The following is a 55,027-nucleotide window of genomic DNA, read 5'->3' as shown; positions in this document are numbered from 1 at the left end:
GTCTGTTTCATGGAAAAAGTCGGTGGCGCTTCCCGCTACAGACGCATCTCCGAAATTGACGTTCATCGTCACTGTGCCGGTCAAGGTCGCGCCATCAATGTCACCCCTGATAAAACCGTCATAGGCGACCGATCCGCTTGACAAGGCAGCCCCCGCCGTCACTGGCGCATTCAAATCGCCATTGCCTTCAATATAGGTTCCAATTGTTACCACCGCGTCTGCATCGATTTGATCAAACGAACTGTAAGACGACGTCGCTTCGTCATCTGATCCGGACCCACCGCAGGCCGCTAGCGCAAGCACAAGGGACACGACAAACGTTCGCTTAGTGCAAGTTCCAAAAATAGTATTCATGTGCTGTGTCATCCAAGCGCTTAGAGGGAAATAAAGTCGTCGGCAGTGATTTCGAGGAAATCAACATCGCGTAGAATAAGGCGGTCATCGCCCATTTCGATTAATGTATCGCCGTTGCGATAGTTACTGATTGTCAGTTCATCAAACGTGACACCTTGAAGGCCAATCTGATCGACGTCATTGGTAAAATCATAGACAATATCCAACCCGGTGCCCTGTGCGAACACGAACGTATCGGCGCCTTCGCCACCCGCAAGCCGGTCACCACCTTCACCGCCCGCAATGACATCATCGCCACCTGCGCCATAGACGATGTCATCACCGTCAGAGCCTGCAAAAACCAAATCAACCGCATCAGATTCGGCAACATCCGATGGTGTCTCGATGTGCAAGGTGACCTCGGGCGTGGTGTCATCCAATATGATCACATAGCCATCATCGTCATTTTCCGCCAAAATGGTCTCGCCCCCGGTCACTGCATCCAAGGCCACATCAAGCGCCGCGTTTCCGGCCACGACGATCGGATCAACGTCGTCGCCTTCTAACACGCCCAAGACAGCATCGATCACGCCAACCGCGCCGTATTCTTCAGCTAAACTGCCCTCGACGGTTTGCAGATCTTCAAATGTGACGCCCAAACCGTGCGACCCGTTGACAAAATAGTCGTCGACATAGAAGTCGCCGGTCGGGTCATCGTTTTGAAGTTGCAGGTTCCCATTGGCTTCGCCTGGCGTGGTTGCGTTATTTACAAAGATATTACCTTCGTTCACGCCGCCATCAACAACATCGATATAGGTGGATTTGTTAGTTCCCGGAATGTTGAGAACTGTGTTGTTGATCACGGTCACGTTGTCGCCGAATTCAACAGTAATTCCACGGGTTTGGCCCGAGTAGATGACATTCCCCTCGATCAGAACGTTCGTATAGTTCACATCAAACAGGCTAATGCCCTGAATATTGTTGACGTTGCCGGCCAGCAGGATGTTATTTCGGATCTCGATATCTGTTGAGTCCGCGCCTTGCCCCTGAATGAAATCAACATGATCACCCGCCTCGGGGAAAACGTTGCCGTATTCGATGTTCCCTTCAAGCAAAAGGCCATCGATGCCCGCAAATTTGATGCCGTCATTGCCAAGATAATCAAGCGCGCTGTCCACGACCGATACATCCTCGCTCCCATTCAAAAGCATGCCGATTTTGACATCATGGATATAGTTATTGTTCAACGTAACATCCGAGGAATCATCGACATGAACGCCGTAAGCCCCAGTATAAACACCATCAACCGACCCGTTGATTTCCATATTGGTCAGTGTGATGCTCTGACTTCCATCCGATATTTTGACAAAAGATCCGCCCGCGCCGCCATCGCTGGTACCGTCAACATGCACACCATCAATCGTGACATTGGTCGCGCCCGTCAGTTTTAAGCTCTCAAAGACGGCACCACCGAGATCGGCAGATTGGATGGTAACGGTGTCCGAAAAATTGGCGGTAATTGCGACAGATCCATAGTTGCCTGCGGCCAAAATGATAACATCCCCGGCGCTGGCGCTGCTCAACGCTGCGTTTAGCTCTGCGCTAGTAGCTACATATACGTCCAAAGTCCCACTCCTAGATCGTTATAGGTGCGCGCGATTGCGAACTAGCACCGTATTTTCAATTAGCAATTCCCCCCCGCGCATACGAAAGTCGATTTTAATTGCACAGAGACCCAAAAAACGGCAAATCTTCGCCAGAAACCGCGTGCTATTGGCGGTTTACAACCGATCCAACGGCTCTATTTTAAGCACTCAGGACAAGGAACGCCGCTATGACAATGGATCCTATTGCACTCACCGCTGATCTGATCCGCTGCCCGTCTGTCACCCCAGCCGAAGGCGGCGCGCTGGTGCTTTTGGAAAAGCTGCTCTCGGAGGCTGGTTTTAGCTGTACCCGCGTGGATCGTGGCGGCATCGCAAATCTTTATGCACGCTGGGGCCGTCAAGGTGCCAATCGGACGTTTGGTTTTAACGGCCATACTGATGTGGTCCCGCTTGGGAACCGCGATGATTGGACGGTTGATCCCTTTGGTGCTGAAATCAAAGATGGGTTTATGTATGGGCGTGGTGCCACGGATATGAAATCCGGCGTAGCTGCTTTTGCCGCCGCCGCGATTGATTTCGTAACCGATACGCCACCTGATGGGGCGGTTGTCATGGCCATCACCGGCGATGAAGAAGCCGACGCGCTTGACGGCACGACCGCCCTGCTGGATTGGATGGCCTCCAATAATGAAACCATGTCAGTGTGCCTCGTCGGCGAACCCACCTGCCCCAATGAAATGGGCGAGGCGATGAAAATCGGGCGGCGCGGGTCACTGACAGCGTGGTTCACTGTGCGCGGTGAACAAGGGCATTCGGCCTATCCGCACCGCGCCAATAACCCGCTCCCCGCGATGGCCCGTCTGGTTGATCGACTGTCATCACATGAATTGGACCAAGGTACGGATCACTTTGATCCCTCTACGCTGGCCGTGGTCACGATCGACACAGGCAACCCCGCCACAAACGTTATCCCCGCCAGCTGCACTGCCGCCGTCAATGTACGTTTCAATGATGCGCATTCCAGCCAGTCGATCATCGACTGGTTCGAAACTGAGGTCGCGCAGATCAAAGATACCTTTGGGGTAGAGGTCGACACCAGAGTCAAAGTGTCCGGCGAAAGCTTTGTCACACCACCAGGCGAATTATCCGATCTGGTCGCAAACGCCGTGGCCACTGAAACCGGGCGTACGCCTGAACTGTCGACGTCAGGTGGCACGTCCGACGCGCGCTTTGTCAAAAATCATTGCCCCGTGGTCGAATTTGGGCTGGTCGGCAAAACCATGCACCAAGTGGATGAGCGCGTCGCGGTCGGCCAAATCGGCCAGCTCAAATCCATCTATGCCCGTATCCTGACGGATTACTTTGCATGATCGCGGTTGTCGCGGATTACGCCCCTTGCATCGCACTACGCCGTGCAGTGTTCATGGGCGAACAGGGTATTTCCGAAGCGGAAGAAATGGATGATCTCGACGATCAGGCCGTTCACCTGTTGGCTACTGTCGACGGGCGGCCTGTTGGCACGGCCCGGATACTGTTCGCAGGGACAACCGGTAAAATCGGCCGCATCTGCGTGCTGGCCGATCAGCGTGGCACCGGGCTTGGTGCAAAGCTGGTCTTGGCCGCGCTGGATCACTTACGCACTCAGCCAACAATCACCGACGCCCAGCTTAGCGCCCAAGATCACGCCATCGGCTTTTATGAAAAGTTGGGGTTCGTCGCCCAAGGTCCGTTCTATGATGACGCAGGCATCCCGCATAAAGACATGGTGCGCCCGCTATCAAATTGATCAGTTCCGAACCATGAACCGCGGGTTCACCTCGCCTTTGAAACAACGTGGGAAATACGGGTAGCTGTCTGTCGCGAAATACGTGTAGGTGCCATTGACCATACCACCATTACATTCATCCAATGTGCCGCTTTGCGCCATATAGATGAAATCTTCTTCAAAGCTGCCGTCATAGGCCCCGCCCGGCCCGCTGGGACGCACCCCTGATTTCAGCCGCCATGATGACGTCGCTGTCGACGGGCTGTAGCGGATTTCAAATCCATCAGGTGCATAGCCAATCAATGTCCCATTTTGCCCGGCCAAAAGATCCGCTGACACGCCGTGATAATGATAAAGACCAGACTGATCGACATGGGCGTTTTGGTCATCCATACCAAGACTGCGCGGGTCGTGCATCGCCTGCTGACGCCAGCCGCTTGACGAATCACGGCTGAGCGAACGCCGTCCATCCGGATCGTAATAGCCCGCCGTATAGGGCCGGATCGGTACCCCGGTAACCGACACGCCGACCGTCATCAAATCTTCAGTAATATGCCCAGCCAGTTGCGGGTTTACGGGAAAGCAAAACGTCAATTCTTGTTCACGAAACGCATTGGGGTTCGCCCGGTTCGGAAACGCGCCCATATCGTGATTTGGTGCGCCATTTGACACGATGCAGGTCATGTCACCGCGGGTTTCTATATTGCTTTGATTGTCATGTGCGAGGGCTGCAACGGGCGCGAGCGTCACGATTAGCGCCGCTATTGGCAAATACTGCATTGGGTCATCCTCCTGGTTCGGTTCCCTCTATAACGCGTTCGCGCCCGACATCCGTCGAAATCAGGTTCGTATATTGCAACGATGGGTCGCTTGAGCGCCGCACACCCCGTGACGCCCCCCACCTTCCGTGCTAGGGCTGGCGGATGATACGTATCCCGTCCAAATCCGAGATCCTTGAATGGATCGCCCAGAACCCAACCAAAGCTGCCAAACGCGACATCGCCAAGGCCTTTGGGATCAAGGGTGCGGCCCGCATTGATCTGAAACGTTTGCTCAAAGAGCTTGAAGACGAAGGCAAGCTGACCAAGCGTCGGTCATCCTACCGTGATGCCGAAGATCTGCCGCCGGTGTCGGTATTAGAGATCACGGGCCCGGATGCCGATGGTGATCTGTTTGCGCGGCCTTTGGAATGGAAAGGCCAAGGCGCGGAACCTGTGATCTTGATGCTGTCGCGCGACAGTGACCCCGCCCTTGGAAAAGGCGACCGCATTTTGGGACGGCTCACCGTCGATAAATCCGAGCACCATTCGCACACGGCGCGCATGATCCGCCGGATTGGCAGCAACCCGCTGCGCATTTTGGGCGTGTTTCGTGCAGGATCCGAAGGGGGCCGCGTTGTGCCTGTCGATAAGGGCGCTGACAAGCAATGGACCGTCGCCGCAGGCGCCACCGGAGGCGCCAAAGACGGTGAATTGGTCGAAGCTGAGCAGGCCGGACCAAAGGGTCGCATGGGCCTGCCCAAGGCACGCATTGTTGCCCGATTGGGTGATCCAACTGCGCCGCGCGCGGTGTCCCTGATTGCGATCCATCAGCACGGCATCCCTGATCATTTCCCCGACGCCGTCGTCGCCGAAGCGGACGCCGCTAGCCCTGCGGGGCTCAAAGGGCGCAAAGACCTGCGCGACATGCCCTTGCTCACCATTGATCCTTGGGATGCCCGCGATCACGATGATGCCTGCTTTGTCGAAGCGGACCCTGACCCCAAGAACGCGGATGGGTTTGTGATCTGGGTCGCGATTGCGGATGTCGCCCATTACGTCACGCCCGGGTCAGAACTGGACATCGAAGCGCGCAAGCGCGGCAATTCCACCTATTTCCCTGACCGCGTTGTACCCATGCTGCCCGACCGCCTGTCAGGCGATCTATGTTCACTGCACGAAGGTGTTGAGCGCGCCTGTTTGGCCGTCGCCATGCACATCGACGCAGGCGGCAATATGATTGACCACGCGTTTCATCGCGGGCTGATGAAATCAGTTGCCTCATTGAATTACGAAGAGGTCCAAGACGCGATGGACGGCCGGGTGAACGACAAAGTCGCGCCGTTGATGGATGATATTATTCGGCCGATCTATGCGGCTTACGACGCGCTGACCCGGGCGCGCGCGGAGCGTCAACCGCTTGAGCTGGACCTGCCCGAACGCCAGATCGTGCTGAGCGATGACGGCAAAGTCACTTCGGTGAATTTCAAAGAGCGGCTAGACGCACACCGCCTGATCGAAGAGTTCATGGTGCTGGCCAATGTCGCCGCCGCAGAAACGCTGATTGCAAAGAAATCGCCGCTCTTGTTCCGGGTCCATGAAGAACCCAATTCCGATAAGCTGGACGCGCTGCGCGACGTAGCGCATTCTGCAGGGCTGGTCTTGGCCAAAGGGCAAGTGCTGAAAACCGCGCATTTGAACCGTCTTCTGGCCCAAGCCAAGGACACTGAAAACGCCGAACTGGTGAATATCGCGACCCTACGGTCGATGACGCAGGCCTATTATAACCCGGAAAACTTTGGGCATTTCGGGCTGGCGTTGCGCGCCTATGCGCATTTCACATCGCCGATCCGGCGCTACGCTGACCTGATCGTGCACCGTGCGTTGATTGCATCGCATGGCTGGGCGCAAGACGGGCTGAGCCCGTGGGACGTTGATCACCTGCCCGACACGGCCAAGCTGATTTCTGACACAGAGCGCCGTTCGATGGTCGCGGAACGCGATACAACGGATCGTTACCTTGCCGCGTTTTTATCAGATCGGATCGGCGCTGAAATGACCGGCCGCATCAGTGGCATCGCCAAATTCGGCGTCTTTGTGAAGCTCGATGAAACGGGCGCAGATGGGATGGTGCCGATCCGCAGCTTAGGCCGCGAGTATTTCCATTATGACGCCGAAAGCCAAACCTTGATGGGATCAGACACTGGGCTGATGATCAGCCTCGGGCAGCGCGTGACAGTCAAACTGGCCGAAGCGACCCCCATTACTGGCGGGTTGATCGTTGAATTGCTATCGATTGATGACCGCACAATGCCGCGCGGCCCCGTGCGTGGTCGCGGGAAACCTGTGCGGCGCAAAGCCGGATCCGCACGTAAGAAAGCCGCAAAAACGGCGCGCAAGGTCAAACGCACGCGACGCTAAAGATGATATGTCAGCGCGTGCCGGATCAACAGCCGTAGACGGTCTGGCACGACATCATCCGCTGTGGCAAATAGCACGGCACGATTTCCTTCAATCATATCGAGACCCGCAAATGTTTCTGCATATTTGCTGATCACAGTGGTCGCGCAATGCGCGTATATCGCGCAGCCCCCTGACTTTGGGACGCCGATCCGCAGCGTTGTCCCTGATTTGCTCGCGGCTGTCAGATAGGCAGGCTGCCCCCACTTCAATGTCTCATGCAGCGCGCCGACTGCGTTATTTTGCGCCGCCTCGTCGAAAATCAATCCGCGTAAGATCATCGCCGTTTCACGCGCGGCGATGGGGAACGCATCAAATGCGGCTTGCACCTTGGGATCGACAATCGGGTTCATCCGGTGATCCTAGCCCCCAAGCGCGGACCTGCCCAGAGCGCGTGCGCGCATTGCTGACCAAAACTGACATCTGGCGCAAAGGTGATTGTCGCACCCCACAAGACTGGGCTAGGTTGCAGTCAAAACAAAGAGGCCAAGCAGATGGATCGCAGACAATTCCTTATGGCGGCCAGCGCCGCAACGCTGGCGAGCCCGGCTTTTGCCGATGCGCGCGGGTTTGGAACATGGATCGCAAATTTTCGCGCCCGCGCAAATGCACAAGGCATTTCAAACCGCACGTTTGATGCTGCGTTTCAAGGGGCGCAATATCTTCAAGACAGTATCGACCGGGACCGCAATCAAGCTGAGTTCGTAAAGCCGTTAGCCGACTACATGAGCACGGCCGTGTCAGATGCGCGGGTCAGTAACGGGCGTGACATGTTGCGCCAGCACGGGCGGCTTTTGTCGCGGATCGAGGCGACCTATGCGGTCGAACCGCACGTTGTGTTGGCGGTTTGGGGCATGGAAAGCAACTATGGCCAGCGGCGCGGCAGCACACCGTTGATCTCGACCCTCGCAACATTGGCCTATGACGGCCGCCGCGGGCGGTTCTTTGAAGGGCAGCTGATTGCCGCACTCAAGATTTTGCAAAACGGCGACGTTGCCCCGCAAAACATGACCAGCTCATGGGCTGGGGCGATGGGGCACACGCAGTTTATCCCCACATCCTACGAAGCCTATGCTGTCGATTTCACAGGCGACGGACGCCGCGATATCTGGGCCGATGACCCAAGCGACGCGCTCGCCTCTACCGCTGCTTATTTCCGGCGGTTTGGCTGGCAGCAGGGCCAACCTTGGGGCGTCGAAGTGCTGCTTCCACGTGGGTTTGACTATAGCCAGACCGGGCGCACTGTGACCCGCAGCCCGGCGGCTTGGGCGCAGCTTGGTGTGGGCGATGTCAACGGGCGCGCGGTTGCGAACTATGGCGATGCATCGCTGATCACGCCGACTGGCGCGGGCGGCCCCGCCTTTATGGTGTTCCGCAATTTCGATGTGATTTCGCGCTACAATAATGCCGAGGCCTATATCATCGGGGTTGGCCATCTGGGTGACCGTATCCGCGGTGGCGATCGGCTGCGCGCGCAATGGCCCGCAGGTGAACGGCGATTGCGGCGCGCGGAGCGGGTCGAACTGCAACAACGTCTGACCGATGCGGGCTATTCAACGGGTGGGGTCGACGGTCAAATTGGTCCGAATTCACGCCGTGCAATCCGGGCGTATCAGGCGTCACAAGGGTTGCCACAAGATGGGCATCCTTCGCTTTCCTTGTTAGAGCGGCTACGTTAACAGCCGCCCTGCATGCAAGCGGTCAGTTGATCCAACACCGCTTGCGTAGGTTCTGGGAATATCCATTCCCGACATGGGGATGCGACCATTGTCACGGGCGTCGGGTCTGCACGTACAAAGTAAAGCGCGTCAATTCCGCTTTGCGCCGTACCGCAATAGTTGGCCATGCAGTCAATCTGCAAGGTCACCGGGCTGATGTAGTCCGACGTAAAGCCAGCTTGCGTCAACCCCTTACCACGAAACTGCGCGGCAATTGGTGCGGGCAGCCCGGCCCCCATTGCGCGCAATCCCTCAGGCAATTCAGCCTCATCAAATGTCAGCTCCCCATACAGCACATAGTAATCTTCGGGCGCGGCTGCGATTTCCGAAAATGTCCGCAATGGATCAGGCGCAACACAGCGGAGCGCCTGCGCCTGTTCGGCAGCGCAGGCAAGCACAGCGGTCAGCCAAATCGGGTGCATCATACTGGGCATATCGTTTACAATTTCCCTTTGAATGCATCTAAGACCCGCGCATAGACGGCCCGTTTGAACGGCACGATTGCGTCAACCAATTCAGCCGGCGGTATCCATTTCCATTCCGAAAACTCCGGCTGTTTGGTGACGATATTCACCTGATCATCGGTCCCGTGATAACGCAATAAATACCATTTTTGTTCTTGGCCACGAAACCGGCCCTTCCAGATCTTAGGGACAAGATCATGTGGCAGATCATAGGGGATCAGTCCCGGGCATTCCCCATCAAGGCTGACCAAATTTGGCGTCACACCGGTTTCTTCTTCCAATTCGCGCAGCGCGGCATCATAGGTATTTTCGCCCGGATCAACACCACCTTGCGGCATTTGCCAAGCGTCCGTGTCGCGATCAATACGCTGACCTACAAAAATATGGCCGCGCGTATTGGCAAGCATAATACCGACGCATGGGCGATAAGGAAGTGCCGCAATCTCTTCTGGTGTCATCTTTGTCTAATCTTTCGGTTGTCTCAGTTCCGTGTCGCACCAAACATGGCCCAAGGTCCACCCGCTATGCGATAACAAGCCGTGACCCACGCGTGATCCGCCCCGCGATCCACCGCAGATGATCGCGCCGAAACGCAACGCAGCCCGCCGTCGGCCGCCCCGGTCCGCGCCATTGATGAATAAAAATCGCAGAGCCTTTGCCCGCAGTGGCATCTGGGTAGTTCCAATCGGTAATGAATACCAAATCATACATCGGATCCGCCCGCCGCAAGCGTTCATGGCTGAATCCATGCGGCGCGCGCACCATGTGATTATAGGCGGGATCAGACACATCATCGGACCAAAGATCATGCGGCCCAATCGCTCGCGCCCAATTGCTAGGTCGGACCATGCGATCGGCCCGGTACAACATATCGACAATCTTATGGGTGCCGCGTGGTGTCGCACCGTCGCCTTCGACCTTATCAACGGTCAGCCCGCCTCGGCCGATGGTCCGCGCGAAACGGCGGTTCAGAAATCTGATATGGGTGCCGGTCAAAACAAGGTCAGTGGGTTTCATGGGGCTTAGATAGCAATCCCACCCTTAGGCAGCAACTACCGGCCACGAAACCTGAAACAACGATAAAAAAATCGACATATCCAGTCTCATTTCGACGGAACCGGATTTATTGCACGTATAAGAGGGAACGCCGCTATTTCATACTCACGCAGAAGAAGACCCACCGCACATGAGCTTGGCAACCGAAGTCCTAAGGATCCTTACCACCGAAGAGCTGGCATCTTTGGAAAACGCCCGTATTTGTCCAGAAACGCTGTCACGATCATGCCCGCAAACGCAGCGATTGATCCAGCTGCGCCTCGTCGAAATGAATTTCAACACGCTGACGCTGAGCTGTCTGGGCCATGAGATCCACAACCTGACCCGCAACTGTCAAAATATAGACGTCACTGACTGATCTTATAAAAGATGGCCTGATTTTGCGGCCTTCGTTGCCAGATAGTCATGATTGTGTAGGTTTTCTCCGACTTTCAGCGGCACCCGTTCAACAACTGTAATCCCGCAGCTTTCCATCCGGGCGACCTTGGCGGGATTGTTTGTCAGCAATCGGGTCTCACTGAATCCCATCCGTTTCAAAATCTCTGCACCAATCCGAAAATCGCGCTCGTCGTCTTCAAAACCCAAGCGGTGATTAGCCTCTACAGTATCAAACCCCTGATCTTGGAGCGAATAGGCCCGCATTTTATTGGCAAGGCCGATCCCGCGCCCTTCTTGGTTCAAATAAAGCAAGACACCCGCGCCCTCCGCCCCCATTTGCGCCAGCGCACCGCGCAACTGGGGGCCGCAATCGCATTTCAGCGAACCAAGCAGATCACCGGTAAAACAGGCAGAATGCAGGCGCGACAAAACGGGTTTGCTGCGATCAGGTTTGCCGATTTCAACGGCGTAATGTTCTTCGGCCCCATCGTCAGGCCTAAAAATATGAAGACGGCCAGCCTCTGATACGGATAGCGGCAGGCGCGCGCTGATGATCGGGTCTAGCGGGCTAAGAGCATCATCAATCGCTGCGTCCGCAGGGACCAAGGTCAGGTTATGGGTTTGCGCAAACGTCACAGGATCCGGAATCGGCAGTACAATCGCAGCAGGCATCAGGCGTGCGGCCTTGGTCAGCGCGATTGCCGCGCGGTGCAAATCTGCGTCGCCTTCGCGTTGGGTCTGCATGGGCCCCTTCATTGGCGCGCGCAGATCATCGGCAGGGTCCGCAATCGACTGGACCCATGCAAGCGACGCATCACCGGGCAGCAAAATACGGGCCACATCGCCGTCATAGGCGCGCGCCTTTAATGTCTGCGCCCGCCAGCTTGTCACCGCCAGCACCGGATCGCCACCCAACGCGCGCAACGCCGCGAGCCGCGCCCCCGTTAGCGTTTCCGCCGCCAGAATAACCGCACCACCATCCAGCACAATTGGCACGCCCATGCGCAAATCTGCACGGGCCCGCGCCAGTCGTTCTGTAATATCTGGTGAAAAATCCATACGTCGCATCCCGTTTTATCCCCCAACAGATACCCGGTTTTGAAGCAAAGTGAAACATTTGCACGTTTAATCACACGACCGTGTGAAAGTTTGACGGAAAACCTTGTCTCATACGTATCAAAGGCACATTTCTAGTGGGTAACGAAGGAGCATGTCATGGGACAACTCAAGAAAATATTGCTGGTCGACGATGATGACGACCTGCGCGAAGCATTGGGTGAGCAGTTGCTCATGACCGAGGATTTCGACGTATTCGAGGCCGACGACGGCGCCAGCGCGATGGTGAAAGCCAAAGAAGGGCTGTACGATCTGATGATCCTTGATGTCGGCCTGCCCGATACGGATGGTCGCGAATTGTGCCGTGTGATGCGCAAACAAGGCGTGAAATGCCCGATTCTCATGTTGACCGCGCAAGACAGCGACGCCGACACAATTCTGGGTCTTGATGCTGGCGCCAACGATTATGTCAGCAAGCCGTTCAAGTTCCCTGTGTTGCTCGCACGGATCCGCAGCCAGCTACGCGCGCATGAACAGTCTGAAGATGCCGTGTTCCAGCTGGGGCACTACACTTTCAAGCCTGCCCAAAAAATGCTGATAACAGAAGAAGATAAGAAGGTTCGACTCACGGAAAAAGAGACGAATATTTTGAAATACCTTTATCGTTCAACCGACGGTGTTGTCGCCCGCGACGTGCTGCTGCACGAGGTTTGGGGCTATAATGCGGGTGTGACCACACACACATTAGAGACACATATTTACCGTCTTCGCCAAAAAATAGAACCAGATCCGTCCAATGCGCGCCTTCTTGTGACCGAATCTGGTGGTTATAGATTAGTTGCGTAAGACCAAGCCCCGGTAGCATGGCTCCTCCCCCAGCACGCTACCGGGCCCAAGAATACCGCCGGTGATCGGTTCATATCACCACCTCCCTGTTGGACTTGCCCGGGCTTTATGCCCGGGTTTTTTTAGGCGATCGCGAACAAATTGCGCCCTGAAGCACGATTGGCATTCCCCTATGAGACTACATCCACCCTTGACTAATTTCGTCGAAATTATCGGATAGTAAATACCTTACAACCCACCAATCGCCCGACGTATCAATCGCATCCCACGCTAGAAATAGAACCCTACCATCGGCCGCATAGAACAGTACAATCTCAGAAACTAATCGCTCCGAAACCCTCGTAGAAACAATCGTTTGACAACTTTCAAATCCAGATGAAAATGCTTGGTTCATTACTGTCAATGCATCACCGTCAGTTGCGGCATCGGTTAATCTTGCATCTACATACTCGAAAAACTCCGCATATTGCCCCGAGGCAAATTCAGTTTTAACGTGTTCGAGCTGAGTGATAGCGCCACCCAAAGGATCACAATGGGTTTGCGCAAACGCGGGCAAACACCACGAAATCAACATGAGAACTGCCAAGCCCAGTCTAGGGCGAGGTACCGCGCCAAAAATACTCATTATAATTCGTTTCAACGTGCTTTTCCCTCAATTCCGAAATAAAATCGTGCGACCTGTTGTGGTTTCGTACTTCAGATAATTTTTGCCGTTTCCATCACACTAACGCCTGATCCCAATCTGCAATCAGATCGCCATCTCCCTGTTGGACTTGCCCGGGCTTTATGCCCGGGTTTTTTTTGAGGGCCCTCTGAAAGGTATGACCCAACTCTAACGTCGCGCCCAACAACAGAACATTTTACACGCCAACATCATCGACAATGAATAAACGTTTAACGATGGGAGTTTCGAGGTTAGCACGCACCCGGGGATTTTTGGATAGGATATATGCGCTTGTAATACATATCGGCGCCCCGATCCGAAAAAACAGGACAAAGACAAATGAAAGAAATCCCAAGTTAAGCATGAATATCTTAGCCTCTTCGTTGTTCCACAGGGCCGCTATACCGAAGCAAACCAATGGAATTGCGATTGCCAAAACGCAATTGATCAAGATTTTCTTTGTAGTCAAACCTCATCCCCCCAATTCAATACCGTGTATGCTCTTCAATGTGTTCTTAGTTATAGGTAGCTATCACCCCAACGCCTGATCCCAGTCCGCAATCAAATCGCCGATGTCTTCGATCCCAACGGATACACGGATCAGGTTTTCTGGAATGCCTGTGTGTGGCTCAATCGTGTGGCGGTGCTCAACTAGGCTTTCGACGCCGCCGAGCGACGTGGCGCGCAGGAACAGTTCCAGTTTCCCCACAACCCGCAGCGCGTCTTGCTTGTCGCCTTTGACCAAAACGGACAGTAGCCCGCCAAAACCGCCCGTCATTTGCCGTTTCGCGATATCGTGGCCGGGGTGGTGTGGCAGGCCGGGGTAGAACACATCCGCGACTTGCGGATGATCAAATAGATGTTTGGCTAAGCTTTGGGCGTTCTGCGTCATCCGTTCAATCCGCAGCGGCAATGTGCGCATTGCGCGGGTCAGCAGCCATGCTTCAAACGGGCCCAGAATAGCACCTGCCCCTTTGCGATCCGCGCTGATATCTTCCCATATGGCGGCGTCAGGTTTACCCGTCGACAATACCCCCGCCAGCACATCCGAATGCCCGTTGATCCCTTTGGTTGCCGAATGCATCACGATGTCCGCTCCATGCGCAAGCGGCTGCATCAAGATCGGCGTTGCGGCGGTGGCATCGACGACCAAGGTGGCTTTAGTCGCATCAGCAAGCGCTCGGATATCCACGGATTTCAGCCAAGGGTTTGATGGCGTTTCAATGAACACCAAGGCGGGATCATGAGTGGCGCAGGCCGTTGCTAACTCCGGCACGTCCACTTCGATCAACGTAATCTCGCGCCTTGTGCAAAAATCACGAATCCATGCAGTCGTGCCCCAGTAGATGCCGGCTTGCAGAATGGCGGTCGCGCCATTGGGCAAGGTCCGAAACACCGCCGCAATCGCAGCCATACCGGATGGGAATAGTAACGTATCAGCCGCCCCTTCAAGCTGCTGCAACACGCGTTCCGCCTGACGCAGATTGTCGGAATTGTCGCGTGCATAGATGTTATCAGCGCGCAGCAAGTTGTAATTCTCATCACGCATAAAGGTCGTCGAAGGCTGCAATGCAGGGACAACGCCGCCCGATTGCGGGTCAAGCGCCCCTGCAGCATGGGCGGCGATAGAGGCGGGTTTTAGATCATTTTTCATGCGTTTATCTGGCGCAGAATTCACGGCAGATGCAAGGTCTTACGCCAAAATTAACAGGTCATATCGGGCGCAACAGGCTGTGGGCGGTTGAACAAAACACGCAGGTTCCGTTTCACCACATTCTGCCAAACCAATGCGGGCAGGCTTTTAAAGAAATCAACAGCTGCGCCTTTGCCGGCTTTGCGTAAGGTCTGCACCGCGATCTTTGGCGTGGCGGGTCGAAAATAGTTCTTGGTCGTTGCGGGTCGCCCGGCGATCAATGCATCCAGCGCAGATTTCGTGACTTTCGGATTGTTCCATGCGGCGCGAAACACCACACAGCCGTTGCGGTTGATGATAAAGACCGCGTTTGGCATGCCACCAAAGGCGCGATGCCCAGACCCGTCAAAATCATCGACCAAGATTTCACGTGTCTCGCCATCAACCTCGGCTAAACGCTGTGCGCAGGCTTGCTTTTGCTCAAAACCATCGTGATTAGGGATGTCGATACCCGGATGGGCCTCGCGGACATAAAGCACGGCGCTGGCAACATTTGGGTAAATCGCATCCATTGCGGCCATCGCCTTGCGGCGGGTTTGGAACAACGGACAGGTAATGCTGCCCAGTTCCAGCACCAAGAAATCACCGTCAAATTCCAAAAGCCGTCGTTTAACCCCGCTTAAAGTCGTCACTTCGATGTCAGGAGCCTTCGCACCAACGGCCGGGCCACTTGCGGTCGTAAAGTCATAATCAGCGGATGAGAACGCACTATAATTGTAGTCAGCCATCTTGAGCCCTCCAAGTTTCTAAAGGGATCATACGCGAAGTTTCTCTTTTTCGTATAACTTTTCGAAGGGCAGGTTTTCGCAATGCTCGCCTACTGGTCGGGATCGTCCGGGGCGCTTTGGTGTTTGTTAAAGATGGGGCTCACTGTTTCCACCCAACTTTCCTTTAGGAGGCGCGACCACTCTTGCAGTGGATAAATATAGATCAAGAACGGGTTCGTATCCGCCAACCCGCTGCTAAGAGCGCCCATTTGTTCGCGACATGGCCCGGGATTATAGTAGGTCCCAAAGATCCGATCCCACAAAGGCATGATATTTCCAAGGTTCTTGCCGTATGCAACAGGCGCATCCGCGTGGTGCCAGCGATGAAAAATCGGCGAAGCGATGAGATATTTAAATGGGCCGTGATCAATTTCTAGGTCCATATGCACATAGATGCCGTGCACGAGGTAGAACGCTGCAATAATTGGGATCGCTTCGGGCATTTGTAGCCATGTCAGCAAGATCACATAGGACATCGTCATAAGTACCGATTCGATCGCATGTACGCGCAGCCCAGTGAATGCATTCACATGGGTGTCAGTATGATGCGCCGCATGTGTCGGCCAGCCCCATCGCGTGTGCATCGCGCGGTGGCTCCAATAATCGGCAAAATCGCGTGGGATAATGCCAACAATGCACAGCAACCAAAGCGGCCACCCATCCCAAAACGCGGGATCCAACGTCGGGATATGTAACGTATCATATGCCACCTGCAAGAAAGCGTTGATATCGTTAATGAAATAGATAGCCGCGCCAATATTCATGACGGATATCGCAATCGACGCCAGCATATTTTTGGTGGCGATTGCACTTAGCTCAGAGCGCTTGCGAAACACGATGACAAGAACATACTTCGCAGCGAGTGCCGCAAGCAGCTGAATGCCAAACGTAAGCTCAAAAGGTTTATCAAACCATTCCACGTGATTGTGTCTCGTCTTTGTATACAGCGGCCTAGAGTCCCAAGCCTTGTCCAATTAACCGCGTCAATCTAGCAAAATTATGGCAGTCGACCACTGTCTAGCTTCACGAAAACTGATCGCGCGCATAGCCTTGCAGGTATAGCAGTGCTGTCAGGTCGCCGTGATTAACCCGCACGTCGCATTCTTTCTGCACCGATGGTTTGGCGTGTAGCGCAACGCCAGTGCCCGCGCGGCCTAACATGCCTAGATCATTGGCCCCATCGCCAACAGCCAGCACGTCTTCCTCGAAAATACCCAATTTGGCGGTGATTTCTTCAAGTGCGGTGACCTTGGCCGCCTTCCCCAAAATTGGCAGCCCAGGCGCGCCCGTCAATTGACCATCCGCAACCAACAGCGTGTTCGCCCGGTTTTCATCAAAGCCCAATTCAGTAGCGATTCGCGCGGTAAAGGCCGTGAACCCGCCCGACACCAACGCGGCGTACGCACCATTCGCCTTCATTGTGCTCAAAAGCGCGCGCCCTCCAGGCATCAGTGTGATGCGGTCTTCAAGGACTTTATCGATCACGGATTCAGATAGCCCCTTTAGCAGCCCGACCCGTTCGGTCAGGGCTTCGTTAAAGTCCAATTCACCGTTCATCGCGCGCGCTGTGATGTCAGCAACGCGCGGCCCAACGCCCGCTTCTGCTGCCAATTCATCGATGCATTCCTGTTCGATCATGGTGCTATCCATATCCGCCAGCAGCATCTTTTTACAACGATTTTCAGTAGGTTGCACGATCAAGTCGACACCTGCGACTTGCAGGTCATTCCAAACGTCCCACTGATTATCGGGTCGTTGCGGGATCGCAAATTCCGCGGCTTCATCGATCGCCAGCCAAACTGCATCACCGCCACCCCACGCGTTACGCAGGTTCTCGACCAGCGCCATTTCAAGGTTCCGATTTGTTGGGCTCGTCAAAAGTGTGACTGTGAACATGGTGTTTCCTATCCGCCTCAAAGGGTGTCGCAAAAAGCGCCTTAAGCGGCGGTCTAGCGTCATTTTGGCTGTTGTGAAACCCAAAGTCAGGCTCTATGTCCGGCGGTGGGACACCCTTCCCCAACGAAGGGCAGATATCTGTGAGGATACCAGCAATGGTTATGACCAAACCGGCTACGCGGCCGGCAAACGCGCGTTTTTCTTCTGGCCCTTGTGCCAAACCCCCCGTCTGGAATTTGGATGCTTTGCGTGACGCCCCACTGGGTCGGTCACACCGCGCATCTGTGGGCAAGGCCAAATTGGCCGAAGCGATTGAGCTGACCCGCGACATCCTAGGCATCCCCGCTGACTACCGCATTGGCATTGTGCCTGCGTCGGACACTGGTGCCTTTGAGATGGCAATGTGGTCCCTACTGGGTGAACGCCCCGCCGAAATGGTCGCATGGGAATCATTTGGGGCGGGTTGGGTCACTGATGTGGTCAAACAGTTGAAAATCGACGCCACCGTTCATACAGCCGAATACGGTGAGATCGTCGATATGGCCGCGCTGAACTATGATAACGATGTTTGCTTTACTTGGAACGGCACCACATCCGGCGTGCGCGTGGCCAATGGCGATGTGATCCCCGGTGACCGGGCTGGTCTGACGCTTTGCGATGCGACTTCTGCTGCATTTGCCCAAGACCTGCCTTGGGACAAATTGGATGTGACAACCTTCTCGTGGCAGAAAGTCATGGGCGGCGAAGCAGCTCATGGCATGTTGATCCTATCCCCGCGCGCAGTTGAGCGTCTCGAAAACTACACACCTGCATGGCCTTTGCCGAAAATCTTCCGCCTGACCAAAGGCGGCAAGCTGATCGACGGCATCTTCCGTGGCGAAACCATCAACACGCCGTCGATGCTCGCCGTTGAAGATTACCTTGTCGCACTGAAATGGGGCCGGTCTATCGGTGGGCTGGATGCGCTGATCCACCGGGCCGATGCAAACGCACGCGCGATCTGGAATTTCTGTGCAGAGAACGATTGGATCGACAATCTGGCCGTTGATCCAGCGACCCGGTCGAACACATCGGTTTGCTTGAAATTCACGGATGACCGTATCAAAGACGGTGCCGCCTTCGCCAAAGCCGTTGCAAAACGTCTTGAGGCCGAAAACGTCGCGCTCGACATCGGTGCCTATCGTGACGCCCCTGCTGGTCTGCGGATCTGGTGTGGTGCCACAGTTGAGACATCGGACATAGAAGCCATGTTGCCTTGGTTGGCATGGGCATTTGCGACCGAAATAGACGCGCAGTAATTTCTCAAAATTTTTGGCGGTGGCGATCAAGTTTTAAGAAATTTGATCTGCCGCGCCATCTGACAAAGGATAGCTAACCATGGCACCTAAAGTACTTATCTCTGACAAACTTTCCGAAGCCGCTGTACAGATTTTTAAGGATCGCGGCATTGATGTTGATTTCCAGTCTGATCTTGGCAAAGACAAGGACAAGCTGCTTGAAGTCATCGGTCAATATGATGGCCTTGCGATCCGTTCGGCCACCAAAGCGACCGAAAAAATCATCGCCGCAGCGACCAACCTGAAGGTCATTGGCCGCGCAGGTATCGGTGTTGATAACGTCGACCGCGAAGCTGCTTCCCGCAAGGGTATCATCGTGATGAACACGCCATTCGGCAACATGATCACAACCGCCGAACATGCGATTGCAATGATGTTCGCCGTTGCCCGCCAAATCCCCGAAGCAAGCGCATCCACACATGCTGGCAAATGGGAAAAATCCAAGTTCATGGGTGTTGAGCTGACCGGAAAAACGCTTGGCGTGATTGGTGCCGGGAACATTGGTTCCATCGTCTGTGACCGTGCGCGTGGCCTGAAGATGAAAGTCATCGCAATGGACCCATTCTTGTCCGAAGAACGCGCTACTGAAATTGGCGTTGAAAAGGTTGAGCTTGATGATTTGCTGGCCCGTGCTGATTTCATCACCATGCACGTGCCACTAACTGCCGACACGAAAAACATCCTGAGCGCGGAAAACCTTGCGAAGACCAAGAAAGGCGTGCGTATCATCAACTGTGCTCGCGGCGGTCTGGTCGATGAGGCCGCACTGGCTGAACTGCTGAAATCTGGCCATGTCGCTGGTGCAGCCTTTGACGTGTTCGCCGAAGAACCAGCCAAAGAAAACCCTTTGTTCAACCTACCCAATGTTGTGGTCACCCCTCACCTTGGTGCTGCGACTTCCGAAGCCCAAGAGAACGTAGCCCTGCAAGTGGCCGAACAGATGTCAGATTACTTGCTGACAGGTGCCGTGCAGAACGCATTGAACATGCCGTCGGTCACCGCTGAAGAAGCCAAGATCATGGGCCCTTGGATTAAGCTGTCAGGCCACCTTGGCAACTATATCGGTCAAATGACGGACGAGCCGATCAAAGCCGTAAACATCTTGTTCGACGGTGAAGCCAGCGAAATGAACCTGAAGGCACTGACCGCCGCCACGATTGCAGGCATCATGAAAACGGCCAACCCTGACGTAAACATGGTCTCTGCACCAGTGATCGCCAAAGAGCGCGGCGTAAAAATTTCGACCACCAAACAAGATCAATCCGGTGCGTTCGAAGGTTACGTCAAGATCACAATCGTCACCGAAACGCGCGAACGTTCGATCGCTGGGACCGTGTTTAGTGATGGCAAGCCGCGCTTTATCCAGATCAAAGGCATCAACATCGACGCCGAAGTCGGCGAACACATGCTTTACACCACCAATGACGATGTCCCCGGCATCATCGGGACATTGGGTACTCTGCTTGGCAAAAACGATGTCAACATCGCGAACTTTACGCTCGGCCGTGCATCGGAAAAAGGGGAGGCCATCGCCCTGCTTTATATCGATGCACCCATGCCGCAGCAGGCGATTGACGACCTCAAGGGCACCGGATTGTTCAAACAGGTCAAACCGCTTAGTTTCGACGTATAAGCAAAACGAGGCGCATGGGAGACCATGCGCCTATTTACTTTCATCCGAGGAAATCTCATGGCCCCTATCTATGCAATTGGCGATATCCACGGGCAAAAAGAGATGCTAGACAATGCGCTGTCAGTGATTGCGGCGGACGGTGGCGAAGACGCGGAAATCATCTTTTTGGGCGACTATGTTGATCGCGGCCCTGACAGCCGGGGCGTGATTGACACGTTGATGGCAGGTCAAGCGGCAGGCAAACCATGGACCTGTTTGCTCGGCAACCATGATCGGTTTTTCGCGCGCTTCATCCGCGAAGGCCGTCAGCATGACCCGCGTGTGAAGTCTGGGTTGAACTGGCTCAATCCCCGGCTTGGCGGCGCGCAGACGCTCGCGTCCTATGGCGTGACTGGAGAGATGCATTTCGCGGAACAAAAATTCGGCGAAATCGAAGAATTGCAGCATTTCGAATCTGGCGCTGGCTGGGTCGCGCCCGCCGCCTTGATCGCCGCAGCCCAAGCTGCCGTTCCAGGAGACCATATCGCCTTCATCGAAGGTCTGCCGCTTTGGCATGAGACCGAAAACCTGCTTTGCGTGCACGCCGGGTTGCGTCCGCATATTTCACTGGAACATCAAGACCCCGAAGACCTTATCTGGATTCGGGACGGGTTTCTTGAGACCGATCATAACTTTGGTCAGCTGGTCGTGCACGGGCACACAGCGCTCGATCACCCCGAACACTTTGGCAATCGCGTCGATCTAGACGGCGGCGCAGGCTACGGCCGCCCACTTGTCCCCGCCGTGTTCGAAGGCCGCAAGTGCTGGACACTCACCGACAAAGGCCGCGTTCCGCTGCTGCAATGACCCGTAGTATCATGCAACGCGCGCTAAGCTCTTAATCAAATTGCCGCATGAATTTGCGATCTATGTGGTTTTTCAGACGCCACAGCGACGAGCCACCCCACGCCATGCCAAACCTTTCTGCCAAGGCCGATTTTCGGCCGAGCGATACGAGCTTTAGATAGTCTTTTTGCGGTTTATAGGGGCGCGTTACCCCGCCAGAAATCACCGCGCGTAGGTTGTCGAACAATATAGGCGCTTGGCGCACCGCATAGACCCCGGCCTTGGGCCGTGGATCAAATGCCAGATGCGCGCAATCACCGACCGCAAAGATACGCGAGTCATATGACGCAAGCGTTGGGTCCACGATGATATAGCCGTCCTCCAACGCAAGGCCCGTGTCAGCGATCCAATCATGTGGCTTTGCACCTGCTGCCCCAACGACAAAATCGCTGAGGATTTCTTGCCCCTCAACGAGCAGGACACCATTTTGCGTCAGCGCGGACACCTCTGCGTTTTCAAGGAGATCAACGCCTTGCGCATCCAAGGCCGCGTGCATTTTTACACGTGCCCTATCGCCCAGCGCTGACAAAGCAGTACCGCGATCAATCAATGTCACTTGTGGCGCGCGGTCCGACAACGCATGCGCCATCGCCATCGCTAGTTCAGCGCCCGCGACACCGCCGCCAATGATTGCCACCTTGGGGTCAATCGCCGTAGCCCGGTACTGGTCCCAACGGCTGGCGAAAACCCCCAACGGCTTTGCCGGCACCCCATGCTGTGAAAAGCCGGGCGTCTGCGGCATTTCTGAGGTGATCCCAATATCAACAGAGCACAGATCATATCTTATCGAGGCATGTCCGGATACATGGACCATTTGCGCGTCTCGGTCGATCCCTGTGGCCGCGCCATTGATCAGCTGCGCGCCCGCGAACTGGGCAAGGCGGACTAGATCAATATCCAGTTCATCCCGTTCATAATGCCCTGCGACGAACCCGGGCAGCATGCCTGAATAGGGTGCCGTTGGCCCCGGATTAATCACTGTGACGCGGACGCCCGGTAACGGGTTCATCCCCCAAAGACGCAGAACCAACGCATGGCAATGCCCACCGCCGATCAACACAATATCCGTCATGGCGACAACCATTGGCCAGCCCAATTGCTCGCACGGGAAAAAGAGGCTCGGCGGTGATCTGGCCCAAGGTGCACCACATCAATGGTCACGATCCGGCAAGTCAGCACTGCAAATGTCGCCGGATCAGGCTGTTTGACGTAATCAAGCGCCGTTTCAATCCGCGCGCCCGGACGCGGGACAACACCGTAAGATTGCAGCGCGTGATCTGGGATTTTTTCCCAAAGTGCGCGCGTGTCGGTACCAGTGGCGATGCTGACTTCGGCCTGTAACCGTAGTTGCAAGGCTTGTTCGGCGTCCCAAACGTGAAGGGCCGCGCGGGGATGCGCGCGCAGGCTGCGCATTTTGGCAGAATGCAAATCCGTATGCACTGTCAAGCTATGGTCCCGGTGGCTCACGCTGCGCAGCACAACCGAGCGCACTTCTGGCCAACCATCTGCCGATAGCGTCGCAAAATTCGGCAGGCGCGCGGGGTGCTCTGGCTCTGCCACGCCACGGGCCAACGTTTCCCATACGCGGGACTTGAGCCCGCCAAGTGTTTCAAACCAATTACTCATAACCTGTCATCTCTAGATATCCGCGCCCTTGGTGGCTGCCCGTAACCCTTACTGGCCCTTCCCAATAAGGGACGCTTGTCGTCATCCATGCATTATCATTGATGGCCGTCACAGTAACATCAACATCGTGTGCGGGCAGTGTAACCTGCCAACGCACCGGAACACCTTGCGCGTTTTCATCCAACGGGACCGCAATGAACGCGCCGTCTTCCATCGCGGTGGTGGCCCCATCAGCTGCAATCCATGTGGCTGCGGTAAAATGCGCCCCATCCGTTTGTTGCAGGCGAAAGCCCATCAGCTTTGCCCCATCACTAAACGACAGCGAAAACCAATCCCAACCCGTCTGATTTTCACCCAAAGGCTGACTAGACCATTCGCGATCCAGCCACGCCGATCCCGTCACGGGGACATCACCGGTCGGCAAAGCCAACACACCGGCTACATCGAAATAGGGCTGTGAATAATAGTATGACGCTTGGCCTTCGGCTGATTTCACCGAAAATCCCGCGTCGCCGTGAAACACCAGCGGGCCTTGGGCGGTCAAATCCATATCATAGGCAAAATCCGCACCAGAGGCCGACATCGCAAGGGTGTTCCAATCACCAGAAAGTTCCCAATCATCAATCCACGCAACGAACGGATCAGCAGTCACGCCCGCCTGCCCGATCCCGCCCCGGCCCAATCGTTCGCTGACATAATGCGCGTCAGGCGTGGTGACGGCAGCATGCCCCATCCACAACTGAGGAGCGGTCCAGCCTGCCCCTTCTTCTGGCGCGAGGGCTGAGCGAAACAGCGTCCATTGCAGCCCGTAATCTGTCCCATCCGCCCCCGCCAGGTTTGCGGTCAGGTACCACCATTCAATTCGGTAGTCGTTGTGGGGGCCGTGATCAGTCGGAAAGGTAAAAATCGGGTTCGGCTGCGGCACAGAGAATCCTTCGACCTCTGTCCCAAGCCCCGCAAACCCTTGCGCATGCGCCATGAACGGCAGCGCGCAAAGTATCAGTGCTTTAACGTTCATTTGAAAACACCTTCAGCAAATCTGCTGGCGGGGTGCGGGCCAATCTGCGCGCGGGCCACAGTGCGGCCAATGCCGCCGCGAGTAGGGCAAACACCCCCAAGCGCGCGTAATCCATTGGAAACAGATACATTGGCAATTTCCAACCAAAAGCAGCCACATTCACGACCGACAAAAGCGCCCATGCCAGTGCCAATCCCAATGGCAAAGCGACCACCGCTGTCAGCATCGCAAGCAACACCGCACGCAACAATTCCAACCGGCCCAATTGCGCCCGCGTCATCCCCATTGCCCATGCTGGGGCAAGCTGCGGCACCCGCATCGCAGCAAGGGTTAACAGGCTCATCAAAATGGCAAAGCCCGCCACGGCAAGCGTCAGAATATTCAACGCCGTCGTGACGGTGAAGGTCCGTTCGAAGATTGCAAGCGAAAGCGCTTTGATCCCTGCTTGGTTGATCGTTTGCGCGGCGGATATATCTGTCTGTGCGCTGAGCACCGCAATGAAATCTGGCACCCGTTCCGGGGCGATACGCAGGCCAAAACGGTCTGGCGTTATCTCAGGGTACATCTCTTTGAAAAGCGCTTCAGCAATAATTGCTTGGCCAATCGGGTTGCCGTAATCCCCGTAAATGCCAGCAATTGCCATCTCACGCCCTTGGACGGTGACATAGTCCCCGACAGACAGGCCACCGCGCCGCGCGAGCTGCTCATTGAGCAAAATCGTCTCACCGGCAAACGTTGTGTCCCATAGGTCTGGCGCAGCCGAGAGCATCTGCCAATTATCGCGGTACGTCGCATGATCGCGGGTGCCGTAAATTTCAGTGGGCTGATCGGCGATGGTCGTTTGGCTGAACATGATCGGCAGCACAGCATCCACAAGCGGCGTGGCATAGGCGACAAACGCAGTCGCTTGGGCCGGGTCGGCAGTATCAACATAAAGCTCTGAAGTAAGCCGCTGTTCAAGAAACCCAGTGAATGTTGTCCGAAAGCTTGAAACCATCGTCGATACGCCCACATTCGCGGCCATCGCCAGCAACAGCGCCATCAACGCCAATGAAAGGCCCGGCAATTGTTGGCGCGTATCAGCCCAAAACCACTGCGTCACGACAGACCGTGCGCCACGGCTCGCAAACGCCAGCGCCCGGTCCAAGATAAACGGAAGCGCCAGCGCCGCGCCAATCAGCAAACACGCCAAAAGCGCGAACCCCGCAATCAACCCTTGTGCTGTGACGCATAAGATCACGCAGACCGTCAGCAATAGGGTCGCAATCATCGCTTGCGCTGCGGCGCGGCGCCCCGCGGCCATCGCCAAGGCGCGTTTTTGCGCTGCTGCAAGTAAAGGCATTTTTGCCAGTTTCCACAGTGCCCCGGTCGCCGCGACCGCTGTGCCGCCCAGCGCAATTGCAAGGCCAGAGGCCCACCACGAGGGGCGCAATTGCAGCGTGCCAGACACATCCGCCCCATATAGCCCGCGCAGGGTAGCGGCCACATCCGGCAGTAAAAGCGCAGCAATCATATAGCCGAGCAACACCCCCAACGCCCCAGCAATGACGGCAAAGATCATCAACTCGGCGGCCATCAACAGCATCAAACGCCGCAAAGGTACGCCCAGTGCGCGCAGGGTGCGGATCACCGGGCGGCGTTGTTCAAACGCCAACCCAATTGCCCCGTTCACAATGAAAATACCCACAGCAAAAGACAGCAGACCAAAGGCAGTGAGGTTCAGGTGAAAACTATCAGTCAACTGCGCGGTATCCGTCGTTTGCTGTGCGCGTTGGCGGATCAAATCGGGGGCGACTTGCGCCAGGTCATCTTGACGAATGGGCTGCACGGGGGCAACGACAAGGCTGTCGATCTCATCTGGACGCCCCAAAATGCGCTGCGCCACAGCTATATCGGTGACGGCCGTATTTGGGGCTGCATTCTCGCTGATGATCACGTCAAAATCTGGCAGGCGCGCTGCGACATCGGCTGATCCAAAAAGCTGCCCCTGCCCGGCGATGAACCCTGCAATATCCGCGCCTTGCGCCATCTCAGCGACACCCATGCTGCCCGGCGCTGTCAGCGGTTCAACACCAATGATCCGCACATCGTTCATGCGGCCTGTGATCACCGGGCTGACCAGCCAGCCCGCGCGGCGCAGTGCCACATAGGTAGTCAGATCAATTGGCTGCCCATCACGGCGGGCCAATCGGTCATAGCTGCCTTCGCCCAAGGTTGTGGATGCGGCCCGGTAGCTTGCGCGCGCTTCAGCGTTGACGGCCTGCACCCCCGACCAAAGCGCCGTTGCCAGTGCCAATCCTGCAAGTAAGGTAAACAGCTGCAACGGGCTGCGCCACCAATGCGACAGCAGCGCATGAAGCGTGGCCCGTGTCATGCGATTTGACCTGCGCGCAAATGCACCCGACGTTGCATCCGCGCGGCCAAGGCTTGCGAATGCGTCACCATCAACAGTCCAGCCTGCGTTTCACGGATCAGTTCAAGGATCAAGTCCATCACAATCGCAGCGGTTTCTTCGTCCAAATTTCCCGTGGGTTCATCCGCCAGCACCAAACGCGGTTTCGGTGCAAGGGTGCGTGCAATCGCGACCCGTTGCTGTTGCCCGCCGGACAGCTGCTCGGGGTACTTATTCAACTGAGAGGTCAACCCCATACGCTCTGCAAGCGTCGCAGCCCAAGCCGGATCATACCGCCCCGCAAGACGGGCTTGAAACGCGATATTATCGACGATTTTCAGGCTCGGAATCAGATTAAACTGCTGAAAGACGACACCAATGCTGCCCCGTCGGATCGCAGCACGCCCATCATCATCAAGTGCTGCGATGTCTGTATCATCCAGCAAAACCCGCCCTTGGTCGGCCGTATCCAGCCCACCAATAATGTGCAAAAGCGTGCTTTTCCCGCTGCCAGATTCCCCGGTCAACGCAAGCGTTTCCCCAGCGGACAGCCCCAAACTGATCCCACGTAGAACCGCAAATGGCCCGTCGGCGGTTGCATAGGTTTTATGGATGTTTTCAACAGTTAACAAAATGATCCCCCGCGCGTTGCATATGAGTAGCACGTAGAACCGCGATGAAAAGAGCTAGGCTCCGACAAGCGTAATCAAATTCCCTGCCGGATCCTTCACTTGCAAACGGCGCACATATTTCAAACTGTCATCCCAATAGGGGGCGACACCCGCGTTTTTCAGTTGTTGATAGGCTTCATCAATGTTTGGGATCACCAGAGAGATTTCCGGGGACCGGGCTGGATCTGGCGGACCAAAGCGGACCTGTCGCATCCCGGTGTCCCCCCAAAACGCGTCTTTGCCCGCGTCATCATCTGCTATGTCGATTTCTGGGATACCCAGCAGCGTCAGGTAAAAGTGGCGCATCTCTTGCTCTTGATCTGGCAAAAGCGGCACACGCACCATATTCGCTGGCGTACCATTCTGGCGGCGGACCGGATCGTCCATCCATTTATCGTGAAAAAGCCCCGGGCTAATACGTGCGCCCTCGTCGGCCGCGCGAGCACCGCCGCGCCGTGTCAATTTACGGGCTGTATAAGCAACGCGCAGCCAACTTAAGTTCATCAAACGCATAATCTACCCCTCAAATTCAGTATACATATGTATACAATATAGGTGCGCGTCCCAATTTTTCAAGATTGTGACCTCACGTTGTTCTGGCCGCCGGTATCTTCGCGCGTAAACTATGCCAAACAATTCAAAGAGGCATCCATGACTGATATCGTAATTCTTTGTGGCGCACGGACGGCCATTGGCACGTTTGGCGGTGCTTTGGCGGGCACAGCGCCGATTGATCTTGGCACGGTGGCCGCAAAAGCGGCGCTTGACCGCGCGGGCGTGGCTGGCGACCAGATTGGCCACGTCGCATTCGGCCACGTCATCAATACCGAACCGCGCGATATGTACCTAAGCCGAGTTGCGGCAATGAACGCGGGCGTGCCCGACACAACGCCCGCAATGAACGTGAACCGCCTGTGTGGGTCCGGCGTACAGGCGATTGTATCGGTGATCCAATCATTGATGCTGGGTGACGCTGCGTTCGGGTTGGCCGGTGGTGCCGAAAACATGAGCCGCGCGCCCTATATTTTGCCAGATGCGCGTTGGGGCGCCAAGATGGGCGATATCAAATCCCAAGATATGATGCTTGGCGCGCTCAACTGTCCGTTTGGCACAGGCCACATGGGTATCACAGCCGAAAACGTTGCCGCTGAACACGGGATCACCCGCGCAGATCAGGATGCTTTTGCCATGCAAAGCCAATCACGCGCAGCGCAAGCCATCGCGGCCGGGTATTTTGACAGCCAGATCACCCCTGTCCAAGTCAAAGTCAAACGCGAGATGGTCGATTTTATCCGCGATGAGCACCCAAAGCCCAGCTCGCTTGAGAAGCTTGGCAGCTTGCGCCCCGTTTTCCAAAAAGATGGCACTGTGACGGCAGGAAATGCCTCGGGCATTAACGATGGGGCGGCGGCGATTGTGATGGCAACCGCTGATGCGGCCGAAAAGGCGGGGTTAACACCAAAATTCCGCGTGTTAGGATATGGCCATGCAGGCGTGCGCCCTGAGGTCATGGGCATCGGTCCAATCCCGGCCGTGCGTAACCTGCTCGAAAAAACAGGATTGAGCGCGGGCGATTTCGACGTGATCGAATCGAACGAAGCCTTTGCTTCGCAGGCGTTGGCCGTCAGCAATGAATTGGGATTCGATCCTGCAAAGGTCAACCCGAATGGCGGGGCGATTGCACTGGGCCACCCCGTGGGCGCAACAGGCGCAATCATCACCGTGAAAACCATGTATGAATTGGAGCGCACAGGCGGCAAGCGCGGGCTGATCACCATGTGTATCGGTGGCGGCCAAGGGATCGCGCTTGCGATTGAACGAATCTAGGTCGGATAGGCGCGGGTGAACACCCAAGTATCGCCCGCCGAAAGATCAGGATCAAAGGCATAGCCACCGCTGGTAAAGCCTTTGATTTCTTCGGGATCGGTCAGGTGGTTTTCAACGATAAAGCGCGCCATTGCACCCCGTGCACGTTTGGCGAAAAAGCTGACGATGCGGGGTTTGTCGTCTTTGACTTCCATGAACTGCGGCGTGATCACCCGCAATTTCAGGGCTGTTAGATCAACGGCGCCGAAATATTCTTGGCTCGCGCAATTCACCAAGACCTGCGCACCAACATCACCCGCTTGCGCATTCAGCGCCTTTGCAATCGTCGCGCCCCAATAGTCATAAAGCGACGTGCCGCGCCGCGTTTTCAAACGGCTGCCCATTTCCAAACGGTAAGGTTGCATCGCGTCCAAAGGGCGCAGAAGGCCATAAAGCCCAGACAAAATACGCAAATGATCCTGCGCCCAAGCCATATCATCATCAGTTAATGTCTTAGCCTCGAGCCCTTGGTATGTGTCGCCATTAAACGCGAGTGCTGCAGGTTTTACGGCTTCGGCAGCGGGTTCATCGGCAAAGGCTTTGAACCGATCACGGTTCAAGCGCGCCAAATCATCCGAGAGGCTCATCAGCTTTTTAAGCTGGCCTAAGGTAAGATTGCGCGCCGTTTTCGCCAAACGCACAGCATCGGCTTGAAAGGCAGGTTGCGTCGGCACAGTGGCGACCGGATCCATATCAAGTGCTTTGGCGGGAGAAATGACGACGAGCATGGCAATTTTCTTATAGTGATATAGGGAGATGTAGCACGCCTGACGGCTAGTTCAACTGGCCTTGCAACGGGTATTGCCCGTCTTCGAATGGACCGAAGAAATCATCGACATCTGGGTGATCAACCGGTTCACCCGAATAATCCGCGACAAGGTTTTGTTCAGACACATAAGCCACGTAAAAGCTTTGGTCGTTTTCCGCCAGAAGGTGGTAAAAAGGCTGATCTTTTTTGGGGCGGCTGTCTTCGGGGATGGCGTTGTACCAAGCGTCCGTGTTTGAAAACATCGCGTCCACATCAAACACAACCCCCCGAAACGGGTGTTTGCGGTGGCGAACCACTTGGCCGAGATGATATTTCGCACGCGTCTTGAACATATGTTGAATATATGGCCCATAGGGACCTAAAGTCCACGGCAGTCGCTGCGTTTTTAGGGAAACAGTCTGTGAACATGATCTTAACGGTGCTCAATATCTCGGCACCTGTCTTCATTTTGGCCGCGATTGGTTTCACTTGGGTCAAATTGGGTTTTGAATATCGGGTTGAATTCGTCACACGGCTGACGATGACGCTTTCAGTGCCCTGCCTGATCTTTGTCGCATTGATGAAAACCGACATCGACCCAGAGGCACTGGCGGCGCTATCTCTCGCCTCTGTTGCTGCCTACCTTATTGTTATGGCAGCTTTCTTTGCCCTGATTAGGATATCAAAGCTTGAGATGCGGACCTATCTCAACCCGCTGGTCTTTGGTAACACGGGCAACCTTGGTCTGCCCTTGGCGCTTTTTGCATTTGGCGAAGTTGGATTTGGTTACGCCGTTGTCGTTTTCGCGGTCATGGCGATTATGTCGTTTACCATCGGGGTTTGGTTCGTTTCAGGTGGCGGTTCACTTAAACGCGTGGTGCAAGAGCCTCTCGTCGGGGCGACATTGTTGGGCGCATTGTTCTTGTGGCAAGGCTGGCAAACGCCATTGGTCATCACCAATACCCTTGAGTTAATTGGACAAATGGCGATCCCAGTGATGCTGATCACGCTTGGGGTGGCCGTTGCGCGGCTTGAAACGAAGGCCATGACGCAAGCGGTCTGGCTATCGGCCGTCAAGGTTGTGATCTGTGTCGCAGCGGCGTGGGGCGCGAGCGTCTGGTTCGGGCTTGATGAAATCGCGGCTGCCGTCCTGATCGTGCAGATCGCGACCCCAGTGGCAGTCACATCCTATCTGTTGGCCGAAAAATATGGGGCGGATGCGCAGCCCGTTGCCGGGCTTGTTGTGGCCTCGACCTTGCTGTCCGTGATCTATTTGCCGCTCATCTTGGCTTTTGTGATCTGATCAGCCGCGCTTAAGCATTTGCAGATCAGCCAGAACAGGCTATCGTACAAAAAAAACAAAATAAGCGAGAGGCATATGAGCAGTTTCTTTCGCGCAATGGCACTAATGCTGATTTTAGGCAGCTGCGGCGGACAATCGAGCCATAACTCGGCCCCGCGCAACCTTGATGATGCATGCAGTATTGTGTCCGAGCGCCCCGAATACCTACGCGCGTTCCGCGCTGTCGAACGCAAATACGGTGTACCTGTGCCGTCATTGATGGCGATCATCTATCAGGAAAGTAAGTTCATCAGCGATAACCGTCCGCCGCATCGCTATGCACTGGGTGTAATCCCGGTTGGGCGGCAATCGTCGGCCGTTGGCTATAGTCAGGCGCTAGATGCGACGTGGCGCGAGTATCAGGACGAAGTCGGAGGATCGCGTGCGCGCCGCCAAGATGTAAATGCAGCCACCGATTTCATGGGCTGGTACATGGTGCAAACGGTCGAAGAAACCGGCGTCGCCATCGATGACACCCGCAACCAATATCTCGCCTATCATGATGGGCGTTCAGGATATTTGCGCGGCACGTGGCGTTCAAAAAGCTGGCTGATCCGGATCGCAGGCGAAGTCGAAGCGCGCGCCGTGATGTACGATCAACAGCTCCGCGCTTGCCGTAAACGCTAACCAAAATGGCGGCCACAGTGGCCGCCATACTTTTTTTCGCTGATCTTTAATTGCTGCGATTGCGGGTTTCGGCTTGGATATTAAACAAAATATCCCGCACCCGTCCGCCAGCAACCATGTCATTCATAATAACCGTCGTCTGTCCGCCCACATCATCTGTGACAATCCACTGGCGCAGCTCAATGGGGTTACCTGTAAACACCAGCTGGATACTCCCATATTCGGGATGATCCGGGTCCTGGGCGGTGACTGTGGTTGTCGTCCCGTCTGACGTCACGCCCGTCACCATATCGGCCTGCTCTAGATTAACGTTTTCGCGCAAGATAAGCCCAAGCGGAGTCTGGTTAAGCGGATACCGCTCTGGCCCCGCGTTTGAGCGCGGATCGAAGATCGCAAGCGACCCACCGCCACCAATCACCAGCGTATTGTCAGGTGCAGCATAGTCGAACCGGATACGGCCGGGACGTTTGATATAAATCGTGCCCGTTGACAAAGTGCCGTCTTGGTTAAGCTGCGTAAACCCACCTTGGGCGGTCTGCAACCCGTTCAGGTATTGTGAAATCTGCGCAAGGCTAAGCTCTTGTGCGGAGGCGGCCCCAGCGCAAAGCGCAAGGCCAATAGCGGCGACGGAGGATAGGATACGTTTTTTCATGTTCTTTACCTATGTGTTCAACCGGGAAGTTCCAGCCTTAGATCGCATAAGAACAGCATTAATGGCGATGATAGGCGATATCAGGCCAGCGGTTTCTAGATAACACAGTGGAATTTTCAATATTGTTCAAAAAAAATGCCGCAAATAATTCGCGGCATTTTCGTGAATATAAAGGACCGGGTTACTTCACCCAAATTTCGACACGCGTATGTTCAGCACCCGCCACTTGACCATCGTAGCAGGTTGCCGGCGAAATATTCCCGAAACCCTGTGCAGACAGCGTAAGCCCATTGGCCGCCGCAACATTTGGTGCAAATTGCGAAAAGGCTGCTTGCATATCTTCTGCCGCAGCAGCTGAAACGGCCTGCGCGGCATCACCTGCCCCGCCGAAGCCAACAAACATGACTTCGCGGTCAGCCATTTCAGACGTCGCCAGTGCTTCTGCAAGCGTTGTGAACATTGCGCGGTTCCAGCCCGCTTCGGGTCCGCTTGTCGCGCCACCAAACATCGTAGGTGACAGGCGCTGTGCCTCAAACAAGCGCTGGAACATTTGCGCAGCGGCAAGCCGTTCTGCTTCAGCGAGATCTGCGCCAAGCAGCGTGTTCAAACGATGGTTTTTTGAATCTTCGTCTTGCGCTGTAGCCGAGAAGCTATCGAACCCTTCGGCGGAAACAAGACGCTGCACAACAGAGCCAGCAGCGAAATCAAAAATATCCGCTGTTAATTGTGTTTCAGGCACGCTGTCAAAGCGCATCATCAACGGGCGAGCCAACGGGTAGTCGCCGGAAATCACGTTAAAGCTATCCAACGTAACGGGCATGCCACATGTGCCAGAGACCGGAAGAACATTGTTGTCCGATGCATCGGCAACCTCGACGACACTGATCGCCCCGGCGAATTGATTGACGGATGACGCAATGCCGGGCCCATCGGCCATTGTCAAAACATTGCCTGCGATCGATTTACCTGCTGGTTCCATGACAAGCTGGATAAACTCGGTACGCATTGTCGAGGTTGCAGGCAATTGCAACGGCAAGATCGCCAAATCCGGCCCGCCAAGCTCTGACCAATTGGTAATGTCGCCAGCATAAATGCCTGCCAGATCCGCCAATGAGACAGCGCTAATATCGATGTTTGGTGCGACAATCACCGCAAGCGCACGTGTTGCTAACAACTGGTCGCTTACCGCCGGCGCAAGCGCCCAGTCTGCGGCTGTAGCATAAGCTTGCGGCGCTTCACCTTGTAATGCCGCAACAGTCACAACCGCGTGCGAAGTTCCCCCAGTATCGGCAATACGCAAGTTAGCTTGCGCACCTGTGTCAGGAAGATCCAGCGTGATTTCACCCGCCGATCCAATGGTCAAATTCGCGTCTGTTTGGCCCGTCGTGACATAGGCCCCGACCACAATGCGGTAAATCGTGTCAAACGCAGGGATGAGGAAGCTTACGGTTATTTCGTCAGTGCCGCCAACAACAACGGTTTCGGCTTCGGTGGCCACGTCTTGAAACGCGGCGCGCGTCAGACCAAAATCATTGTTCGCGATCACTTCGTCACAACCTGCACCGTAACAAACAACCTCTGATGCTGGGACGCTGACCTGCCCTACGGATGTTTCCACGGCCACCATCGTTCCATTGTATCCAACGATCTCACCGTCGACGCTAATGAACCCATCGACAGAGCGCAGCTCCACCGGTTGTGCAAAAAGCGCTGCTGGCGCAACTGCGCACAGTAATGTTGCGGAAAGACTTGTTAGCTTCATCATATTCAACTCCAGTGCCACGTTATTTCGCGCGCGCGAAAAATACGCGGCAGATATATTAAATCGGTTGGCAAAACCGGAACACTTGCCCTCATTTAACGCAGAGGGCGCTGACACTCAGAAAACATACACAGCCAAAATTAACTAATTGTTAGCCGCGGATTTCCGCCGATACAACTACTGGCGTGTCAGAGAGCGTACAAACTATGTGTAAAGGCAACATTTTACGGGCAATCAAGCGCTTTGCTTGCGATGGAAGTTTGTTCGGCGGTTAAACTTTGATCAACCGCTGGTCACAGTGACGTTGAAAAATGCGGCCGAAAAAGCGCGGCCGTTAATCCAGGTTTTGATCTGGGACATTGTCGGTCCTAAGCATCAGCCCTGCAAAATCAAATAGCTTCGGATCAAGCAAATGCGATGGTCGCGCATTCATCAACGACCGAAACATGACTTGCCGCCGACCGGGGCTATTCTTTTCCCAGCCATCAAGGATTTGTTTGACCTGTTGGCGCTGCAACCCGTCCTGTGATCCACATAGATCACAGGGAATGATCGGGTAATTCATTGAAGTCGAAAATTTTTCGCAATCGGCTTCGGCGACATGGGCCAACGGGCGATAGAGGAATAAGTCACCTTCCTCATTCACCAGCTTGGGTGGCATCGTCGCGAGACGCCCGCCATGGAACAGGTTCATGAAAAACGTTTCCAAAATATCGTCGCGGTGATGCCCCAGCACAACGGCCGAACAGCCTTCTTCGCGCGCGATACGATACAAATTCCCACGCCGCAGCCGTGAACACAGCGCACAGAACGTCCGGCCTGCAGGGACTTTATCCATTACAATAGAATATGTGTCTTGGTATTCGATTCGGTGCGGCACACCCATCTTTTCAAGAAATGCCGGTAAAACAGTCGCTGGGAACCCCGGCTGCCCTTGATCCAAGTTGCAGGCAATCAGTTCAACCGGCAAAAGCCCGCGCCATTTCAATTCATACAGAATCGCAAGCAGCGTGTAGCTGTCCTTGCCGCCCGACAGGCAGACAAGCCATTTCGCGTCACGCTCAATCATACCGTATTGTTCAACCGCTTCGCGTACATTTTGTACGATGCGCTTGCGCAGCTTCTTGAACTCGGTTGTTTTGGGCGCACCGTAAAACAGCGGGTGAATATCGTCGGCTTCATCTAACATGGGCCTGCTATGCCAGATGATACGCACGCGATCCAATCGAAAGTTTAATCCGGTACGTTATCCACGCCACCTTTAGACCACGGATTGCAGCGCAGGATGCGCCAAATGGTTAACCAACTGCCCTTGATTGCCCCGTGTTTCTCGAGCGCTTCAAGCGCATAGGCCGAACAGGTGGGATGATAACAACAGCTATTGCCGATCCAAGGTGACAAAACCAAACGGTAAGCTCGCACAGGCAATGATACGACATAGGCAAGGGGTGTCATCTGTGAACCTTTTTCAACGCGCGGCGAAAATCCGCGATTAACGTATCAAAAGATAGGGTCGCGGTGACATCTTTACGACCCACAAGCACATAGTCCCAACCGTCGCGGCCCATTTCAGGCAGTACAATGCGGGCGACCTCGCGTAACCGGCGCTTGGCACGGTTCCGGGCGACAGCGTTGCCGACTTTCTTCGAACAGGTAAATCCGACGCGAATCCCTGCTGCCTCGCCATCCGCGCGCTTGCGCGCTTGCAGGTGAATGCCGGGAGTGCCTTGGCGGTGCGCATGGGACGCGCGCACAAAATCCGCACGTTTGGTCAAAACATGCAAACAAACGGAAACCGCCGGAGTGCCTTCAACAGGCCCAACCGGCGGTTTCAAATCGCTCAAAACAGGCTTAGCGCTTACGCGCTTAGCTTCGCGCGGCCTTTGGCACGGCGATTGTTCAGAATCTTACGGCCAGCTTTTGTAGCCATCCGTGCGCGGAATCCGTGGCGGTTCTTGCGAACCCGGTTAGATGGTTGGAACGTGCGCTTCATCGCGTTCTCTCCGGTTCGAGGCCAAACCCCATTTGGGATTCGAAGCCGATCAACATTTCAGACCTGTCCTTTAGAGAGGACGCCACCGCATGTCAACGCGCCAAAGCGGTGGAAACTGCAACAATTCCAAGAATGTCACCAATGAAAATGTTTCAATCTTGTACCCGAATACGGTCAAAACTGAAATAACAGGTCGATTTCCATCAACGGGTCGTGAGGCGGGTACCGCTGGAACGAAGATACGTCCATCTATGACCCCACACCACTTGTATCGGAACCATTATGTCACACCCCATCACCCGCAAGCTGCCTATGATTGCGATTCTTATCGTCGCGGCAATTGGGACCTACCTTTTACGCGACAAACTGACGTTTGAAGCGCTCGCCCAAAATCGCGAGGCCTTGCTGGCGTTTCGTGACAGTAACTATGTGGCGACCGTCGTCGTGTTTATCGCCGCCTACATCGCGATCGTTGCATTTTCGCTGCCCGGCGCGACCATCGCCACCTTGACCGGCGGTTTTTTATTCGGGGTCTTTCCCGGTGCCTTGTTCAACATGATCGGCGCAACCATCGGTGCAACGGCGATTTTCCTTGCCGCGCGCTGGGGCTTTGGCGAAGGGTTTAGCCAAAAGCTTGATAACGCCGACGGGGCCGTCAAAAAGATCAAAGAGGGCATCAACGAAAACCAGTGGTCGATGCTATTCTTGATGCGTCTGATCCCAGTCGTCCCATTCTTTTTGGCAAACCTGATTCCATCCTTCTTGGGTGTGCCCCTGCACCGTTTTGTGATTTCCACGTTCTTTGGCATCATCCCCGGTTCGGTGGTTTACACCTCTGTCGGTGCAGGGCTGGGCGAGATTTTCGCCCGCGGCGAAACACCTAACCTCGGCATCATTTTTGAGCCAGCCATCCTCTTTCCCATCATCGGGCTGTCGGCATTGGCCGCCCTGCCCATTGCGATCAAAGCCCTGCGCGGCAAGAAAGGTCTATAAGCCATGAACCGTATCACAACAGATATTTGCATTATTGGTGGCGGCTCTGGCGGTCTTTCGATTGCAGCGGGTGCCGTGCAAATGGGGGCCAAAGTGGTCCTGATCGAAGGCGGGAAGATGGGAGGCGATTGCCTGAACTATGGCTGCGTGCCTTCTAAGGCGCTGATCGCCTCGGCAAAGCAAGCGCACGCAATGTCCCATGGCGCAAAGCTTGGCGTTGCAGACACCCAAGCCACCGTTGATTACGCAGCAGCCAAAGACCATGTGCATGACGTCATCGCCACAATTGCCCCGCTTGATAGCGTCGAACGCTTCGAAGGACTGGGCGTGCAGGTGATCCAAGATTACGGGCGCTTTATTTCAGAAACCGAAGTACAGGCAGGCGACACCATCGTCACCGCGCGGCGTTTTGTCGTGGCCACTGGATCCGGCCCGTTCGTCCCACCTATTCCTGGGTTGGATGAGGTCACATATTACACGAATGAAAACATCTTTGATCTACGCGACAAACCCGCGCATCTGATCGTCATTGGTGGCGGCCCGATTGGCATGGAAATGGCGCAAGCACATCGACGGCTTGGCTGTGAGGTCACCGTGATTGAAGGCGCCAAAGCGATGGGTAATGATGACCCGGAAATGGCGGCAATCGTTCTCGACAACCTACAGGCTGAGGGTGTGAACATCGTCGAAGGAGCACAAGCCGAGAAAATCAGCGGCACGGATGACAGCATTACCGTCCATACGCCCGCCGGAGACTTCACCGGATCGCACCTGTTGATGGCGGTAGGCCGCAAGGTCAACATCGACAAACTCGACCTTGATAAAGGCGGCATTGAACATGATCGCCGCGGATTGAAAGTGGGCGACAACCTGCGATCTATCAGTAATAAAAAGGTTTCTGCTGCCGGCGACGTCGCAGGCGGACTGCAATTCACACATGTTGCGGGGTACCATGCCGGTGTTTTGATCCGGTCAATGTTGTTTGGATTGCCGTCCAAACAACGGACGGATCACATCCCTTGGGCAACCTATACCGATCCTGAACTGGCCCAAGTCGGCCTGACCCAAGCCCAAGCTGAAGATAAATTCGGCGCGGCCGTCGAAACGGTGCGCTTTGAATATGCACATAACGACCGCGCGATTGCAGAACGCAAAACCAAAGGTCTGATCAAAGTCATGGTCGTCAAAGGCCGCCCAGTGGGCGCATCCATTGCGGGGCATCAAGCGGGCGAGTTGATCGGTATGTGGGCGATGGCAATTGCCAATAAAATGAAAATGTCAGCCGTTGCGAACGCTGTTTTGCCCTACCCCACAATTAGTGAGGTTAACAAACGCGCCGCGGGTGCCTATTTTACCCCAAGACTATTTGAAAACCCGACGGTGAAACGTGTCGTCGGACTTGTGCAGCGCTGGTTGCCATAGCGAGGGTTAATGACCAACTCACTTTCGGGCCGATTTTTGATTCTCACGGTCATTTTTGTGATGCTGGCTGAGGTATTCATTTTCGTGCCCTCAATCGCGCGTTTCCGGCAGGACTACTTGATTGCGCGGCTTGAACGGGCGCAGATCGCATCGCTCGCGCTTGAGGCAGACGATATGATAACCCCCGCGCTAGAGGTTGAACTACTGACCAATGCCGAAGTCTATAACGTCGTGCTGCGCCGCGACGACATGCGACAGTTGGTGCTCTCATCGCCGATCCCATCACCGATTACCGCCACCTATGACATGCGCGCGCCGACCAGCATGACCTTGATCCGCGATGCGCTAAGCACCCTGCTTGATAAAGAAGAGCGGGTCATTCGGATCATCGGCAACCCGGTACGTGATGGCGGCTTGCTGATTGAAGTCACCATTGATGAAATGCCCCTGCGCAACGCGATGCTGCAATACGGCTGGAACATTCTGATCCTCTCCGCGTTCATTTCGGTTGTGACAGCTGGGATGTTATTCTTTGCCGTGCGCAAATTGCTGGTGACGCCAATCAAGGGCGTTGTGACCCATATGGAATCATACGCCAGAGCCCCTGAAGACGCCCGCCAAATCATTGTGCCATCCGCGAGTATCAAAGAACTGCGCGCCGCCGAAGAATCGTTGCAAATGATGCAAATGCAGCTGACCAGCGCGCTTAAGCAAAAGCAAAGGCTCGCCCAATTGGGCAGCGGTGTCGCGAAGGTGAGCCATGATTTGCGTAACATCTTAACATCAGCGCAACTATTTACGGATCGGATTGAAGGCTCCGAAGACCCGCTCGTGCAACGCATGGCCCCCAAGCTCGTTGGGTCGATTACACGCGCGGTGAACCTTTGCGAGAACACGTTAGCCTTTGGCGGCGCTGAAGAACCCGCCCCCGCCCTCTCCCGCGTGACCCTCGCCCATATCGTCGGCGATGTAATTGACAGCGAACGACTCGCGGCCGGGGACTATGCGATATCGTTCTCAGAAGATATTCCCGCCACAATGGCCGTGCGCGCCGACGGCGAGCAGCTCTACCGCGTTATTCAAAACCTTGTGCGCAACGCGCGCCAAGCCATCATGGCGACTAAGAAATCTGGTGAAATTTGCATTCACGCGCATGAAGACGACGACTGTTGGCATGTGACCGTTTCTGACACCGGGCCAGGCCTTCCGCCCAAAGCCCAAGAACACCTGTTCCAACCTTTTCAAGGCGGGGTACGCAAAGGGGGTTCAGGGCTTGGCCTTGTGATCGCAGGTGACCTAATTCGTGGGCACGGCGGGAGACTGCGGCTACAAGACACTGGCCCCGCAGGCACGACATTTATCATTGAATTGCCCAAAGCAGATCTCGCGCTTACGCAACTCAACGAATGAAAAAGAATCCAATTAGGGCCTTGCGCCCACCCGCCAGCCCGTCTAAATCCCCCCATACGCGGATTGGTAGCTCAGTTGGATAGAGTACTTGACTACGAATCAAGGGGTCGGGGGTTCGAATCCTCCCCAGTCCGCCATTTACCCTCTTGTGAAACGACACATAGTTCTTCCTTTTGCGACAGAGCTTTACCTTTTTCGACGCATAGCTTTGCTTTTGGTCATTTGAGGTGATGTCTTGCATGATTTCCCTTTCAAAACTGGTTTTGAGCAAAGCGCTTCAGCGCGCCTGCCTCTAAAACCTGCTCCCGGCGAGGGTTGGGGGTAGCAAGAGCAATACAATTCGACAGGGTGGGTGCGGCCCGCAGGCGTAGCCGAGGACACGGCCCTGCCTAATTGTGTTGCGGGCGCGTGGGGACGACGTCCCCTAGCTCTTGTTTAAAAAAGGGCGGATTCCGGATCTTCGCTGCAGATGCAGTATGGCTGCTTATGTTGGATGTACTGGACGACAGGCAGAGGCTGAGTGCGCAATGTGTGAGGCGTTTTTTGGGGTCAGGGAGAGATCACTCCCTCTGGCCCGATGTCTGCGAAATGTGCTAGTTGAGCAGCGAAATACCCAAAATCGAACAAGATTCACCTAAAGAAACAGTCGCCCAAGGAAACAAGCCAATGCCTACAACTCTGCATTTGATGTGCGGTAAAATCGCTTCAGGGAAGTCTAGTTTGGCAGCCAAGCTTGGTGCGGTTGACCACACCATTGTTATCTCTGAGGACGACTGGCTGAACGCGCTTTATGGTGAAGATATGTCTTCAATTTCGGACTACGTGCGATGTATGGCCAAGCTGCGCAAGGTCATCGGGCCTCATGTTGTGTCCTTGCTCCATGCGAATGTTTCGGTGGTTTTAGATTTTCAAGCCAATACCCTTGAATCACGCCATTGGATGCGCGGCCTATTGGACCAAACAAGCGCGGCCCATCAACTTCATGTGCTGGATGTTCCTGACGAAATCTGCCTCATGCGACTGCATGCACGCAATGCCTTAGCCGAACACCCTTTTGCAGCAACAGAAGAACAATTTCGGCAGGTCTCCGAGCACTTCGTCGCGCCCTCATCAGAGGAAGGATTCAATATCGTTTTGCATAACGCCGACCCGGCTTCCTGATCAAAAAGCAGCTTAGATGTCGGGCTGATATCAAGATCATGAGGGGCCCAAAGATTGGCGGTTCACCCACGACCGCTCAAGTCGAAGATGAGGCACGCCATCACTGGTCTTTTCAACCGAGTGCCCCTTGGGACCAACGATGCCGCGAATACGTTTGCGTAAATTCGAGAACTGATCCGAGGCCACCACATCAACGGCTTCGTCTAGATCCAACTCCAATCGGAACCAGTCCGATTTGACCATCGAGATCGATACTACCTTTGCTGTAAACGGGTGAGACAAGTAGGTGCCGCTGACTTTGTGACCAACGGCCCACCCTTTGGGTGGCCCGTTAGCGATGGCAGCACACAGGCTGTTCCAATCGCGAAACCCATGTTGATGGGCAATTAATTCCAGCGATTTAGCATGAGTAACCGGTGCGCCATCTTCTGATCGTTTTTGGCGCAACCGCTTTGCTTGGTCCTTGGCTTGCATTGTTGAGGGCAGGTACGTGTTCATTTGATCTCTCCCTGCGCGCTGTTATGTGGCCGGTGATGCGCCGTGTGAAAAATGCCCCACGTCAGCTCTGTTTTCTGAGCGGTGCGCCAAAGCACAGTTATCGTAATTCCCAGCATGGTCACCTCTGCCAAGGGCCCTGCATACCAGATGCCAATTTCACCGAAGCCTAGAGGCAGAAAAAACGTCAATGGGAGTGCGAGGGCGTAGGGTTTTGTCAATCCTAAGAGTGCCGCTTTTCCCGCAGCTCCAATCGTTTGGAAATAGGTTGCGATCATCATCAACGGCCCAACCAAAAAGAACACACAGGTCATGACAGGCAAAATACGCGCGACCTCAGCGATGACCTCAGTATCGTCCACAAATGCGCTGGCAATCAAGGCAGGTAGGCTCATCACAACAGCTTGCACCACCACGCAATAAAGAAACGCCACCCAAAGCCCAACACGCAGACTTGCATCCGATCTGTGCCACAGTCCAGCGCCATAGTTGTTGCCAGTGATTGTTTGCATGGCAAAGGACAGCCCCAATAGCGGCAAAAACGCAAAGGTGATGACTCGTGTGATGATCCCATAGGCAGTGATCGTATCTGCATACCCAGGCTGCCCAACCCATTGCAAAGCTGTAATGATCGCTGCCGATCCGAGCGCTAGCCCGACGAAATTCAAGCTTTGAGGTGCTCCTAAAGTGAGGATGCGCCCCCACCCATGTCTCACCGAGTGCGACAGTAGGGTCGCTGGCCGCAATGCTGTTGCGCCACGGAAGCGGAACCCAAGGATGATGAAAAAGGCAAGGGTTTGAGCCGCAGCTGTCCCATAGGCTGATCCTGCGACACCCATGTCTAAAATCGCGATCAAAATGTAATTGAAGCCAATATTTGCTATCGACACCAGCAGGCTCATCACGGCCATGAAAACCACGCGCCCTTCGTTGCGCAGCGCATCGGAATTCACTGACAGCACGAAAAGCAGCGGAGAAAAGAACACTGTGATCCGCAGATAGACCAAGCCCATTTGCGCCAAAGTCTCTGAACTACTGGCAAGTAACAACGCCACAGGCTGACCTGCGAGGAGAAACAAAACGATCAGAAACGCCCCCAATGTGATCGCCAATCCGTGTGCGCCAGCGAATGTGGCCCGCGCTTTGTCGATGTCATCGGCGCCAAGAGAGCGCGCGAGAAGGCTGGACATCCCATTCGCCACCAGCGTGGAAAGCGCGACGATCAGCATATAGATCGGAAACATCAACGTGACAGCGGCCAAGGCATCGGGACCAACATAGATGCCAAGAAACAGCGCATCCGCCACGGAGAGCAATCCGTTCATCCCCATCACAAAAATAATCGGAAGCGCAGTTTTTAAATAGATGGACCCAAGCGGCCCATCGGTGAATGTATTGGTGGGAGTCTCAGTCATATCCCGTATCTCTCTAGCCAAATCGCGCAATGAAGATGGGGTCCGCATTACCATCCGCGCGATATGCGGAAAGAGGAGATAGAAATATACGTCATAGAACTTCACCAAGACAAATGTCAGCGGGAGGCAGGCGTCTACAGCCTAAGGGAGAGCTAAGCTGAAGTCATCTGTTGGTCAAGGGGGTATTGGCGGGCCATTGACTGGCGGTCTGTTCTCAGGGTGATGGGCTTCACCAAATCACATTCGGTAAAGCCCTTACTTTAAGGGTTATCTTGCAAGAAAGCGCGTGACATCCGAGGTGAAGCGCTCAATGTGCTGAAAGTGAAAAGCGTGGCCAGAATTTGGGTAAATCGCCAATTGCGCATTCGGAATTGCACGGGCGAGAGCGAGAGAATTCTCGACTTGAAAAGCTCGATCTTGATCGCCGTTGGCCACAAATACAGGTGATGAAATCCGCCCGAGCGTTTCGAATGCGCCGTCCTCTCCGGTAAGAAAAGCCCGCGTTGCCGCAGCCTGTACCGCGAGGGTTGCCATGGTGCTTTTCGCGCGGGCCCCTGCCGCAGCATCCCCCCCGCCGATCCGTTCAAGTGAGGCAAGCCCCGCCGCGCGACTGCTTTCGCTTTCACCATAAAATAGAAAATGCATATCTTCTGCTGTGTTGATCTCTTTGCCAGCCGTTGCCAACCATTCTTGGGGTGCAGGTACGGTGCCTGCCGTACGATAGCTGGGCGTCGTACCTGCAAGAACAACACGCCCAAGGCGGGCACTGTATTTAGCCGCAACGATCTGCGCGATCATACCACCCATCGACCAACCGAGGATGTTCGGTGCTTCAAGTCCAAGCGCATCAGCCAGCCCAATCGCAACATCCGCGGCCCCTTCGAGCGTTTCTGGCACCTCACCGCCGCTTTCCCCCACACCTACGCTGTCGAAAGTAATGACACGGTGGTGGTGTGCCAATGAGTCAATGAAAGCAGGATCCCAATCGGAGATCGTGCCGCGAAACCGGTTCAAAAGTAAAATCGGCGCACCAGAGCCATGGCTTTCCCAAGCAATCTCGGCACCCGCAACCTGCATATGTTTAACATTCGCCTGCGCGGTCACTGGAATCGTTGCAGCGGCAGCGGCGCCAGCGAGGAGGCCAAGAGTATCTCTTCGGGTTTGTGTCATAATCAGTTTCCTTTGTTGATCATTTATCTGTCGATTTCGAGGGCAAGCGCTGTGGCTTCACCACCGCCGATGCACAGAGCCGCGACGCCACGTTGCAAACCGCGCGTCCGAAGCGCGTACAGCAATGTCACGATGATCCGCGCGCCGGTTGCACCTATTGGATGGCCAAGCGCGCAAGCCCCGCCATTTACATTCAATCGATCCCTAGAAATGCCAATGTCCTTTGCTACCGCCATGGCGACGACTGCGAAGGCCTCGTTGATTTCCCACAGGTCAACATCCGCAACATCCCAGCCGATTTGATCCAATAGTTTGCGGATCGCGGGAATTGGCGCAGTTGTATACCAAGCTGGATCTTGGGCATGGGACGTATACCCCTGGATGCGGGCCAAAATCGGCATGCCGTGGAGCTCAGCAACGGAGCGGCGCGTGAGGACAAGAGTGGCCGCTCCGTCCGCATTTCCTGATGCGCTGGCGGCGGTGATCGTCCCATTTGCATCGAAGGCAGGACGTAAGGTTGGAATTTTTTCGGGGTCTAGCAGAGTTGGGCGTTCATCTTGTGAAACTACAGTAGATTTTTTGCGCTGCATCACATCCATCGCGACAGTTTCAGCGTCAAAGGCGCCTGAATGCAGCGCTGTCTTGGCGCGTTCGAGGGTTTCGATCGCAAATTCATCTTGTTGGGTGCGCGTTAAGCCGTATTTTTTGGCGGCAGCTTCCCCGAATGCCCCCATGGGACGGCCTACGTCATAGGCATCTTCCAATCCGTCGTGCATCATATGGTCGAGAACCGTCGTTGGCCCCGCTTTTTGCCCGCCGCGCAGCGCAGCCATCAGGTGTGGAGCACGAGACATGCTTTCCATGCCGCCTGCCAGCATCACATCCGCTTGGCCTAACGCAAGTTGGTCGGCTGCGGTCATCACAGCTTTCATTCCTGATCCACAAACTTTGTTGAGTGTTGTTGCTCCGACCGTATCGGCCATCCCTGCTGCCCGCGCGGCCTGTCGCGCAGGTGCCTGTCCCTGTCCCGCTGTCAGGACACATCCCATGAGTACCTCGGTAACATCAGACGGACTGAGTGCGGCGTCGGCTAGGGCTGCTTTGATGGCGGCGGCTCCGAGGTCTGAGGCAGGGAGCGAAGAAAGGCTGCCCATGAAGCCTCCTAGGGGCGTGCGTCGAGCGGCAGATATCACGATGGGGTCGAGCATTTTTAGGTCCTTCGTATGATTCCAGTTAAATTACGGTTGTAATCTAATCAGTGTCAATATTAGATTATGGTCATAATTATTGATTTAGAGGGCAGAACATGCGCGTGACCCAAGAAGTTGCAGATCAAAACCGCCTCAAAGTCGTGGAAGTGGCGAGTCGGAAGTTCAGAGAGCATGGATACGATGGAATTGGCGTCGCAGATTTGATGAAAGCCGCCGGATTGACACACGGGGGTTTTTACAAACAATTCAAAGGTAAAGCCGCGTTGATGGTCGAGGCAACGGCAGAGGCGATGGCAGCGAACCGACGTTTCTGGCAAAGCATTTTTGAAAAAAACGACCGCCCCCGCACAGAAGCGTTTCGCGACGCATACCTGTCAAACTTACATACGACCAATATTTCTGAGGGATGCTGTTTTGCGAGTCTAGCTGCGCAAGCACATCGTTATGGACCGGAATTACAGGAAGTCTTTGGAGAGGGCCTTCAAGAGTTGGTTCAGATGATAGAGCCTTCTTATGAAGGCGAAGCCGATGAGGAGGCGCTGCGCACAGTCTCTTTGCTTGTCGGCGCATTGGTTTTATCTCGCGCGGTGGGCGATCACCCCATCGGCGAAAAGGTGAGGATGGCGGCGCACAACGCGACGAAGGCGTCGCCTGAGCAAGCTGAAACGTGAACTGGCTGTATGTGCGATGCTCGTGTCCTACGGGCAGAACTCTTGGAGTGCAACTCATGCCAGATCGGGTTTCCTTGCAGCTCAGACGTAAGGCTAGAGATCACAGGTCCAGTGTGTCGGACGCAAGTTGGCGGGCTGCAATGTCGGATATCACCTGTCGAACCCATGCCACCAGAGGCCTCTTACTTCTGCGAGAATGAGATAGCATTTCCAACTGCTGCGCACTCAAGTCGACCGCCACAGGGCAATCTGCAATTTCAAGGGCTGGGCTTTGAGCCAGTAACATGGCAACGCCTCTTGGGGCCGTGAGGATCATATCGGTTGTAGCAATGATACTTTCGGCATGTGTGAAGCTGTTCACAGTGAGTGCGATATGGCGCTCATAACCAAGCGCGGCAAGGGCTTTATCGGTGCTGCCAAACGGATCCTTGCCTGGGTTGTGAAGAACGTGCCGCAATTGAGCATATCGCTTAGGTGTTAAGCCTTGTTTCAAAATCGGATGGTCATGGCGTAAAATACACGCGTATCCTTCCTGCGCTAGCACATCCTTTTGAAAACGAGTGGGCACATCGCCAAAGCTGGCCAAAACCAGATCAACCTCCCCTAGATCCAATAGTTCTTGTGACCGCCCGCTTGTTGGAACCACACGCAGTGTCATGTGGGGTGCGTGATGCGAAAGGAAACGCGCGAGGGGTGGTAGCAGCACGAGATTGAAATAGTCCACGGCGGCAAGGGTAACGGTGCCCGTGTCTGTGGCTGGATCAAATTGCCTGCGGCCCAAGATATCTTCGAGTTCCGCAAGAATGCTTTGTATCGGGGCCGCCAATTCCTTGGCGCGATCCGTTGGCTCCATTCCTACCGGTGACTTGACCAAAAGTTCATCATCCAAGGCGGATCGCAGGCGTTGCAAAGCGTTGGACATCGCAGGCTGTGACATGCCCAGCTTCTCCGCTGCACGAGTCACGTGACGCTCACGGTACACGGCATCAAAAACGACCAGCAAGTTCAGGTCCAATGTCCGAAGGTGTCTCTTGTCATTCATAATGTGAATTTATGCATTCTATTAATCCATTTCAATGATGGAATTTGAGCTCTTAAAACATGTGTGGATGAAGCTATTTCATAAGGATAAAATATGCGTTTTGAGAACCAGACGGCCGTCGTAACGGGCGGCAACTCAGGCATTGGCCGCGCCGCTGCGCAAGCCTTCAGAAAAGAGGGAGCCAAGGTTTCAATCTTGGGTCGGGATCAGAAGACCATGGCAGACACTGTCTCGTCTTTGGGCGTTTCTGGCCAGTGTTGCGACATTACAGAGCGCACGTCAGTTGATGCCTTTATGGAGGATGTCGTACGCCAGCATGGCCTGATTGATGTCTTGTTTGCAAATGCTGGTATCGCTGCATTTACGCCGTTTGAAAATCACGACCCTGTAGGGTTTCGGCAGATCATGGATGTGAATTTTCACGGTACAGTCAATACGATTGCAGCCGCCTTGCCGCATCTTAGCGATGGCGCCAGCGTCATTTTGACGACGTCCATTGCCAACCAAATGGGGGAGCCGCACTCTGCGGCCTATGCTGCAAGTAAAGCCGCGGTAAAGTCACTGGTGTCGACGCTGTCGACGGAATTTGCTCCCAGAGGCATTCGTTTCAACGCGGTGAGCCCGGGTCCAACCGCCACGCCGATTTTTGCAAAAATGGGGCTCGTCGATGAGGCGTTTGAGCAAACTCGGGAATTTATTGCGGCAGCAACGCCAGCAAACCGCATGGGTGAAGAGGCTGACCAAGTTGAAGCCGTCATGTACTTGGCCTCCAGAGCGAGCAATTTCATCGTTGGGCAGGAGCTTGTTATAGACGGCGGTCTGACAGGCTGCGCAACCCTTGGCTAAATTGCCAGTCAGTGATGTGTGTTGTGCTGCCCTTGGGTCAAGTCGGCCGCCACCTGAGGGCAGTACATTCAAAATATTGATTGACGTATAGTCATGTGGCTATAATATAGCCACATGACTATAGAATCACACAATCCCCTCGACCGGGTATTTCAGGCACTTGCACATCCAACGCGCAGAAAGATGCTGGCGCAGCTGATGAGTGAGCCAGGCACCAGTGCGGGCACTCTCGCCGCGCGGTTTGACGCCGCTCAACCAACACTATCACGTCACTTGCTGCAGCTAGAACGGGCGGGCTTGGTGACGCGGCAGGTCAAAGGGCGTTCGCATCTGTTTTGCGCAAATGCAGAAGCGCTTAGCTTAGCCGACGCATGGCTCACAGATCACCGTGCATTTTGGACCGGTAGCCTGCAACGCCTTGGGCGCTTTCTTGACGAGGATGAATTGTGACTGCCTTCACTTTGTCCGAAACCTTCCCTCACGCGAAGGAAAAAATCTTCGCAGCCTTCATGAGAGCAGATGCGCTAGTTCAGTGGATCGCCCCTACAGATGACATGCCAACGACTGTCGAAAAACTTGATTTTGTACCAGAAGGGGGGTTTCGCATCGCGTTTAAAGTTGGCGATGATGTCCTTCATCTCAATGGTCAGTTCTTGGTTATTCAAGCCCATGATCACCTGAGCTTTACTTGGGTTTGGGAGGCGCCTGCGCCACATGCCAATGTAGAAAGCCATGTCTCAATCTCATTGAACACCCTTGGCTCCAAGACTGAAATGACGCTGACACACAGTCGTCTTGACGCTGCTGGCATGGCTGATCGCCACCGTTCAGGTTGGCTTGGCTGCTTTGCCCGTCTCAACAAAACCCTAAAGGAAGATACACTATGATTTTACCTATCACAGCCACCATCGCGGTTCTCTTGGGCGTATTGGTCTTCCCGCTCACTGTCTACGTTTCTCTTCAACGCGCGCGCGTTGGCAAAGAGGCAGGCAAATTGACCGCTGCAGCCTTTGGTCCACATCCGGATGTCAAACTGACGGCTACAATCCGCGCGCATGGCAACCTTATGGAATATGCCGCATTCGGCCTCGTCATGATTGGCTTGGCGGAAGCGAATGGTGCACAAGCAGCGTGGTTGATGCCCGTGGGCTTGGCCTTTGTAGCGGGCCGTTGGCTACACACTTTCGCGATGCTCACCAACCCGTACCCGCCTGCCTTGCGCGGCATTGGGATGGTGACAACTTACGCAGCGATTGTTGGTCCCGTCATCTATCTTGGATTGCAGCTTATCTAACCTATTCTGCTTGCTCAGCTTTGGCGGTAGTGCTGAGCCACCAAGCCACTCATGCGAATACGTTCATCACGAACATACTGGTGATTGCGGGCACAATCGCCGCCGTGCCCGCGCCCGTTTCCTTAAGCGCAGCAGCTGGCAGGGCTGTTACTAGGCCTTGCAGTTGAGCAGCACGATGTTTCCGGTTGTGATGGTGCCGCACCACCACAACATGCGCTGGCGTTTTCTTCAGATGGAACAGTGCGTTGAGCAGGTTTACAAACCGCTCTTAGGCCACCCAGACGTACGACAACAGAGCCGCCCTGTTCTTTCGGCGCACCAATCGACATAAGAGTCAGGGCCTCGTTGTTTTGGCCATATTCCGCCAACACAGGCGCCTGAGCCAATTCAGGCAAGACAGATATGCTTTCCTTTAGGATGTGATTGAATTTCTGTACGCTCATATGGGTCGCTCCCTGACCATCGAGCAGCTGCAAACGAGCTTCATGCCAGCTGTCAACATTGCCTCCGCAATCAATCCCAGTAGTCAAAGAATGGCGCAGTTCGGTTACGTGATACCCAGATCCAATGTCACCACCATCAGTCGTAAATACCAAGGGAAGTGAAGCGTCATAGGTCTGCAAGTTGCTAAGTAAGCTGTTAAAGGTTGTCATTTTCATGCCTTTCATTTCAATAATTCTTGAATTAATATAATTGAAGAGGCTGGCATTTCAAGAGGTGTTGAAATATGGATGAGGTAGAAGCTGCAATTTTATTTGGGGCATTATCGAACAAGGACAGGCTTAAAGTCATTCGCGCGTTGGTCGAAGCGGGGCCGGCCGGAATGAATGCAGGCGATATTGCTTCAAAGATTGGCGCCAGCCCATCTCGGGCCTCGTTTCATTTGGCGGCACTCGCTGAAGCCGGATTTGTGGTGAGGCAAAGGCAATCACGAAGCCTGAATTACCGGGTCGACTTCGATCGGGTTGGTGGTTTGGTCTCATTCTTGATGGAGGATTGCTGCATGGGAGGCTGCTCTCAGGGAGGAAAGCCAGCGGATAATAATCGTTGCTCTTGCAAGGCGACATAGCCCTCTTCGTAGGCAAGCCTCTAAACCTCAATCACTCAGGCGAAGATCGCTGGATCACGTGGCATTCGCGTCCCACCTTTGCTGCAAGTTTCAGAGCATTTTCCTGTAGCGCCTCTATATTGAAGTTCTGCAGTCTCGTCAGCGCGATCGATTTTGGGAGGGCGCTCGACATCCCAGTCGGAAACAGATGGGCAAAGAATGACACAACCGTCGCACCTGACCGTCTTAAATGCTCCTTATCCAATGAAAATTTCTGAATGTGGTCAATCGGGATGAGCTGAACTCGTTTTCTAGTCATTGCAATCGCAATATGTGCGGGGCCTGCCGTCCCGATGCCGAGTGAAGAAGGAAACCGTAAAGCCTTGGGCCAATAATAAGTTCCGGTTGCCGATAAACCACCCAAGCCCGGCATGTCGTTGATGGTTATAAAGGGCTCGTATTGTTTTAGCAGATCGATTTGAGACGGGGGCACATCGGGCAGCCAGCCGTGCTCGACTGACATCCTGCATGTGGCAGTTGATTGCGCTGGGTCCTCACCCAGCCCATTCTCTAAAAGTTCCAGATAGCGTGCAGGGGGAGTGATGCGAATTTCAATCCGGGCCGGGCCATTTATCCATGTTATACTGCTAAATTGCGATGTTGATGCTGATGTGCCGACCCCGAGGTTTGCCTCAAGCCGATAGCGCAGCGCATCCAAGTTCTTGTTGGGGTCAGCATGTTCGGCATAACTAGAATGCAACACATTTGTGTAGCTATCGGGCTTGGAAAGTTGTGGAGTGTAATTAAACCCAAATGGCGCAAGGCCCTCCAAAATTGTTGGATGTGGCGCCGTAAGACAACTCAGTGATCCCTTCCCAGTATGCGTCGGTGGAAAAGAAGACATCCATTGTCCACGCGTCCACCAATAAGGAATACGATGCGCTGCGAGCAGGTCCCAGATAGCTATTTTAGGGAAAGTCATGCTGCGGGGAGGGGCAAAATCATCCATCATTTGGTGCTATCAATACCTCGAGAATTTCGTCCTTTGAGACGCCACAAGAGCCATGCAAACAGATTGATCACAAATAAACTGCTAAGTGATGGTACAATTGCTGCCATTCCCGCGTCTTGTCCAAAGCTAACACTAACGACAATTTTCAGGGCTGTGCCAAGATTGATGATAGCTAAACCTATCCAAAGGTTTCGTTGCCAAAAAGCATAGAACAGCAGTGTTAGGAATAGAACGACAGAAACGATGAGGGCAAAAAGCGGCCACATGTTTTCGTTCAGCAAAAACAGCTTCTTTTCCCACTCCAGATAGTCACTGACCCCAGAGGAGACCACCGCTGGCGCGTTGAACCAAAAGAGGCTGGTTGCAAGTAACGCCATGAACCCAACGATATGCCAAATCTTATGGCGGTAGGCATAATAGGCCGCCGGAATGATAAAGAGCGGGCGGGAATACCATGAAAATTGGTTTTGATGACGCTCCCACACCCATGCCCCCATTTTTGCACCGGAGACGTATGCGCTGGCGAAAATTGTTGCAGAATAGAGCAAAAGCAACATGATGAGGCAAAGCACAATGCGATCTAGCGTTTCCATGCGCGTCGTTTCTAACATGTGATCGGCCCTCGTTTTAGAATGGATATCTTAATAGATAAACGGAATGAGCTTGGCTGTCTTGGCGGCATAGTCGTCAAATTCTGTCCCGTAGCGTTGTGACAAATACTTATCCAAAGCTGGAATATGAAAAAACACAAAGCCCAATGTCACGAAAGTTGGGATCGCCCACGCTAAAAAGGAAGCGGTCAACAGCGCCCAGCCGATGAAGAGAACGCTGTCGCCGAAGTAATTGATATGCGTGGCATATTTAAACAGACCTTTAGTATAACAGTGGCCCCTAGATGATGCGAGTTTCTTCCATTGCCAACGTTGATGCTCCGACAATGAATTGAGATATGATCCGATTAAAACCAACGCTACAGCGAGAATGTCCGGACCACCGAGCGGCGCTGGATGATGGGTTAAAATACCTGCCCCCAACAGAACGAAGCCGAGCTCAAAGGTCGCAATAAAACCGGAAAGGCCGAGCACTTCGCTGTAGGCGACTTTGCGTTTGAGAAAAATAAACAACGTCACGCAATGGCGTATCCAGTAGAGTGCAGCGCAAATCGCAACAAGACGCGCGCGCATTGGGTTTGGCCAATCAACAGGCCCAAAAGCCAACCAGATGCACAGGGCGACGATGCAGGCATGGATCAAAGCGAACGTCAGCTTTTGCGGAATTGATCGACCATAATTACGATTGACGCCACCGGGTGCGGCCATTGGAGGCTCCTGTCGGCTTGAGGGGAATAGGGCAGATCTGTTGCCGAAATTTTAAAATTATTTAATTTAGACCGATTGGACTATTGTCTACTGACTAGACGACGCCCCCATTGCGTGTCAATTATTTTCGACCAACTGGACGAGAGATGCTATGCCCAAAATCATAGACCGAGATAAATATAGATGCGAGTTGGCCGAACGAGCGGCAGGGTTCTTTTCTAAACATGGCTACGCTGGTGTCGGCATGCGCGGCATCGCCGACCACCTTGGCATGTCAAAGAGCGCTTTGTACCACTATTTTCCCACCAAAGAGGCGCTGTTCCTCGCATCTACAAAAGTAGTGATGAGCCGCACCGCAGGCGCACCGATTGACACCATGGGATCGCAAGAGGCGCAACTGGCTGCGTTGATGGATGTCCTGCGTGCCAATTTTGGCTCGGAGTTGACGTTGGTGTTTGACTATTTGCGCGGCAAAACGCCGGAGGAAATTGCATCAGACGAAGCCATGCAAATTTCGCTTTCGACCTACCTGAATATCATGGAACGTATCGTTGGCCCCGAACGAGCCAGCCAAACCCTGTCAGCCGTGATGGGAGAACTGATGCTGGATTATTTATCCGGTGGGGTGCTGTCAGATTGAATGGCCCCATGAGATGCCGCGGAAATCTGCGCGTTAACACGGTCGATCTCAGCCTCATACCACGCAATCGTTTCCTTTGGATGCTCGCGAAATGCAGGCGCAAAGGACTGCGGCGCTTCAGTATCTTCATCATATTCTGTTGACCAAACCATCATCGCCAAAAAGGCAGGGAGCAACCCCCGTGCTTTTGCCGTGGGGGTGTAACAAACCTTGCTTTTCTTGTGCTGGTCAATCTCGCGATGGATCATGCCTGCTTCCTCAAGTTTCAGCAGGCGTGCGGCAAGGACGTTCGTTGCGATGCCCTCCTCGGATGCAAGGAATTCGCCGTAATATCGCTTGCCGTGAAGCAACATGTCGCGCAGCAAAATAAAGCTCCATTTGTCACCAAATACGCCCGCTGCGTATCGCACGGGGCAGCCTATCAAAGGTTTTTTTATATTCTTAGCCATGTCGAAAATATAGAGGAAAACATTTTACTTGCAATTCACAAGTCGGTCATTTATCGAATCACTTGCAAAAAGCAAGTAATATGGGATTTTTGGCATGACAGCACCTTTCGTATGGTTCGATAACATTGGATCAGATCGCAACAAGACGAGTGATTTTCTCTCAAAGACGTTTGATTGGGCGCCAAACGATATTGGTCCCATGACATTCTTGTCCAAGGACGATGGCAAGCCCCCGGAAAACCGCCAGCTTGGGAAACAATAGTATCTGGTTGCCTGACGCTATGGGGAACTGATGTTAAAGACCGAGCACGGAAAGAACTCTGCCAATACTTTTCAAGCTCACAACATGCTTGGAGTTATTCAGAGATTTGTTTTGATGTTGGAAGCTTCGATGGCACCTTTGTTTCCGTGGCTGTTCCAGACAGTCAAAAGCTGACCATCGAGGACCGATTCCTGACCAAGGACTTAGCCAGGACATCGTTCAGAGATGGGCTCTTCGCCTTGGCGGAAAAAGTAGTGGCCAAGCAAGGGGGTCACCGTGATCGCGAGGACCCAGGACAGCCGCCGCGAAATGCCAATCACCGCAAACAGCGAAAACAGGAATTCGTCTGTTGCATCTGGGCTAAGGCCGATACCTGCAAAGGCCATGATGCCAACTACAGTCGCACCGAGCAGGGGAATTTGTGTCTTGCTCGCAGCCTCTGTTGAGGCTTCGCGCGATGTCTGGCCGCGCTGCATGTTGATCTGCATGCCCTCTGCGACAACAATGGCGTTGTCCACTAGCATCCCCATGGCGATAATCAACGCGCCAAGCGAAATACGTTCCATTTCGATTGACCCTAGGGCCATGAAAAACAGCGTGCCAACCACGGTCTATAACAGCGTTGCACCAACAACAACCGCGGCGCGCCAGCCCATAAAGATTGCCAGAACGATAATCACAATCGCCACCGACCTGGCGAGGTTCACCTACACCAAGGCTGAACGCTTCAACGCCGTTATGGCGCAGGATCAGGTTGGGGTTGTCTTCGCGACCGCGATACACCTCTGCGAAGTCCGCCAGATTGATGACCTGCCCGCCGACACCGACATCAAGCGCGGCAATGACCTATACGCTGTCAGACCCGTCGGGGCGCTGCAAAAGCGAGCGTCCCTCTTCGGTCTGGATCGACCCGCCTTCGACGACTTCGTCCGCGTTGGCAAGTGCGGCTTGCATCAGTGCCGGAGGGATGCCCAACGACGTCGACGGGGCCAGATCCGGTTCGACATAGATGCGTTCGTTCGGGTTTTCCGAAATGACTGCATCGGCCACACCATCAGCCGACAGCACCTCAAGCCGGAGGAAATCGGCAAGATCGTTAATCTCGCGGTCGCTGAATCCGGGCGCGGTGATGGCGTAGTACAGTCGTAAACGTT

At 54.5% G+C, this 55,027-nt stretch carries 61 protein-coding genes, 1 tRNA gene and 1 pseudogene (1 of these 63 cut by a window edge); 25 read left to right on the top strand and 38 right to left on the bottom strand.

Going from position 1 to position 55,027, the window contains the following annotated elements; genetic code table 11:
* On the bottom strand, positions 1 to 354 hold the 5' portion of the coding sequence (locus Yoon_RS13080; protein ID WP_238112723.1) for a hypothetical protein. 249 nt of this gene lie to the left of the window's left edge; the window shows 354 of its 603 coding nt (coding positions 1-354); it begins with the start codon at positions 352 to 354; its stop codon lies beyond the left edge, outside the window.
* 20 nt (positions 355 to 374) lie between these two features.
* Complete coding sequence (locus tag Yoon_RS13075) at positions 375 to 1,958, bottom strand: right-handed parallel beta-helix repeat-containing protein (protein WP_238112720.1); 1,584 nt, start codon at positions 1,956 to 1,958, stop codon at positions 375 to 377.
* 209 nt (positions 1,959 to 2,167) lie between these two features.
* Here Yoon_RS13075 and dapE point away from each other — a divergent pair, with 209 nt between their 5' ends.
* Positions 2,168 to 3,310, top strand: coding sequence for a succinyl-diaminopimelate desuccinylase (gene dapE / locus Yoon_RS13070; RefSeq protein ID WP_238112719.1), 1,143 nt, complete (start codon positions 2,168 to 2,170; stop codon positions 3,308 to 3,310).
* A complete protein-coding gene (locus Yoon_RS13065; protein WP_238112718.1) occupies positions 3,307 to 3,726 on the top strand; it encodes a GNAT family N-acetyltransferase in 420 nt (139 codons plus the stop codon). The genes dapE and Yoon_RS13065 overlap by 4 nt, the downstream gene beginning before the upstream one ends.
* Here the strand turns inward: Yoon_RS13065 and Yoon_RS13060 are convergent, their stop codons facing one another.
* Positions 3,727 to 4,485: a YHYH protein gene (locus tag Yoon_RS13060; RefSeq protein ID WP_238112717.1), complete on the bottom strand. Its 759-nt coding sequence runs from the start codon at positions 4,483 to 4,485 to the stop codon at positions 3,727 to 3,729.
* Between the two features lie 143 nt (positions 4,486 to 4,628).
* On the opposite strand from Yoon_RS13060, the gene rnr reads away from it, so the two are divergent.
* The gene (gene rnr, locus Yoon_RS13055) at positions 4,629 to 6,884 is read left to right on the top strand and encodes a ribonuclease R (protein WP_238112716.1); all 2,256 of its coding nucleotides are present in this window, start codon (positions 4,629 to 4,631) and stop codon (positions 6,882 to 6,884) included.
* On the opposite strand, the gene Yoon_RS13050 is transcribed toward rnr, so the two are convergent.
* Complete coding sequence (locus tag Yoon_RS13050; RefSeq protein WP_238112715.1) at positions 6,881 to 7,276, bottom strand: DUF1801 domain-containing protein; 396 nt, start codon at positions 7,274 to 7,276, stop codon at positions 6,881 to 6,883. The genes rnr and Yoon_RS13050 overlap by 4 nt on opposite strands.
* 141 nt (positions 7,277 to 7,417) lie before the next feature.
* Here Yoon_RS13050 and Yoon_RS13045 point away from each other — a divergent pair, with 141 nt between their 5' ends.
* The gene (locus Yoon_RS13045; RefSeq protein WP_238112714.1) at positions 7,418 to 8,602 is read left to right on the top strand and encodes a lytic murein transglycosylase; all 1,185 of its coding nucleotides are present in this window, start codon (positions 7,418 to 7,420) and stop codon (positions 8,600 to 8,602) included.
* Here Yoon_RS13045 and Yoon_RS13040 read toward each other — a convergent pair.
* The 3 genes from Yoon_RS13040 to Yoon_RS13030 form a co-directional block, all read right to left on the bottom strand.
* Complete coding sequence (locus Yoon_RS13040) at positions 8,599 to 9,075, bottom strand: hypothetical protein (RefSeq protein ID WP_238112713.1); 477 nt, start codon at positions 9,073 to 9,075, stop codon at positions 8,599 to 8,601. The genes Yoon_RS13045 and Yoon_RS13040 overlap by 4 nt on opposite strands.
* A 5-nt stretch (positions 9,076 to 9,080) precedes the next feature.
* Positions 9,081 to 9,563: an RNA pyrophosphohydrolase gene (locus Yoon_RS13035; RefSeq protein ID WP_238112712.1), complete on the bottom strand. Its 483-nt coding sequence runs from the start codon at positions 9,561 to 9,563 to the stop codon at positions 9,081 to 9,083.
* A gap of 64 nt (positions 9,564 to 9,627) precedes the next feature.
* Complete coding sequence (locus Yoon_RS13030) at positions 9,628 to 10,122, bottom strand: L,D-transpeptidase (RefSeq protein WP_238112711.1); 495 nt, start codon at positions 10,120 to 10,122, stop codon at positions 9,628 to 9,630.
* Between the two features lie 169 nt (positions 10,123 to 10,291).
* Between Yoon_RS13030 and Yoon_RS13025 the strand changes: the two genes are divergently transcribed.
* Positions 10,292 to 10,519 (top strand): hypothetical protein, encoded by a 228-nt coding sequence (locus tag Yoon_RS13025; protein WP_113777967.1) that lies wholly within the window; start codon positions 10,292 to 10,294, stop codon positions 10,517 to 10,519.
* 2 nt (positions 10,520 to 10,521) lie between these two features.
* Here Yoon_RS13025 and ribA read toward each other — a convergent pair whose 3' ends face one another.
* Complete coding sequence (gene ribA / locus Yoon_RS13020) at positions 10,522 to 11,598, bottom strand: GTP cyclohydrolase II (RefSeq protein ID WP_238112709.1); 1,077 nt, start codon at positions 11,596 to 11,598, stop codon at positions 10,522 to 10,524.
* Between the two features lie 156 nt (positions 11,599 to 11,754).
* Here ribA and Yoon_RS13015 point away from each other — a divergent pair, with 156 nt between their 5' ends.
* Positions 11,755 to 12,441, top strand: a complete 687-nt coding sequence (locus Yoon_RS13015; RefSeq protein ID WP_238112708.1) for a response regulator transcription factor — start codon at positions 11,755 to 11,757, stop codon at positions 12,439 to 12,441.
* Between the two features lie 178 nt (positions 12,442 to 12,619).
* Here the strand turns inward: Yoon_RS13015 and Yoon_RS13010 are convergent, their stop codons facing one another.
* The 5 genes from Yoon_RS13010 to serB all read right to left on the bottom strand — a co-directional run bounded on the left by Yoon_RS13010 (position 12,620) and on the right by serB (position 17,461).
* Positions 12,620 to 13,066 (bottom strand): hypothetical protein, encoded by a 447-nt coding sequence (locus tag Yoon_RS13010; protein ID WP_238112707.1) that lies wholly within the window; start codon positions 13,064 to 13,066, stop codon positions 12,620 to 12,622.
* A gap of 571 nt (positions 13,067 to 13,637) precedes the next feature.
* Positions 13,638 to 14,759: a PLP-dependent aspartate aminotransferase family protein gene (locus tag Yoon_RS13005; RefSeq protein WP_238112706.1), complete on the bottom strand. Its 1,122-nt coding sequence runs from the start codon at positions 14,757 to 14,759 to the stop codon at positions 13,638 to 13,640.
* A gap of 50 nt (positions 14,760 to 14,809) precedes the next feature.
* Positions 14,810 to 15,526, bottom strand: a complete 717-nt coding sequence (locus Yoon_RS13000; protein WP_238112705.1) for a deiodinase-like protein — start codon at positions 15,524 to 15,526, stop codon at positions 14,810 to 14,812.
* An 89-nt stretch (positions 15,527 to 15,615) separates the two neighbouring features.
* Complete coding sequence (locus Yoon_RS12995; protein WP_238112704.1) at positions 15,616 to 16,485, bottom strand: sterol desaturase family protein; 870 nt, start codon at positions 16,483 to 16,485, stop codon at positions 15,616 to 15,618.
* Between the two features lie 103 nt (positions 16,486 to 16,588).
* Positions 16,589 to 17,461 carry a phosphoserine phosphatase SerB gene (gene serB, locus Yoon_RS12990; protein ID WP_238112703.1) on the bottom strand — a complete coding sequence of 291 codons (873 nt, stop codon included), beginning with the start codon at positions 17,459 to 17,461 and terminating at the stop codon, positions 16,589 to 16,591.
* A gap of 155 nt (positions 17,462 to 17,616) precedes the next feature.
* Here serB and Yoon_RS12985 point away from each other — a divergent pair, with 155 nt between their 5' ends.
* From Yoon_RS12985 to Yoon_RS12975, 3 genes are all read left to right on the top strand, one after another.
* Positions 17,617 to 18,759, top strand: a complete 1,143-nt coding sequence (locus tag Yoon_RS12985; protein ID WP_238112702.1) for a phosphoserine transaminase — start codon at positions 17,617 to 17,619, stop codon at positions 18,757 to 18,759.
* A 79-nt stretch (positions 18,760 to 18,838) separates the two neighbouring features.
* Positions 18,839 to 20,431, top strand: coding sequence for a phosphoglycerate dehydrogenase (gene serA, locus Yoon_RS12980; protein ID WP_238112701.1), 1,593 nt, complete (start codon positions 18,839 to 18,841; stop codon positions 20,429 to 20,431).
* Between the two features lie 57 nt (positions 20,432 to 20,488).
* Complete coding sequence (locus Yoon_RS12975) at positions 20,489 to 21,277, top strand: metallophosphoesterase family protein (protein WP_238112700.1); 789 nt, start codon at positions 20,489 to 20,491, stop codon at positions 21,275 to 21,277.
* 31 nt (positions 21,278 to 21,308) lie between these two features.
* Here the strand turns inward: Yoon_RS12975 and Yoon_RS12970 are convergent, their stop codons facing one another.
* From Yoon_RS12970 to Yoon_RS12945, 6 genes are read right to left on the bottom strand one after another with little or no spacing between them, the layout of a single operon-like run.
* Positions 21,309 to 22,388 carry an FAD-dependent oxidoreductase gene (locus Yoon_RS12970; RefSeq protein ID WP_370642173.1) on the bottom strand — a complete coding sequence of 360 codons (1,080 nt, stop codon included), beginning with the start codon at positions 22,386 to 22,388 and terminating at the stop codon, positions 21,309 to 21,311.
* Entirely contained in the window at positions 22,385 to 22,942 is a 558-nt protein-coding gene (locus tag Yoon_RS12965) for a pyridoxamine 5'-phosphate oxidase family protein (protein WP_238112698.1), read from the bottom strand. Before Yoon_RS12965 ends, Yoon_RS12970 begins: the two co-directional genes overlap by 4 nt.
* Positions 22,935 to 23,960 (bottom strand): lipocalin-like domain-containing protein, encoded by a 1,026-nt coding sequence (locus tag Yoon_RS12960; protein ID WP_238112697.1) that lies wholly within the window; start codon positions 23,958 to 23,960, stop codon positions 22,935 to 22,937. Before Yoon_RS12960 ends, Yoon_RS12965 begins: the two co-directional genes overlap by 8 nt.
* A complete protein-coding gene (locus Yoon_RS12955) occupies positions 23,950 to 26,334 on the bottom strand; it encodes an FtsX-like permease family protein (protein ID WP_238112696.1) in 2,385 nt (794 codons plus the stop codon). The genes Yoon_RS12960 and Yoon_RS12955 overlap by 11 nt, the downstream gene beginning before the upstream one ends.
* A complete protein-coding gene (locus Yoon_RS12950; RefSeq protein WP_238112948.1) occupies positions 26,331 to 26,987 on the bottom strand; it encodes an ABC transporter ATP-binding protein in 657 nt (218 codons plus the stop codon). The genes Yoon_RS12955 and Yoon_RS12950 overlap by 4 nt, the downstream gene beginning before the upstream one ends.
* 51 nt (positions 26,988 to 27,038) lie before the next feature.
* Entirely contained in the window at positions 27,039 to 27,536 is a 498-nt protein-coding gene (locus tag Yoon_RS12945; protein ID WP_238112695.1) for a hypothetical protein, read from the bottom strand.
* A 138-nt stretch (positions 27,537 to 27,674) separates the two neighbouring features.
* On the opposite strand from Yoon_RS12945, the gene Yoon_RS12940 reads away from it, so the two are divergent.
* The gene (locus tag Yoon_RS12940) at positions 27,675 to 28,850 is read left to right on the top strand and encodes an acetyl-CoA C-acyltransferase family protein (protein ID WP_238112694.1); all 1,176 of its coding nucleotides are present in this window, start codon (positions 27,675 to 27,677) and stop codon (positions 28,848 to 28,850) included.
* On the opposite strand, the gene yaaA is transcribed toward Yoon_RS12940, so the two are convergent.
* Positions 28,847 to 29,617: a peroxide stress protein YaaA gene (gene yaaA / locus Yoon_RS12935; protein WP_238112693.1), complete on the bottom strand. Its 771-nt coding sequence runs from the start codon at positions 29,615 to 29,617 to the stop codon at positions 28,847 to 28,849. The two genes, Yoon_RS12940 and yaaA, sit on opposite strands and share 4 nt — an antisense overlap.
* 46 nt (positions 29,618 to 29,663) lie before the next feature.
* On the bottom strand, positions 29,664 to 29,990 hold the full coding sequence (gene hspQ, locus Yoon_RS12930; RefSeq protein ID WP_113777984.1) for a heat shock protein HspQ: 327 nt from the start codon (positions 29,988 to 29,990) through the stop codon (positions 29,664 to 29,666).
* 68 nt (positions 29,991 to 30,058) lie between these two features.
* Here hspQ and Yoon_RS12925 point away from each other — a divergent pair, with 68 nt between their 5' ends.
* Entirely contained in the window at positions 30,059 to 30,940 is an 882-nt protein-coding gene (locus Yoon_RS12925) for an AEC family transporter (RefSeq protein ID WP_238112692.1), read from the top strand.
* 75 nt (positions 30,941 to 31,015) lie between these two features.
* Positions 31,016 to 31,606: a transglycosylase SLT domain-containing protein gene (locus Yoon_RS12920; protein WP_113777985.1), complete on the top strand. Its 591-nt coding sequence runs from the start codon at positions 31,016 to 31,018 to the stop codon at positions 31,604 to 31,606.
* A gap of 46 nt (positions 31,607 to 31,652) precedes the next feature.
* Here the strand turns inward: Yoon_RS12920 and Yoon_RS12915 are convergent, their stop codons facing one another.
* The 6 genes from Yoon_RS12915 to rpmH form a co-directional block, all read right to left on the bottom strand.
* Entirely contained in the window at positions 31,653 to 32,258 is a 606-nt protein-coding gene (locus tag Yoon_RS12915) for an outer membrane lipoprotein carrier protein LolA (RefSeq protein ID WP_238112691.1), read from the bottom strand.
* A gap of 181 nt (positions 32,259 to 32,439) precedes the next feature.
* Positions 32,440 to 34,023, bottom strand: coding sequence for a substrate-binding domain-containing protein (locus Yoon_RS12910; RefSeq protein WP_238112690.1), 1,584 nt, complete (start codon positions 34,021 to 34,023; stop codon positions 32,440 to 32,442).
* Positions 34,024 to 34,354: 331 nt separating this feature from the next.
* Positions 34,355 to 35,209 carry a tRNA 2-thiocytidine(32) synthetase TtcA gene (ttcA, locus tag Yoon_RS12905; RefSeq protein ID WP_238112689.1) on the bottom strand — a complete coding sequence of 285 codons (855 nt, stop codon included), beginning with the start codon at positions 35,207 to 35,209 and terminating at the stop codon, positions 34,355 to 34,357.
* Between the two features lie 44 nt (positions 35,210 to 35,253).
* Entirely contained in the window at positions 35,254 to 35,475 is a 222-nt protein-coding gene (gene yidD / locus Yoon_RS12900) for a membrane protein insertion efficiency factor YidD (protein WP_113777988.1), read from the bottom strand.
* Positions 35,472 to 35,855 carry a ribonuclease P protein component gene (rnpA, locus tag Yoon_RS12895; RefSeq protein WP_370642179.1) on the bottom strand — a complete coding sequence of 128 codons (384 nt, stop codon included), beginning with the start codon at positions 35,853 to 35,855 and terminating at the stop codon, positions 35,472 to 35,474. Before rnpA ends, yidD begins: the two co-directional genes overlap by 4 nt.
* 23 nt (positions 35,856 to 35,878) lie before the next feature.
* Complete coding sequence (gene rpmH / locus Yoon_RS12890; RefSeq protein WP_008231458.1) at positions 35,879 to 36,013, bottom strand: 50S ribosomal protein L34; 135 nt, start codon at positions 36,011 to 36,013, stop codon at positions 35,879 to 35,881.
* Between the two features lie 282 nt (positions 36,014 to 36,295).
* On the opposite strand from rpmH, the gene Yoon_RS12885 reads away from it, so the two are divergent.
* From Yoon_RS12885 to Yoon_RS12865, 5 genes are all read left to right on the top strand, one after another.
* On the top strand, positions 36,296 to 37,006 hold the full coding sequence (locus Yoon_RS12885; protein ID WP_238112687.1) for a TVP38/TMEM64 family protein: 711 nt from the start codon (positions 36,296 to 36,298) through the stop codon (positions 37,004 to 37,006).
* 3 nt (positions 37,007 to 37,009) lie between these two features.
* Positions 37,010 to 38,428 carry an NAD(P)/FAD-dependent oxidoreductase gene (locus Yoon_RS12880; RefSeq protein WP_238112686.1) on the top strand — a complete coding sequence of 473 codons (1,419 nt, stop codon included), beginning with the start codon at positions 37,010 to 37,012 and terminating at the stop codon, positions 38,426 to 38,428.
* A 9-nt stretch (positions 38,429 to 38,437) separates the two neighbouring features.
* The gene (locus tag Yoon_RS12875; RefSeq protein ID WP_238112685.1) at positions 38,438 to 39,838 is read left to right on the top strand and encodes a HAMP domain-containing sensor histidine kinase; all 1,401 of its coding nucleotides are present in this window, start codon (positions 38,438 to 38,440) and stop codon (positions 39,836 to 39,838) included.
* 60 nt (positions 39,839 to 39,898) lie between these two features.
* Positions 39,899 to 39,975, top strand: a tRNA-Arg gene (locus Yoon_RS12870).
* A gap of 529 nt (positions 39,976 to 40,504) precedes the next feature.
* Positions 40,505 to 40,999 (top strand): ATP-binding protein, encoded by a 495-nt coding sequence (locus Yoon_RS12865; RefSeq protein WP_238112684.1) that lies wholly within the window; start codon positions 40,505 to 40,507, stop codon positions 40,997 to 40,999.
* Positions 41,000 to 41,035: 36 nt separating this feature from the next.
* On the opposite strand, the gene Yoon_RS12860 is transcribed toward Yoon_RS12865, so the two are convergent.
* The 4 genes from Yoon_RS12860 to Yoon_RS12845 form a co-directional block, all read right to left on the bottom strand.
* Positions 41,036 to 41,497 carry a glyoxalase superfamily protein gene (locus tag Yoon_RS12860; protein ID WP_238112683.1) on the bottom strand — a complete coding sequence of 154 codons (462 nt, stop codon included), beginning with the start codon at positions 41,495 to 41,497 and terminating at the stop codon, positions 41,036 to 41,038.
* Complete coding sequence (locus tag Yoon_RS12855) at positions 41,494 to 42,909, bottom strand: MATE family efflux transporter (RefSeq protein WP_238112682.1); 1,416 nt, start codon at positions 42,907 to 42,909, stop codon at positions 41,494 to 41,496. The genes Yoon_RS12860 and Yoon_RS12855 overlap by 4 nt, the downstream gene beginning before the upstream one ends.
* A gap of 267 nt (positions 42,910 to 43,176) precedes the next feature.
* Positions 43,177 to 44,079, bottom strand: a complete 903-nt coding sequence (locus Yoon_RS12850; RefSeq protein WP_238112681.1) for an alpha/beta fold hydrolase — start codon at positions 44,077 to 44,079, stop codon at positions 43,177 to 43,179.
* Positions 44,080 to 44,102: 23 nt separating this feature from the next.
* Positions 44,103 to 45,287 carry a thiolase family protein gene (locus Yoon_RS12845; protein WP_255698848.1) on the bottom strand — a complete coding sequence of 395 codons (1,185 nt, stop codon included), beginning with the start codon at positions 45,285 to 45,287 and terminating at the stop codon, positions 44,103 to 44,105.
* Between the two features lie 98 nt (positions 45,288 to 45,385).
* Between Yoon_RS12845 and Yoon_RS12840 the strand changes: the two genes are divergently transcribed.
* Positions 45,386 to 45,961, top strand: a complete 576-nt coding sequence (locus tag Yoon_RS12840) for a TetR/AcrR family transcriptional regulator (protein ID WP_238112679.1) — start codon at positions 45,386 to 45,388, stop codon at positions 45,959 to 45,961.
* Positions 45,962 to 46,061: 100 nt separating this feature from the next.
* Here Yoon_RS12840 and Yoon_RS12835 read toward each other — a convergent pair whose 3' ends face one another.
* The gene (locus Yoon_RS12835) at positions 46,062 to 47,003 is read right to left on the bottom strand and encodes a LysR family transcriptional regulator (RefSeq protein WP_238112678.1); all 942 of its coding nucleotides are present in this window, start codon (positions 47,001 to 47,003) and stop codon (positions 46,062 to 46,064) included.
* A 93-nt stretch (positions 47,004 to 47,096) separates the two neighbouring features.
* On the opposite strand from Yoon_RS12835, the gene Yoon_RS12830 reads away from it, so the two are divergent.
* The 4 genes from Yoon_RS12830 (at position 47,097) to Yoon_RS12815 (ending at position 49,143) form a co-directional block, all read left to right on the top strand.
* On the top strand, positions 47,097 to 47,849 hold the full coding sequence (locus Yoon_RS12830) for an SDR family oxidoreductase (protein WP_238112677.1): 753 nt from the start codon (positions 47,097 to 47,099) through the stop codon (positions 47,847 to 47,849).
* A gap of 114 nt (positions 47,850 to 47,963) precedes the next feature.
* Positions 47,964 to 48,299 (top strand): helix-turn-helix transcriptional regulator, encoded by a 336-nt coding sequence (locus Yoon_RS12825; RefSeq protein ID WP_255698847.1) that lies wholly within the window; start codon positions 47,964 to 47,966, stop codon positions 48,297 to 48,299.
* Positions 48,296 to 48,736, top strand: a complete 441-nt coding sequence (locus Yoon_RS12820; RefSeq protein ID WP_370642171.1) for an SRPBCC domain-containing protein — start codon at positions 48,296 to 48,298, stop codon at positions 48,734 to 48,736. Before Yoon_RS12825 ends, Yoon_RS12820 begins: the two co-directional genes overlap by 4 nt.
* Entirely contained in the window at positions 48,733 to 49,143 is a 411-nt protein-coding gene (locus Yoon_RS12815) for an MAPEG family protein (protein WP_238112673.1), read from the top strand. Before Yoon_RS12820 ends, Yoon_RS12815 begins: the two co-directional genes overlap by 4 nt.
* A gap of 122 nt (positions 49,144 to 49,265) precedes the next feature.
* Here the strand turns inward: Yoon_RS12815 and Yoon_RS12810 are convergent, their stop codons facing one another.
* Positions 49,266 to 49,796 (bottom strand): DUF6428 family protein, encoded by a 531-nt coding sequence (locus Yoon_RS12810; protein ID WP_238112672.1) that lies wholly within the window; start codon positions 49,794 to 49,796, stop codon positions 49,266 to 49,268.
* Positions 49,797 to 49,870: 74 nt separating this feature from the next.
* On the opposite strand from Yoon_RS12810, the gene Yoon_RS12805 reads away from it, so the two are divergent.
* On the top strand, positions 49,871 to 50,212 hold the full coding sequence (locus tag Yoon_RS12805) for a helix-turn-helix transcriptional regulator (protein ID WP_238112671.1): 342 nt from the start codon (positions 49,871 to 49,873) through the stop codon (positions 50,210 to 50,212).
* A 31-nt stretch (positions 50,213 to 50,243) separates the two neighbouring features.
* On the opposite strand, the gene Yoon_RS12800 is transcribed toward Yoon_RS12805, so the two are convergent.
* The 3 genes from Yoon_RS12800 to Yoon_RS12790 are packed head-to-tail and all read right to left on the bottom strand — an operon-like array spanning position 50,244 to position 52,522.
* Entirely contained in the window at positions 50,244 to 51,203 is a 960-nt protein-coding gene (locus Yoon_RS12800; protein ID WP_238112670.1) for a hypothetical protein, read from the bottom strand.
* A complete protein-coding gene (locus Yoon_RS12795) occupies positions 51,200 to 51,814 on the bottom strand; it encodes a hypothetical protein (protein ID WP_238112669.1) in 615 nt (204 codons plus the stop codon). Before Yoon_RS12795 ends, Yoon_RS12800 begins: the two co-directional genes overlap by 4 nt.
* Before the next feature lie 30 nt (positions 51,815 to 51,844).
* Positions 51,845 to 52,522, bottom strand: coding sequence for an isoprenylcysteine carboxylmethyltransferase family protein (locus Yoon_RS12790; protein ID WP_238112668.1), 678 nt, complete (start codon positions 52,520 to 52,522; stop codon positions 51,845 to 51,847).
* Between the two features lie 151 nt (positions 52,523 to 52,673).
* Between Yoon_RS12790 and Yoon_RS12785 the strand changes: the two genes are divergently transcribed.
* Positions 52,674 to 53,162, top strand: coding sequence for a TetR/AcrR family transcriptional regulator (locus Yoon_RS12785; protein WP_238112667.1), 489 nt, complete (start codon positions 52,674 to 52,676; stop codon positions 53,160 to 53,162).
* Here the strand turns inward: Yoon_RS12785 and Yoon_RS12780 are convergent.
* Positions 53,132 to 53,611 (bottom strand): helix-turn-helix domain-containing protein, encoded by a 480-nt coding sequence (locus tag Yoon_RS12780; protein ID WP_255698846.1) that lies wholly within the window; start codon positions 53,609 to 53,611, stop codon positions 53,132 to 53,134. The genes Yoon_RS12785 and Yoon_RS12780 overlap by 31 nt on opposite strands.
* Positions 53,612 to 53,705: 94 nt before the next feature.
* Here Yoon_RS12780 and Yoon_RS12775 point away from each other — a divergent pair, with 94 nt between their 5' ends.
* Positions 53,706 to 53,873, top strand: a complete 168-nt coding sequence (locus Yoon_RS12775; protein WP_238112664.1) for a hypothetical protein — start codon at positions 53,706 to 53,708, stop codon at positions 53,871 to 53,873.
* Positions 53,874 to 54,103: 230 nt separating this feature from the next.
* On the opposite strand, the pseudogene Yoon_RS12770 reads toward Yoon_RS12775, so the two are convergent.
* Positions 54,104 to 55,027: pseudogene (locus Yoon_RS12770) on the bottom strand (efflux RND transporter permease subunit); the annotation flags it as partial.

It is taken from the genome of Yoonia sp. I 8.24, from assembly GCF_022096995.1.
Taxonomy (GTDB): Bacteria; Pseudomonadota; Alphaproteobacteria; order Rhodobacterales; family Rhodobacteraceae; genus Yoonia.
This window is presented reverse-complemented; position numbering and strand designations above follow the sequence as displayed.

Coding starts and splice junctions, on each gene's coding strand:
- Yoon_RS12850 (WP_238112681.1), bottom strand. CDS start 44,079: ATGACACAAACCCGAAGAGATACTCTTGGCCTCCTCGCTGGCGCCGCT.
- Yoon_RS12830 (WP_238112677.1), top strand. CDS start 47,097: ATGCGTTTTGAGAACCAGACGGCCGTCGTAACGGGCGGCAACTCAGGC.
- Yoon_RS12795 (WP_238112669.1), bottom strand. CDS start 51,814: ATGTTAGAAACGACGCGCATGGAAACGCTAGATCGCATTGTGCTTTGC.
- Yoon_RS12775 (WP_238112664.1), top strand. CDS start 53,706: ATGACAGCACCTTTCGTATGGTTCGATAACATTGGATCAGATCGCAAC.
- Yoon_RS13050 (WP_238112715.1), bottom strand. CDS start 7,276: ATGAACCCGATTGTCGATCCCAAGGTGCAAGCCGCATTTGATGCGTTC.
- Yoon_RS12815 (WP_238112673.1), top strand. CDS start 48,733: ATGATTTTACCTATCACAGCCACCATCGCGGTTCTCTTGGGCGTATTG.
- Yoon_RS13040 (WP_238112713.1), bottom strand. CDS start 9,075: ATGCCCAGTATGATGCACCCGATTTGGCTGACCGCTGTGCTTGCCTGC.
- Yoon_RS12885 (WP_238112687.1), top strand. CDS start 36,296: ATGTCACACCCCATCACCCGCAAGCTGCCTATGATTGCGATTCTTATC.
- Yoon_RS12970 (WP_370642173.1), bottom strand. CDS start 22,388: ATGACGGATATTGTGTTGATCGGCGGTGGGCATTGCCATGCGTTGGTT.
- Yoon_RS12910 (WP_238112690.1), bottom strand. CDS start 34,023: ATGATGAAGCTAACAAGTCTTTCCGCAACATTACTGTGCGCAGTTGCG.
- Yoon_RS12845 (WP_255698848.1), bottom strand. CDS start 45,287: ATGCTCGACCCCATCGTGATATCTGCCGCTCGACGCACGCCCCTAGGA.
- Yoon_RS12860 (WP_238112683.1), bottom strand. CDS start 41,497: ATGAACACGTACCTGCCCTCAACAATGCAAGCCAAGGACCAAGCAAAG.
- Yoon_RS13010 (WP_238112707.1), bottom strand. CDS start 13,066: ATGAGTATTTTTGGCGCGGTACCTCGCCCTAGACTGGGCTTGGCAGTT.
- Yoon_RS13065 (WP_238112718.1), top strand. CDS start 3,307: ATGATCGCGGTTGTCGCGGATTACGCCCCTTGCATCGCACTACGCCGT.
- Yoon_RS12965 (WP_238112698.1), bottom strand. CDS start 22,942: ATGAGTAATTGGTTTGAAACACTTGGCGGGCTCAAGTCCCGCGTATGG.
- Yoon_RS12945 (WP_238112695.1), bottom strand. CDS start 27,536: ATGCGTTTGATGAACTTAAGTTGGCTGCGCGTTGCTTATACAGCCCGT.
- Yoon_RS12835 (WP_238112678.1), bottom strand. CDS start 47,003: ATGAATGACAAGAGACACCTTCGGACATTGGACCTGAACTTGCTGGTC.
- Yoon_RS13060 (WP_238112717.1), bottom strand. CDS start 4,485: ATGCAGTATTTGCCAATAGCGGCGCTAATCGTGACGCTCGCGCCCGTT.
- Yoon_RS12805 (WP_238112671.1), top strand. CDS start 49,871: ATGGATGAGGTAGAAGCTGCAATTTTATTTGGGGCATTATCGAACAAG.
- ttcA (WP_238112689.1), bottom strand. CDS start 35,209: ATGTTAGATGAAGCCGACGATATTCACCCGCTGTTTTACGGTGCGCCC.
- Yoon_RS12865 (WP_238112684.1), top strand. CDS start 40,505: ATGCCTACAACTCTGCATTTGATGTGCGGTAAAATCGCTTCAGGGAAG.
- Yoon_RS12960 (WP_238112697.1), bottom strand. CDS start 23,960: ATGAACGTTAAAGCACTGATACTTTGCGCGCTGCCGTTCATGGCGCAT.
- hspQ (WP_113777984.1), bottom strand. CDS start 29,990: ATGTTCAAGACGCGTGCGAAATATCATCTCGGCCAAGTGGTTCGCCAC.
- yaaA (WP_238112693.1), bottom strand. CDS start 29,617: ATGCTCGTCGTCATTTCTCCCGCCAAAGCACTTGATATGGATCCGGTC.
- Yoon_RS12825 (WP_255698847.1), top strand. CDS start 47,964: ATGACTATAGAATCACACAATCCCCTCGACCGGGTATTTCAGGCACTT.
- Yoon_RS12875 (WP_238112685.1), top strand. CDS start 38,438: ATGACCAACTCACTTTCGGGCCGATTTTTGATTCTCACGGTCATTTTT.
- Yoon_RS12855 (WP_238112682.1), bottom strand. CDS start 42,909: ATGACTGAGACTCCCACCAATACATTCACCGATGGGCCGCTTGGGTCC.
- yidD (WP_113777988.1), bottom strand. CDS start 35,475: ATGACACCCCTTGCCTATGTCGTATCATTGCCTGTGCGAGCTTACCGT.
- Yoon_RS12985 (WP_238112702.1), top strand. CDS start 17,617: ATGGTTATGACCAAACCGGCTACGCGGCCGGCAAACGCGCGTTTTTCT.
- rpmH (WP_008231458.1), bottom strand. CDS start 36,013: ATGAAGCGCACGTTCCAACCATCTAACCGGGTTCGCAAGAACCGCCAC.
- serA (WP_238112701.1), top strand. CDS start 18,839: ATGGCACCTAAAGTACTTATCTCTGACAAACTTTCCGAAGCCGCTGTA.
- ribA (WP_238112709.1), bottom strand. CDS start 11,598: ATGGATTTTTCACCAGATATTACAGAACGACTGGCGCGGGCCCGTGCA.
- Yoon_RS13015 (WP_238112708.1), top strand. CDS start 11,755: ATGGGACAACTCAAGAAAATATTGCTGGTCGACGATGATGACGACCTG.
- Yoon_RS12915 (WP_238112691.1), bottom strand. CDS start 32,258: ATGAAAAAACGTATCCTATCCTCCGTCGCCGCTATTGGCCTTGCGCTT.
- Yoon_RS12920 (WP_113777985.1), top strand. CDS start 31,016: ATGAGCAGTTTCTTTCGCGCAATGGCACTAATGCTGATTTTAGGCAGC.
- Yoon_RS12955 (WP_238112696.1), bottom strand. CDS start 26,334: ATGACACGGGCCACGCTTCATGCGCTGCTGTCGCATTGGTGGCGCAGC.
- Yoon_RS12940 (WP_238112694.1), top strand. CDS start 27,675: ATGACTGATATCGTAATTCTTTGTGGCGCACGGACGGCCATTGGCACG.
- Yoon_RS12975 (WP_238112700.1), top strand. CDS start 20,489: ATGGCCCCTATCTATGCAATTGGCGATATCCACGGGCAAAAAGAGATG.
- Yoon_RS12790 (WP_238112668.1), bottom strand. CDS start 52,522: ATGGCCGCACCCGGTGGCGTCAATCGTAATTATGGTCGATCAATTCCG.
- dapE (WP_238112719.1), top strand. CDS start 2,168: ATGACAATGGATCCTATTGCACTCACCGCTGATCTGATCCGCTGCCCG.
- Yoon_RS12840 (WP_238112679.1), top strand. CDS start 45,386: ATGCGCGTGACCCAAGAAGTTGCAGATCAAAACCGCCTCAAAGTCGTG.
- rnr (WP_238112716.1), top strand. CDS start 4,629: ATGATACGTATCCCGTCCAAATCCGAGATCCTTGAATGGATCGCCCAG.
- serB (WP_238112703.1), bottom strand. CDS start 17,461: ATGTTCACAGTCACACTTTTGACGAGCCCAACAAATCGGAACCTTGAA.
- Yoon_RS12880 (WP_238112686.1), top strand. CDS start 37,010: ATGAACCGTATCACAACAGATATTTGCATTATTGGTGGCGGCTCTGGC.
- Yoon_RS13025 (WP_113777967.1), top strand. CDS start 10,292: ATGAGCTTGGCAACCGAAGTCCTAAGGATCCTTACCACCGAAGAGCTG.
- Yoon_RS13030 (WP_238112711.1), bottom strand. CDS start 10,122: ATGAAACCCACTGACCTTGTTTTGACCGGCACCCATATCAGATTTCTG.
- Yoon_RS12800 (WP_238112670.1), bottom strand. CDS start 51,203: ATGATGGATGATTTTGCCCCTCCCCGCAGCATGACTTTCCCTAAAATA.
- Yoon_RS12780 (WP_255698846.1), bottom strand. CDS start 53,611: ATGGCTAAGAATATAAAAAAACCTTTGATAGGCTGCCCCGTGCGATAC.
- Yoon_RS13045 (WP_238112714.1), top strand. CDS start 7,418: ATGGATCGCAGACAATTCCTTATGGCGGCCAGCGCCGCAACGCTGGCG.
- Yoon_RS12810 (WP_238112672.1), bottom strand. CDS start 49,796: ATGACAACCTTTAACAGCTTACTTAGCAACTTGCAGACCTATGACGCT.
- Yoon_RS12785 (WP_238112667.1), top strand. CDS start 52,674: ATGCCCAAAATCATAGACCGAGATAAATATAGATGCGAGTTGGCCGAA.
- Yoon_RS13035 (WP_238112712.1), bottom strand. CDS start 9,563: ATGACACCAGAAGAGATTGCGGCACTTCCTTATCGCCCATGCGTCGGT.
- Yoon_RS13005 (WP_238112706.1), bottom strand. CDS start 14,759: ATGAAAAATGATCTAAAACCCGCCTCTATCGCCGCCCATGCTGCAGGG.
- Yoon_RS13000 (WP_238112705.1), bottom strand. CDS start 15,526: ATGGCTGACTACAATTATAGTGCGTTCTCATCCGCTGATTATGACTTT.